This is a genomic window from Dyella sp. 333MFSha (genome assembly GCF_900102405.1).
Classification (GTDB): domain Bacteria; phylum Pseudomonadota; class Gammaproteobacteria; order Xanthomonadales; family Rhodanobacteraceae; genus Luteibacter; species Luteibacter mycovicinus.
On record NZ_FNBR01000006.1, the window covers coordinates 1 to 56,711 of the forward strand.

Genomic DNA, 56,711 nt, shown 5'->3' on the forward strand with positions numbered 1-56,711 from the left:
TGCCAACACCGCACGAGCGTCTTCAGAGGCTTTCAGCTGTCCCTGAAGCTGCGCGATGAGGCGTCGCTGCTCCACCGGATCGTCCGGTATCGCCGCTTGCCGTTCGCGCCATTCCTCCACCCATCGCCTCAGGGCTGTCGGCCCCAGACCCATCATCTGAGCGGCTTGAGGCGGGGTATATCCCACCTCGACCACCAGTCGTATTGCCTCGGCTTTGACCGCTGCCGGAATTTTTCTATGAGCCATGATTCACCTCGCAGGAGATTTTGCTCCTACTTGGTGGTCCTGAAAAACCCGGCCACTACAGCCCCGCGCGCGACATGTTTCAAGGCGGTGGCCGGGAGCTGGCGCGTAACCTTGCCAGGCAGCGCCGGAACGCGTCGCGCGCAGGGCGCGCTCCTACACTTTTCAGGCTTTCGCGGCAGCGCGTTTCTTTCGGTCCTCGTCGCGCAACTCGCGACGGAGGATCTTGCCGACATTCGTCTTCGGCAGGCTGTCGCGGAACTCGATCTGCTTGGGACGCTTGTAACCGGTGAGGTTCTCGCGGCAGTACTCGCTGAGGGCTGCTTCGGTCAGTGAGGGGTCCTTGCGGACGACGAAGAGCTTCACCACTTCGCCCGAGTGCTCGTCGTCGATACCGACGGCGGCCACTTCGTTCACGCCGGGGTGGCGCGCGACGATGTCTTCGATCTCGTTCGGATACACGTTGAAACCGGAGACCAGGATCATGTCCTTCTTGCGATCGACGATGTAGACGTAGCCGTTCTCGTCCATCTTCGCGATGTCGCCGGTGCGCAGCCAGCCGTTGGCGTCGAGCACCTTTGCGGTTTCGTCGGGACGGTTCCAGTAGCCCTTCATCACCTGCGGGCCCTTGATGCAGAGTTCGCCCACTTCGCCGAAGCCGAGCACGTCACCGTCATCGGACCAGATCTGCACGTAGGTGGACGAGATGGGCAGGCCGATCGAGCCGTTGTATTCCTTCAGGTCCAGCGGGTTGATGCAGGCGGCCGGCGACGTCTCGGTGAGACCGTAGGCTTCCGCCAGCGTCACGCCCGTCGTCTTCTTCCAGCGCTCCGCCACCGCGCGCTGCACGGCCATGCCGCCGCCGAGCGAGAGATGCAGTGCCGAGAAGTCGAGGTCGGCGAAGCCCGGCGTGTTGAGCAGGCCGTTGAAGAGCGTGTTCACGCCGGTGATGGCGGTGAAGCGCTCTTTCGAGAGCTCCTCGACGAAGCCCTTCATGTCGCGTGGGTTGGTGATCAGCAGGTTCATCGCGCCCATGCGCGTAAAGACCAGGCCGTTCGCCGTCAACGAAAAGATGTGATACAGCGGCAGCGCGGTGACGATGACTTCTTCGCCGGCCTTGGCCGAGCCGCTGATCCAGGCATCCGCCTGCAGCATGTTCGCCACCATGTTGCGGTGGGTGAGCATCGCGCCCTTGGCCACGCCGGTGGTGCCGCCGGTGTACTGCAGAAAGGCGATGTCGTCGTGACCGACTTCCACGGGCGGCAGAGCGTGCGACTTGCCGCGCTCGAGCGCGTCCTTGAAGCGGATGCTCGACGGCAACTTGTACGCAGGCACTTCCTTGCGGATGTGCTTGACGACGAAGTTGATGATGTTGCCCTTGGGAAAACCGATCAGGTCGCCGACGCCGGTGGTGATGACGTGATGCACCTTGGTGCCGTCAAGGGCCTGCTGCACCGTCGCCGCGAAGTTGTCGAGGACGACCAGCGCCTTCGCGCCCGAGTCTTCCAGTTGGTGATGGAGTTCGCGCGCCGTGTAGAGCGGATTGGTGTTCACTACCGTCAGGCCGAGGCGCAGTGCTCCGAACAGCACGATGGGGTACTGCAGGAGGTTGGGCAGCATGATCGCGATGCGATCGCCCTTGACCAGACCGAGTTCGCCGGAAAGGTAGCCGGCAAACGCGGTAGAGAGTTCGTCGATCTGCCCGTAGGTCAGAACCTTGCCGAAGTTTTTGTAGGCGGGACGGTCACGAAATTTCTTAAAGGATTCTTCGAAGACGGCCGCCACGGAGCGGTAGGCGTTGACGTCGATATCGGCGGGGATGCCGGCCGGGTAGTGGGCAAGCCAGGGACGTTCAATGCTCATGAATCGGACGCGCTCCGTAAAATGACTGTCGCACGGCACACGTCCCGTACGATGCGGCATTGGAGCATACGCGTGCGTATAGCGGCAAGCCGCAACGCAGCGTGAAATCAACCGGAGAAACCATGAGATTGCCGTCGATCCTCGCCTTCGTTTTCACCCTTGTCATCGCGCTGGCCGGGTGTCATGGCACCCCGGATGACGAGCGGATTCGTGAGGCCATCGCGACGACGGCGGCGGGAGCCGAAGCGGGCAAGGCGTCCGACACGGTCGCCGCGCTTAGCGATGACTTCGACGGTAACGCCGGACAATTCGACAAGCGGGCGTTGTCGAACATGGTTCGCCTGTTCGCATTGCGCGGGCAGGGCATCCACGTGCTGATGGGGCCGGTGACGGTCGAGCCGCGTGGCGAGCGGAGCGTGGCGAGGTTCACCGTGACGCTTACCGCCGGTAGCGGCGTGTTGCCGGATAACGCGGGGGCGTATGACGTCGAGACGGGATGGCGTAAGGACGGTGGGGAGTGGCGCTGTTTTACGGCTAGCTGGAAGCGGGCGTTGTAGATGAGATCGCCAGCGGGGCTGGCTCCTGCAAGAGCGGCGCGATGCCTGCTCTGGCAGGAGCCAGCCTCCTGGCGGTGCTTTAAGCGGCCTTGGCCAGCTGACGCAGCACGTACTGCAGGATGCCGCCGTGGCGGAAGAACTCGCGCTCCTTCGGGGTCAGCAGCAGCACCTTCACGGTGAACTCCTTGACGGAACCGTCCGGACGCACGGCCTTGACCGTCGCCGTCTTCGACTCACCGCCATTCAGGCCGGTGATGTCGAACACTTCGTCGCCCTTCAGACCGAGCGTCTGCGCGTTCTCGCCGTCCTGGAACTGGCAGGGCAGCACGCCCATGCCGACCAGGTTGGAGCGGTGGATACGCTCGAAGCTCTCGGTGATCACCGCCTTGACGCCCAGCAGCAGCGTGCCCTTGGCCGCCCAGTCACGCGACGAGCCGGTGCCGTATTCCTTGCCGGCGAGCACGACCAGCGGCGTACCGTCGGCCTTGTACTTCATGGCGGCGTCGTAGATCGCCATTTCTTCGCCGGTCGGGATGTACCGGGTGAAGCCACCCTCGACGCCGTCGAGCATGAGGTTCTTGATGCGGATGTTGGCGAAGGTGCCGCGCACCATCACGTCGTCGTTGCCGCGACGCGAACCGTAGGAGTTGAAGTCCTTCGGCTCGACGCCACGCGAGATCAGGAAACGGCCCGCCGGGCTGTCCTTCTTGATCGAGCCGGCCGGCGAGATGTGGTCGGTGGTGATCGAGTCGCCGAAGATGCCCATGGCGCGCGCGCCGTGAATGTCTTCGATGGTGCCGGCTTCGGCGGACATGCCGTCGAAGTAAGGCGGGTTCTTGATGTAGGTGGAGTCATCCCACGCGTAGGTCTGGCCATCCGGCGAGGCGATCTGGTTCCAGCGGCTGTCGCCCTTGAAGACGTCGGCGTAGCTGTCCTTGAACATCTGCGGATTGATGGCGCCCGCGATGGCGTCGGAGATTTCCTGGTTGCTCGGCCAGATGTCCTTGAGGTACACGGGCTGACCGTCGCTGCCGTTGGCGATGGGATCCCTGGTCAGGTCGATGTTGAGCGTGCCGGCGAGGGCGTACGCGACCACCAGCGGCGGCGACGCCAGGTAGTTCATCTTGACTTCGGGATGCACGCGGCCTTCGAAGTTGCGGTTGCCCGACAGCACGGACGCCACGGCGAGGTCACCCTCGGCGATGCCCTTGCTGATCTCGGCCGGCAGCGGACCGGAGTTGCCGATGCAGGTGGTGCAGCCGTAGCCGACCACGTAGAAATTGACCTTTTCCAGCTCTTCGAGCAGACCGGTCTTCTTCAGGTATTCGGTGACGACGAGCGAGCCCGGGCCGAGCGAGGGCTTCACCCACGGCTTGGAGGTCAGGCCGCGCGCGGCCGCCTTCTTCGCCACGAGGCCGGCGGCCAGCATGACGGCCGGGTTGGACGTGTTGGTGCACGAGGTGATCGCGGCGATCACGACGGAGCCGTCGTTGATGCGGAACGACTTGCCGTCCTTCTCGACCAGCACGCCGCCGTCTTCGCCGACGTTGTTGGCTTCGTTGCCGACCGCGGTGCCGCCGCCTTCATTGCTGAAGCTGGCTTCGCCGTGGCTCTTCGGCTTGCGGTTGGCTGTGAGCGGGCCGACCACGTCGAGGAAGCTCTGCTGCACGCCTTCGAGCAGTACGCGGTCCTGCGGACGCTTCGGGCCGGCCATCGACGGACGCACGTCGGCCAGGTCGAGTTCGAGCACGGTGGTGAACTCGGCTTCCGGCGTGTTGGCGTCGTGCCAGAGGTTCTGGGCCTTGGCATAGGTCTCGACCAGCGCGATCTGCGCCTCGTCGCGGCCCGACAGGCGCATGTAGTTCAGAGCTTCCTGGTCGATCGGGAAGATGCCGCAGGTCGCGCCGTATTCCGGCGCCATGTTGGCGATGGTCGCGCGGTCGGCCAGCGGCAGGTTCTGCAGGCCGCTGCCGAAGAACTCGACGAACTTGCCGACGACGCCGAGCTTGCGGAGCATCTGGGTCACGGTCAGGACGAGGTCGGTGGCGGTGACGCCTTCCGGCAGCTTGCCCTTCAGGCGGAAACCGACGACCTGCGGGATCAGCATGGACGACGGCTGGCCGAGCATGGCGGCTTCGGCTTCGATACCGCCCACGCCCCAGCCCAGAACGCCGATGCCGTTGATCATCGTGGTGTGCGAATCGGTACCGAAGACGGTATCCGGATAGGCGAACGACTCGCCGTCGACTTCATTGGTGAAGACGACGCGGGCGAGGTTCTCCAGGTTGACCTGGTGGACGATGCCCGTGCGCGGCGGCACGACCTTGAAGTTGTTGAAGGCCTTCTGGCCCCAGCGCAGGAACGAGTAACGCTCCTGGTTGCGCTCGAATTCGATGGCGACGTTCTCTTCCAGCGCGCTTTCCGAACCGAACGCGTCGACCTGCACCGAATGGTCGATGACCAGTTCGGCCGGCGCCAGCGGGTTGATCTTGTTCGGGTCGCCGCCGAGCTTGGCGACGGCGTCACGCATGGCGGCCAGATCGACCACGCAGGGCACGCCGGTGAAGTCCTGCAGCACCACGCGGGCGGGCATGAAGGAGATCTCGGTGTCCGGCTCGGCCTTGGCGTCCCATTTGGCCACGGCCTCGATTTCCTTCGAGGTGACGTTCACGCCGTCTTCCTGGCGGAGCAGGTTTTCCAGCAGGATCTTCATGGAGTACGGCAGGCGCTTGATGTCGTGCTGCGCGCCGAACTTGGCGAGGCTGGCGATCGTGTGGCGCTTGCCGTTGACTTCGATGCTGTCTCGTACCGAGAACGAATCTTTCATGCTGTACTCCTGGCGTGACGTTCTTTAGCTGGGGAGGCCTGGAGAAACCCCGCAGGGGTTCCGCCAAAGCGTCGATTATCGCGCAGTCCGCGGCCCCTGTGCGACCGCCACGAGTCTGGCGTCGGGCTAGAATGGCGGGCTTCGGGGCAGGGCCGGGCGATGATTCGGCGGCGAAAGGATGGAGCGGTAAGCGGATGGGCGCAAACGTATTTGATGGCACGCAGCGTTCGATGATTTCGATGGCCCTGTCGTCGGTGTCGCTGCGCGACCTCGCGCTGGTCCAGGCGGTGGCGCGCGAAGGCAGCTTCACCAGCGCCGCGCGGGCCATGTACATCAGCCCGTCGGGGCTCTCGCATCAGGTACAGAAGGTCGAGCAGGCCCTCGGCGTCCCCTTGTTCGAGCGCGGCGGCCGGCGGGTCGTTCCGACCGTCGGCGGCCAGCGCCTGCTGGGTTATATCGAGGCCGTGCTGGGTTCGGCCGAACACCTGGAGCACGCCGCGCGTGCCGGGGATGTGGCGTTTGGCGGCGAATTGCGCCTCGGCGTGCCGTCCACCCTGGGACCCTACCTGCTGCCGCATTTCATCGAGCCGTTCCCCCAGCGTTTTCCGGGCGCGCGGCTGACGATCTCCGAGGGCAAGCCACGCGGGCTGCTGCGCCGTCTTCACGAAGGCGAGCTCGATGCCGTGCTGGCGCCGCCGAGCACGACCGCCACCGGACTCGAATCCGCAGCGCTGTTCTTCGAACCGTACGAGCTGATGCTGAACGCGTCGCATCCGCTGGCCGGGCGGCCCTCCGTGGCGCTCACCGAGCTGGATGCCGCCGATGCCACCCTGATGGCCGAGAGCCACGGCAACGGCGTGTCGGACCTGGGCATGGCCGGCGCGGCGCGGCCGGAGCGGATTCAGGACCTGAGCCTGGAAAGCCTGGCGTCGCTGGTGGCGATGCGTGGTGGCTACACGCTGGTGCCGATTCTTGCGCACGAGCGGCTGGGGTCGATCCGCAACGTGGTGCTGGCGCAGGTGGAAGGGGCACGACCGGGCCGTCATATCGCGCTTTACTGGCGGAGTGCCACGCCGTGGCGTGAGGATCTGGACCGGTTCGGGGATTTGTTGCGGGAGCTGGCCGGGTCGATTCCGGGCCTGGATGCGGCCGCTTCGTAGACCTTAACCCCCGTCGTCCAGCGTGGAGCCCGTCAGCAACCCCCTCGCCAGCATCGCGCACTGCTTACGATAGATCAGCAGGTGCCACTGCCGCCCGCCGATCTGGTGGTACAGCACCGCCGACCGCACAGCCGCCAGCAACGACGCCCGCACGCGATCCACGTTCGCCTTCTGCTGAAGGTGCGTCGGATTGCCGGTCACCATGACGCGCGGCTTGAGCGTCGACAGCGTGGTCGAATAGACCTCCGCCAGCCGCGCCGCGACATTCGGGTGCTCGATCCCGAAATGCTCCACCTGCCGCTGCGTGGCGACGATGCCCTCGCGCACGCGATCGAGCAGACCGCGATGGCGCGACAGAGAGCGCTCCAGCCGCAGCACGGTGATCGCCATCCGCATCACCGCGATATCGCGGGTCTCGTCCTCGAACTGTGCCACGAGGGTGCGCAGGCCACGGCGGACGCCGCTGACGCCGCCATAGACGGACGCGACGGAATCCGCGTCGATACGGAACACGCTACCCACGCTCGCCTCGAATGCGGCATCTTCGCAACGGCCTTCGGTAGCCAGTTGCTGGGCCAGTGAGGCACCCTGGAAAACCCCCGCGAGGGCGAGGACGCGTTCTTCGTTCATGGGTAAAACCTGGAAAAAATGAGAGGGGATCGCGCGCAAGGCGCGCTCCTACAGCGTAGAGGGGGCGTGTAGAGACGCCGGGTCATGCCAGGCCGCCGTAGGTGGCGTCCGTGGCGGCGATCACCGCGCCGCCGAGGCAGGCCTCGCCGTCGTAGAGCACCACGGACTGACCGGGGGTGACGGCGCGCTGGGGCTCGTCGAACGACACATATAAGGTGTCGCCACGGATCTCGACGGCGCAGGCCTGGTCGGCCTGCCGGTAGCGCGTCTTCGCCGTGCAGCGGAAGGCGGGAGCGGGCGGCTCGCCTGCCACCCACGTCAGATCGGTGGCCGTGAGCCGGGTGGACTGCAGCCAGCGGTTCTCGCCGCCCTGGGCGACGATCAGCGTGTTGGTCGCGACGTCCTTGCCGACCACGTACCAGGGCTCGTTGGGCGCGTCGGCGCGGCCGCCGATGCCGAGGCCATTGCGCTGGCCCAGCGTGTAATACATCACGCCCTGATGCTCACCGATGACGCGCCCGTCGGGATCGACCATCGGACCCGGCCTGGCCGGCAGGTAGGCGGACAGGAAGGCGCGGAAGTCGCGCTCGCCGATGAAGCAGATGCCGGTGGAGTCTTTCTTCGCATGCGTGGGCAGCGCGGCTTCGCGTGCCATCTCGCGCACCAGCGGCTTCTCGATCTCGCCGACCGGGAACAGCGTGGCGGCGAGCTGCTTCTGCCCAAGCGCGTGCAGGAAGTAGCTCTGGTCCTTGGCGGCATCCACCGCGCGGAGCAACCGGTAGCGCCCTTCGTGAAAATCCACGCGCGCGTAGTGGCCCGTCGCGATCTTCTCCGCGCCGAGGGCCTGCGCGTGCTCGAGGAAGGTCTTGAACTTGATCTCGCGATTGCACAGCACGTCGGGGTTGGGCGTGCGGCCCGCCGCGTACTCGGCGAGGAAGTAGGCAAAGACGCCGTCCCAGTACTCGCCGGCGAAATTTCTTGCGTGAAACGGAATGCCCAGCCGGCCGCAGACGGCCACGGCATCCTTGCGGTCGTCGTCGGTGGTGCAGGGGCCGGAGCGGTCGTCCTCCTCCCAGTTCTGCATGAACATGCCTTCGACCTCGTGTCCGGCCTGCTGGAGCAGGAGGGCCGCCACCGACGAGTCCACGCCGCCGGAAACACCAAGGATCACCTTCACGCGGAGGGCTCGGGCAGGCGGCTGGTGACGGCGTCCAGCGGAAGGCGGCGTCCGTCCAGCCAGGCGTCGATCGTCTCGAGCACGAGCGGGCTGCGCAGGCGCGAGCCCAGCGCCGCGATCTCGTCGCGTCGCAGCCAGATCGCCCTGCGAATCCCCTCATCCAGGGGGCGATGCTCATCGTATGAGGTGACATGACCCGCAAAACCGAAACGCAGCACTTGTTCGCCGTGCTCCGGGCTGGCCCACTGCCAGACGCCGAGGAAAGCGTCGAGCGCGATGGTGTGGCCGGTTTCTTCCAGGGTTTCGCGGATCGCCGCGGCCTGCAGGCTCTCGCCCGGATCCAGATGACCGGCTGGCTGGTTATAAGCGACTTCGCCGAAGACATCCTCTTCGACGATCAGGTAGCGATCGCCGCGCGCGACGACGCACGCCACCGTGGCACGGGGGCGCCAGACGTTTTCAGGCTGGTTGGAAGTCGGCGGCATCGGCTGAAGGTCGGGTGGGCTCTGGAAAAAGGCATATTGTGCCATCACCTGTGGAAATCGAGCCGGAGGACGACGGAATTCCGGTGTATATAATCGAATCGCGTACCGACAGGTTGTCAATTAATGTCCCAGGAACACGAACACGATCAGGAAAGCGATCGCGGCCACGGGCTGGCGATCGAGAGCGTTCGTCCGGAAACGGCAAAACCGCCGCTCTTCCAGGTGGTTTTGCTGAATGACGATTTCACCCCCATGGATTTCGTGATCGAGGTTTTACGTACGTTTTTCGGCATGGATCAGGAGCGGGCGGTCCAGGTGATGCTCCACGTGCATACGCGAGGGAAGGGCGTGTGCGGCGTGTTCACTCGAGAGGTGGCAGAAACCAAGGTGACTCAGGTCAACGAGTACTCACGGTCGAATCAGCACCCGCTCTTGTGCACTATGGAAAAAATGTAGGCGCTCCCCCATCTGGTGTTCATGCGGCAATGAAACATGGGGCTGGTCCCCGCCGCCCACAGCTATCGGAGACGGTCCGTATGTTCAGCAAGGATCTCGAAGTCACCATCGGGCACTGCTACAAGCAGGCCCGTGAGCAGCGCCACGAATTCATGACCGTCGAGCACCTGCTCCTCGCGCTCACTGAAAACACCTCAGCCCTGGCCGCCCTGCGCGCCTGCGGCGTCGATCTTCCGCGACTTTCGGCCGATCTTCAGCGAATCATCGCTGAAACGGTGCCGGTACTGCCGGCCGGTGACGAGCGTGACACGCAGCCCACGCTGGGTTTCCAGCGCGTGCTCCAGCGCGCCGTCTACCACGTTCAGTCGTCGGGTCGTAAGGAAGTCACCGGCGCGAACGTGCTGGTAGCGATCTTCGGCGAAAAGGACTCCCACGCTGTGTACTTCCTGCATCAGCAGGAAATCACCCGGCTGGACGTGGTCAATTACATCTCGCACGGCATCGCCAAGATCGGCGACGAGTCGGCAGCGGCCGCTCAGAATCCGGAGCGCGACGGCGAGGAAGGCGGTGAAGGCAAGGGCAACCCCCTGAGCGAATACGCCGCCAACCTCAACGAACTGGCGATTCAGGGCAAGATCGACCCCCTGATCGGCCGCCAGGACGAAGTCGAGCGCACGATCCAGGTGCTCTGCCGCCGTCGCAAGAACAACCCGCTCTACGTCGGCGAAGCCGGCGTGGGCAAGACCGCCCTGGCCGAAGGTCTGGCCAAGCGCATCGTCGAGGGGCAGGTGCCGGAAGTGCTGGAAGACTGCACGATCTGGTCGCTGGACCTGGGCGCCCTCGTTGCCGGCACCAAGTACCGCGGCGATTTCGAAAAGCGCCTGAAGGCGGTCATCGGTCAGCTGAAGAAGCAGCCCAACGCGATCCTCTTCATCGACGAGATCCACACCATCATCGGTGCGGGCTCGGCCTCGGGCGGCACGATGGACGCCTCGAACCTGATCAAGCCCATGCTTGCGTCCGGCGAGCTGCGCTGCATCGGCTCGACGACGTTCCAGGAATTCCGGGGCGTGTTCGAGAAGGATCGCGCGCTGGCGCGTCGCTTCCAGAAGATCGACGTGGTGGAGCCGACCGTGGCCGACTCCATCGAGATTCTGAAGGGCCTGAAGACCCGCTTCGAAGAGCATCACTCGGTGGAGTACACCGGTGAAGCCCTGCGCGCGGCCGTGGACCTCTCGGTCAAGCACATCCCGGATCGCCTGCTGCCGGACAAGGCCATCGACATCATCGATGAAGCCGGCGCCCGTCAGCGGCTGCTCCCGGAAGACGAGCGTACGGGCAAGGTCGACGTGCCGGAAATCGAGTACATCGTGGCCAAGATGGCGCGCATCCCGGCCAAGCAGGTCTCGGCCTCGGATCGCGACGTGCTGCGCAATCTCGAGCGCAACCTGAAAATGGTCGTGTTCGGGCAGGACGGTGCGATCGAAGCCCTGTCCTCGTCGATCAAGATGGCGCGTTCCGGGCTGGGCGATCCGTCCAAGCCGATCGGCAGCTTCCTGCTCGCCGGCCCCACGGGTGTCGGCAAGACGGAGGTGACCAAGCAGCTCGCCATGCAGCTGGGCATTGAGATGGTGCGCTTCGACATGTCCGAGTACATGGAGGCGCATTCGGTCTCGCGCCTGGTCGGTGCGCCCCCGGGCTATGTCGGTTTCGACCAGGGCGGTCTGCTCACCGAGCAGATCACCAAGCATCCGCACTGCGTGCTGCTGCTGGACGAAATCGAGAAGGCTCACCCGGACGTCTACAACATCCTCCTCCAGGTCATGGATCGCGGTGTGCTGACGGATACGAACGGTCGCGAGGCGAACTTCAAGAACGTGGTGATCGTCATGACCACGAACGCGGGTGCGCAGCTGGCCTCGCGTCGCGGCATCGGCTTCGTCAAGCAGAACCACGCCACGGACGCCATGGAGACCATCCGTCGGATGTTCACGCCGGAATTCCGCAACCGTCTGGACGCGGTCATCCAGTTCAACGCACTGGACTTCGACCACATCCTGCGCGTCGTGGACAAGTTCCTGATCGAGCTCGAGGCCCAGCTGACCGAGAAGAAGGTGAGCGTCGACGTGACGCCGGAGGCCCGCCGCTGGCTGGCGGAACACGGCTTCGATCCGCAGATGGGTGCCCGCCCGATGGCTCGCGTGATCCAGGACAAGGTGAAGCGTGCGCTGGCCGACGAGCTGCTGTTCGGCAAGCTGGCCGATGGCGGCAAGGTGACGCTGTCGGTGGACGGCGACGAGCTTCACGTGGAAACTGAGTCGGCTGAGCCGGCGGCTGTGACGGCTTAAGTCGTAATGATGGATTGAAAGCAATGCTGGCTTGAGAGAAAGGGCGGCCTGCGGGCCGCCCTTTTTTGCCGCCAGAAATGAATACTGCCCCATGGAGATAACGCACATGTTCAGCAACGAAACCGAGCCCAAGCCGAACGCCGGTCAGGGTCAGGGCAGCACGTTCCTTGAAGAGAAAGCCTTCCGTGCGCGTACCGTGCTGGTGTTCGGCACGATCACCGATACCGTCGCCGCCGACACCGTCCGTCGCCTGCTGGCGCTGGACGCCGAGTCCGATGCGCCGATCGACATGATCGTCTCGTCGCCGGGTGGTCACCTGGAGTCGGGTGACGTGATCCACGACGTGGTCCGCTTCATCACCGCGCCGGTCAACATGATCGGTACCGGCTGGGTCGGCAGCGCCGCCACGCATCTGTACCTCGGTGCGCCGCGCGAGCGTCGCGTCTGCCTGCCGCAGACGCGCTTCCTCATCCATCAGCCCAGCGGCGGCGCGGGTGGTCAGGCCAGCGACATCGCGATTCAGGCCAAGGAGATCATGAAGGCGCGCGAGCGCATCGCCGGCGTCATCTCGCGAGAGAGCGGCCAGCCGATCGAGCGCGTGCGCGAAGACATCGAGCGCGATCTGTGGATGTCGGCCGAAGACGCGGTGAAGTACGGCCTGGTCTCGCGCATCGTCGAGCATCGCAAAGACGTGCGCCGCGACTGATTCCCTCAGGAATCGCGACAACAAAAAAGCCGCGGCGAAAGCTGCGGCTTTTTTTCGGCACCTACCCGGTGCAGCGCGAGACGCGCTTACTTCATACGGTAGGTGATACGACCCTTGGTCAGGTCGTAGGGGGTCATCTCGACCTTCACCTTGTCGCCGGTGAGGATGCGGATGTAATGCTTGCGCATACGGCCGGAGATATGGGCAGTAATGACATGCCCGTTCTCGAGCTGCACGCGGAACATGGTGTTGGGCAGGGTCTCCTGGACCGTGCCTTCCATTTCGATGACGTCGTCTTTTGCCATGTGTTCCGGGTCGATGAACGGCCGGAATGGCCGCATAAGTCCCTTAGTATGCCATGCCCGCCCGCCCGAGTCACCCCACGGGGCGGTCTCAGGCGAAGTGTTCGTCCAGCTTCCTGCGGATTTCTTCCTCGATGGTGCCCTTGAGCGGGGAGAGCAACATGCCCAGTTCGGCGGTCACGTGCACGTCGGTATCCGAGACGGCGATGGCGCCCTTCACGCCGGACCGGGCGAAGCTCATGGTGTCGCCGTTCCAGCTGCCTTCGGTGCCGAACTTCTCGCTCATGCGGGCGGCCACTTTCTCGACCACGGCGCGTGCCTCGGCCACGGTCCTGCCGTGCGGGCGGCGGATGTCGATCTTCGCCATGGGAGTCTCCTGTTCGTGGAAAGCGACGGAGTCTAGCAGGACCGGCATCACGCTACGTCGACACCTTTAAGTTCAAACAGATACCGCACTCTGCTAAAGTCGCTTCGTCAACGTCCCGGTTCCTCCATGCGCATCGAATTCGTCAGCTCGGCTCGCGGTGATTTCCACTGGTCACGGCCCGTGCTCACGATCGGCCGTGGTGAGGACAACGACCTGGTCGTGTCCGAAACCCAGGTAGCCGCGCGTCACGTCACCATCCATCGCGACCGCCGCGGCCTCGTCCTCGAGGTGGCCCCGGAGACGGGCCGTGTCTACGTCAATGCCCGTCCCGTACGCGAGCGTGCGCTGCTGCGTCCGGGCGACAGCCTGTCGCTTGGCGACTGCCGCATGTTGCTGCGGGACGATGCCGACCTCGATGCCCGCGAAACCGTCGAGCCGACCGACGCCCGGTGCACCGTTGCCTTGCGCCCGGTGGCGGGGCCGTTGTCCGGCCGCGTGATCGCGGTGGGCGACCGGCTCGAACTCGGTGCCACCCATGGGGCGTTGCCGCTCGAGTTGCCCGGCAACGACGCCGCCTTGCTCGTGCTGGCGTGGGAAGACGGTGAGCTGGTTCTCGATGGGTCCCGCGTACCCGCGCGGCATGCGGTCCGCGTCAACGGCGTCAAGCTCGTCCGCGCCGTGTTGCAGCCCGGCGACCAGATCGGTCTGGCCGCACACCGCTTCGTCGTCGATGGCCCCGGCTGGTCGGCAGAGCCTGTCGTCGTCATGCCGGAGCCGGAGGTCGAAGCCGACGCGGCGAACGACGAATCCGGCGGCGCCCGCGGCGACGTCTGGTGGCTGATCCTCACCGCCGCGCTGCTCGCGCTCGGCATCGCGCTGGTGCTCTTCGTCAAGCTCTGACCCGTCGTGTCGTAGCGTCCTCCTGGATCGTGTACCTCACATGCAGGATGGCGTCGGTGATACTCAGCAGCATCTCCCGTTGCGGCCGGTCGGCAGGGTCGGGAAAACTCAGGCGGATCTCGCCTGGGTCGTCGACCGGGATGCCTTCGAACGGAAGGTAGCGCGCATCGCTGAAATCGAGGACAAATTGCCCGCTGTCGGCCAGCCCCCGCGAGATCGCCACCGCCTGGCATCCACGCGGCATGCCGCCGGCGTAAGCGCCGCCATAGCTGAGCAGTGCGCGGATATCCTCGTAAGGGCCGAGGAGGGCGGGCAGGGTCAGTGCCATCGACTTGATCCGCCGTGTGGTGCCCAGGTTCATCGAGGTCGGGTAATCCGTCGCGATGCCTGCATCCTTGAGCGCGAACGAGATATCGAGTCCCTGCACGCCGTACTCCACCTTGAGCGCCCCACTGGCGCGAACGCTCATGCCCTCGCCCGCGTCTGCCCCCATGACCTCAGCGATCAGGTCGGCCAGTGGCTGGTCGGCGAGTGCCGCCAGGGATACCGTCCGTTCCACTTCCAGTGGGCGGATGTTCTGCTGCTGGAATGCCTGTTCCATACGTTGCAGACCAAGCAGCAATCCCTCTCCAGCCAGCAGGCCCTGATGCAGGTCATCCCAGACCCCGGGAAGGATGAACCCCGCCGGCTGCCCCGTTTCGTAGGTGTAGGCACTTTGCGCCTCACCGCACAGACCAAGCGCCATGTCGTACAACTGGTAATACAGCGTGCTGGCGCGGCTCGCCTGCCAGCCGAACAGCTCCTGCGAACTGAAACGGGTGGCGAGCAGGTCGCGCGTTGCCCTGGCATGCTCGTATTGCAGGTCGAGCAGTTCGCTCGCATCGATGGCTTGTCGCTGTTCGCTGGCGTTGATTTCCAACTGGATATCGATTTGTTCGATGTCGCCTTCGGCCAGCTTTTTTTGCGTGTTCCATTCGTCGCGGCGTACGGCGTAGGCCGCTTTCTGTTCAAGGCCGGCTGCCACCGACTCCATGCCGGCCGCTTCGAGCTGCATGCCCTGGACGACGGCGTTGCCGATGGCCGACCATTTGGTGCCGCCGACACCGAAAGACATTCCCGCGGTGTATGAATTCGGTACGGTGTCCAGGAATGCCGCGGCGGCGCCTGCGCCGGCCGTCAGATGGTAGAGCGGGGGCAATGCGTAACGAATGATCTGCGCCGCCGTCTCCTCGGACAGAAGGTTGCGATCGAACAGGGATTGATAGTGGTCCCGTCGCTGTTCGGCGCGAGCCCGGCTCTGTTTCAGCCCTCGCTCGGTCGTCTGCAGTTGCCGCTGACGATCGAGGTAGTCGTCTTTGATCAGCGCCTGGATAGCGACCGCCTGGTCCTCGCGCAACGCGCCCATGGCATCGCCGTCTTTTCGTTCCATCAGTGACTGCAAGGTCATGCCGAACTGCATGACCTCGCGAACGATCGAGCGCGCGCGTTCGAGGGCATAGAGGAATCGGTAGACCGGCATCGTCGCGACAGGTCCCCCGAGGTCACCACCATTCGCACCGGCTGCGAGACGCCGCTGCTGAAGTTCGCGCGGTGATACCGGTGTTTCGTAAAGAGGCAGGACCAGCGGTCGGCCGTCGAGTGACAGACCGGCACGCAAATAACGCAGGCGCATCGCGATGCGCGGCCACCACTGCAAGGTGTCGTCGTCCAGGGGTGAGAGAAACACGCCGTCGATGAGATCGATCTGGCCACGAGGGCCCGGGTCGGCGGGCAGTTCCTCGCCGGGTTCGACCATGCCCTCGAGGACATCCAGCGCGCCGAGGGTCGACGTGGCCGCTTTCGAGAGCGAGGGGTTGGGCCATAGCGATCCGGGCACTACGTGAAAGTACGGCTGCTCACCCAGCAGTTGCGACGCCTGCACGTACCACATCTTCGCTTCGGTCAGCGTATCGCGCGTCTGTTGCCGGTAGGCGCGATCACCGCGGTCGAGGTAGAGCTTCAGCCAGCGCTGGAAGATGGCCAGCTTGTAGTGCATGGGGTCGAGCATCGCGATGATGTCGGGGTCATCGGTGCTTTCCGTCCCCGTCGAACCCCAGCTGACGTCGTCTTGCAGCGGGAGTGGATTCCAGTACAGCGGCTTGTAGGCACTGTCGAGCAACGGGGCACCGTCGGTGCCAATATACCCGGACGAAGAAAAAAGCCGGCTTAGCCAGGTAGTGGCTTCGTCGAAATCCTGTTCGTCGATCAGGCGGCTCGCGATGAGTAGCGGGGCATGGAGGAAGAGCTCCCACAAATAGTAACCATATCCCGTACGCCAGACAGGCCAGTCGGACGGCATGTCGTGCTGAGTACGATAAGCCAGAAACGTCTCGATACCCCGGGATAGCGCTGCAATGAGGTGGCTGGAAACCGAGCGATGGGCGATGACGGTAGAGAGATCGATCAGGTCAAGCGTCACTTTGCCGGAAGCTTTTCCTGGATACTCGAATAAAAGGCTGGCATGGGGAAAGTCATCGTAGTAGTTCGATACTTTCGTTGAATTGGCTTCGTCGTCTGCTACGACTCCGTCGTCGTCCCTACTATTTTCAAGCTCTCTGTAATGAAGCGTTTGCCGTACGTGGATTCGCCCCGGGACGTCACGTAGGGTGAGTGAGAAATTATTATGTGAAGGCCATTCGCCCTCGGGTTTTTTCGTCATGTCGGGAGAAATGACAAAAAAATGATTCATCACCGCTCCCGTGAACAAGGCCGCTACGATGCCGAAGCTGTGATCTCCGCCGACGTTGACGGTCCCATCCGTAAAGGAAGTGTAATTCGCTCCCTGTGCCACATCATAGGTGTAAGACGTCCATCCGCTATCCGTCGTCTGAACGGCAATCATGAGGGTTACGTCGTAAAGGGGTGTCGTATCCGTGCTGGCCACGTTGCTGGGACGGACGCACCACCACGCTACGTGAAGCCGTGATCGATATACGAAGATGCTGGGTTTCACCGGCTCCCTATTGCCCGGCTGACACGTAACTTCGTGCCAGTCAGACCATTTCCACGCCGAAACGTAGGGATTGTCCACGCGCTGCCAGAAGTACCGCCGTGGGTTCTGTTCCAGGTGACCTAACATGAATATGTGAGTATTTTTTCCGTCCTCCACGAGGAACGCCGAGTCGTACCGCATGTCGAGACGATCGCACGTCGCGGCGACGAATTCGCGAAACACCGTTTCGGTGTGCTCCTTGGTCAGCCGGGCTGAAGCCAACGAATTCTCCAGCTTGCTGAATGCTTCGGTTTTTCGGTATCGCAGTGCGGGATCGAGAAAACTGCCCGGGTATCTGAGAAGTCGCTGGAGGCCAGCCCACGTGCCGTAGCGCTTGTGATAGGCGTCCCAGTAGTCAAAATAGCCTCCAGGCCGCTTCAGCTCGGCGAGTGCCGATGCGATCACTTCGGGTTCCATGCCCTCCCTGCAGCGATGCATATAGAGCTGCACGCTGGCGATCGCTTCGGCCAGCCGGGAAGTGGTGGGCTTCGCGGTGACGAGCGGATCGAGCAGGAGATACTCGTAGAGGTCGTCCGGCGTGTTGATGCGGCCGGTCAGTGTGCCCCAGTCGTTCAGTCGGATGTAGCAGGCGAGCCGCGCGTCGCGCAGACGCTCGGCGCAGGTCTCACTGACTCTGCGCTGCACGGAGGCTGGCGCGTGGTTGAGTGCGGCACGCGCGATGGCCGCGTGCTGGCCGCGACCGGAGAAGGTCGGCTCGGCTGAGTCCATCAACGCGAACGTCGACTCGAAAACGGTTAGCTGCGGATGGTCGATGCTCAGCAGGTCGCACTGAGCCAGTCGCGCCTTAATACAGCGTATATCGGACACGGTGCTTATTTTCGACTTGAGTACGCCGGTGAAGATGTGTTGCGTATCGTCCACGGACCACGCGTTCAGGATGGCGAACTCGGTGACGTCATATTCGTCTTTCTTCGCCTGTACCGCCTCGACGAGCTTCAGTCTGGCCTGGCTGATATCCCCTTTAATGCCGTCTCGCCATGCTGCGTACCAGGCCAGGTGAAAAAGCGTGGGCAGGCGCAGTGCGGGTGTCTGTCCCTTGTAAATCGGTGAGCTATATCCGTTCGGTGCGATGATGAGGCGTATGTCCTGTTCCTCGAAGCCATAGCGGCAGCAGACTTCGGCGAACTGGGTAAGCACGCGCACGTACTGGACCAGCTTTGGAGGCAGGTCGTCGCGGCCCAGCGGATGCTTGGTCTGCGGGTTGGCGAATGCGTCTTTCCAGAACGTCGCGGAACCGTATCCCGCCAGCTCCGGATCCGCTTCCTCGATCACGTCGTCGACCCAGGAGAGCATGGCTGCTGCCGCTTCGGCCTTCATGCCGAAATGCGTGGCGACGTGTCGGGACAGTTGCGAGATCATCCTGGCCTGCGTTAGCGCGTCACTCAAACCGTGCCCTTCCGCGTCGGTTCCCTCCTGTGCACTCTGATGCAGATTGGCGACAAACTTCAGGATGTTGTCGTCGGCGGTCGTCGCGTGCGTCCGCGCCGTCAGGCGGACGAGAGTGTCCACGTCCATTTTTTGTTCGCGAAGCCAGCAGGCGACGGTGTAAGTGCATTTGAGGATGCGAATGGATCGTTCCGCGAGATTGGATGCGCGTGTTTCGAAGAGCTGCTGGACGAGAGTCGTTTCCATCTGTGCCCACAACGCCAGGGTTTCACCCATGGTCAGGCCGACGAGCCTGGCGATAAGGGAGACGCGGTAGAGACCACTGAGCAGGTGCACATTGACTTCGACCTGTCTGGTCGTCGCAAAGCCCTCTCGTATGCAACGTTCGACCTGGTCCGGGAGCATGCCCAGTGCCTCGCAAATGCACTTCATGGGGGTGTTCTCTGCCAAGCCGGCACTTGCCAGGAAATCGTATTTCTTGCCGAGCATGGGAAGGATGGCAGGCGAATAGACGGTGCACAGGAACGACGCTTCTCTCGGACGACCGTAACTGTTCAGGTCGCCGACGAGTCCGGCGAATGCGTTTGCCGAAAGGCCGTGGAGATCGCGAATCTGGCTGAAGGCCGTGTAGAGCCTCGCATGTGCACGGAGGTCGGTGACGTCATAATCGATTTGTCGACCTATCCAGTCGATGTCTTCGAAGGATATGCCGAGAGATCGCTGGATGGCGATCGACCAGAGCATGCGGGCCCAGTTGCCACTGCCTCCGTTGACGATCTTGCCAGGGTCGCCGGGTTTGTCATGCACGATTTCGAACGCGGCGGGCGGGAGGGGGTTGTTGCCATCGTGGATGAAATAGGCGCCGTAGGTTTTCGGGTTCGTGCGCAACCCGTCGGGTCCGAACGCTGGCTCGACCGCCAGGAGATCGTGCACTTGCCCGACAGATAACCCGGTCTGTCGCGTCAGGTCGGTCACCCTTTCGGGAGTCGGCGTTCGCCAGGGCGTCGCGCCCTTGGCCAGGGTTGCCATACGCGCGGGGGCCCAGCGCAGCGTCGCCCGGCAAAGTTCCGGCGTTGCGCGCCAGGGCGCGCTGTCGTTGTAAGACACCGCCGGTTCAAATGCGTCGGCAACATCATCGAACAAAGCATCCAGTATGAATGCCTCCGTGGTTCCGAGGGCTCGGATCCACTCGTCGACGAGATCGGCGTCGGCATCGTACGGAAGCTCGAAGGGCGGGGACTTTTCTTCCTTGAGATTCCATTTGGCGTCGACGGCGGTCGCGAGGATCTCATTGACCAGGGTCAGGTTGGGTACCTCGTCATCCATATTGGCCTGGCTGAGTACGAACGTCGCCAGATCCGGTCGGCGTTTGTCGATGTGAAACACGCTGCTCACAAGGTGCAGCTTTTTCGCCTGCCGATAGAGGTCGACGAGGTAACTCGCAGGCGAGAACAGGCTGGCCACGGAGTCCGTGGCGGCGTAATTCCCGGCGCGTGCGAACCAGTCGTCGTATTGCGTGCCATCGCCGATGGTTGCGACGGTTCGCTGTCTCGCGTCCCCCGCGTCCAGCTTGCGGAGGGCGCGAGTGGTCGGGGACTGGCGGGCAATGAGGCGGTTATGCCACTGGGCCAGCGATGAGGCGCGGCTCAGTGCGGCGTCGTAGAGCGCATCGGCGTCGGTCGGGGTGTCGGCGTCCGCTGGCGTGTCGATCGTTCGGGCGTGTTCGAGAAAGGCGTGTCGTCCCTGGCGGACGACGTCCAGGCAGGAGATGAATCCGAGCCGGCTAAGGCCCGAGGCCAGGTCACTCGCGGAGATCCCGGTGCTCGGGATGGCATGGATCGGCATGGTCGCTTCCTTGCGTCGAGGGCGGCATCCTGTACCGCTTACGGTCTGGATTACAGTCCTTCAAGCATTCAGCCGTCGTGAAATTCGCTGATGTCCTGACGCAAAGTCAGGCGCGATCGAGGGCACTTTTCGGCATAATCGAAGCCTTCCTTCTGAGTGGACTCACAATGTCGCGAGCATGGAATTTCAGTGCCGGTCCGGCAGCGCTTCCCGAAGCGGTGTTGCGACGGGCGCAAGCGGAGATGCTGGACTGGAACGGCTCCGGGGCATCGGTCATGGAGCTCTCGCATCGCGGCAAGGCCTTCATGACCCTCGCAGCGGATGCCGAAGCGCGTCTTCGCCGGCTGATGAGCGTGCCGGCTGGGTACAAGGTGCTTTTCCTGCAGGGTGGGGCGACCCAGCATTTCGCGCAGATACCGATGAACCTGGCACCCGTGGGCGCGTCGGCCGACTATGTCGTTACAGGGCACTGGGGCGAGAAGGCCGTACGTGAGGCTTCGCCGTACATCACGGCACGCGTGGCAGCGACGTCGGAATCGGCGAATTATCTTGCGCTGCCTGCACGTGACACGTGGGATCTCGATCCGGGAGCGGCCTACCTGCACTACACGCCAAACGAGACGATCCATGGGGTCGAATTTCATGACGTGCCGGATGCCGGTGGTGTTCCCCTGGTGGCGGACATGTCATCGAACATCCTCAGCGAGCCGGTGGACGTCTCGCGCTTTGGAATGATCTACGCTGGCGCGCAGAAAAACATCGGGCCGTCGGGGCTGGTGGTGATGATCGTGCGGGACGACCTGCTGGCACGCGCGGGCCGTCCGATGGCCAAGATTTTTCGCTACGCGGAGCACGCAGCGAACGACTCCATGCTCAACACGCCGAACACCTGGGGCTGGTATCTCGCCGGGCTCACGTTCGAATGGCTGGAAGAGCAGGGCGGTCTCGTCGCGATGGGCGAACGCAATGCGCGCAAGGCGTCGACGCTGTATGACGCGATCGACGGCTCCGGCGGCTTTTATCGAAGCCCGGTCGAAGTGAGCGCTCGCTCGCGCATGAATGTGCCATTCACTCTGCATGACAGCGCGCTGGATGCGGCTTTCCTCGCCGAATCCGAGGCAGCCAGCCTGCTGGCGCTCAAGGGGCACAAGGCCGTCGGTGGCATGCGCGCGTCGCTGTACAACGCGGTGCCGCAGGAGGCTGTCGATATCCTCGTGAATTTCATGCGGGACTTTATGGCGCGGCACGGTTAAAGTCGGGAGTCACCGCACTGCAGCATGCTGTTTGCGGTGATAACCGTTTCATTTGCAACCACTTAGCTGCCTGGAAGTCCATGAGCAAGACCCCCACCGATAAGCAAGCCACGCTCGTCGAAGCGCGTACGCGCATCGACAGCATCGACCAGCAACTGCAGTCGCTCATCAGCGAGCGCGCCCGTTGGGCACAGCAGGTCGGCCGGGCCAAAGGCCCGTTGAAGGCGGCGGTGGAGTATTACCGACCCGAACGGGAGGCCCAGGTCCTGCGGGGCGTGATCGACCGTAACGATGGCCCGCTGCCCAACGCCGAGCTGGTCCGTCTGTTCCGCGAGATCATGTCGTCCTGCCTCTCGCAGCAGCAGCCGCTGAAGATCGGCTTTCTCGGTCCCGAGGGCACCTTCAGCGAGCAGGCCGTGCGCAAGCATTTCGGTCACGCCGCCTACGGTCTGCCCCTGGGCAGCATCGAGGAAGTCTTTCAGGAAGTCGCCGCGGGCAATGCCGATTTCGGCGTCGTCCCCGTCGAAAATTCCGGCCAGGGCATGATCCAGATGACGCTGGACATGTTCCTCGTGTCCAAGGCGACCATCTGTGGCGAAGTGGAACTACGCGTTCACCAGAACCTGCTCTCGCTCACGGGCGAGCTGAAGGACGTCAAGCGCATCTATTCGCATCCGCAGTCGTTGCAGCAGTGCCAGGGCTGGTTGCGCGTCAACCTGCCCAACGCCGAGCGCATCGCGGTGTCGAGCAACGCCGAGGCGGCCCGCACGGCAAAGCTGTCGCCGGAGTCCGCGGCCATCGCTGGCGAGACGGCCGGGCGTGTGTACGGTCTGAAGACCGTGGCCGGCCCCATCGAGGACCGCTCGGACAACACGACGCGCTTTCTCGTCATCGGTCGTTCGATCTTCCCGCCGTCGGGTAACGATCGCACGTCGCTGCTGGTTTCCGTGCGTGACAAGCCGGGCGCGTTGTACGACGTGCTCAGCCCGCTGGCGCAGCACGGCATCAGCATGAACCGCATCGAGTCGCGCCCGGCGCACACGGGCAAGTGGCAGTACGCGTTCTTCATCGACGTCTCCGGCCATGTCGAGGACGAGTCGATGAAGGCCGCCCTCGAGGAAATGAAGCCCGCGGCTGCCGACGTGCGCGTGCTCGGTTCCTACCCGGTCGCCTTGCCGTGACCGGCGTGTTCGACGCGGCGGCGCTCGCCAACCGGGCGACGTCGGCGCTGCGTGCCTACGATCCCGGTCATGACCTGCCCGCGCTGCGCCGTCGTTTCGGTGCGGTGATTTCCGAGCTCGGCTCCAACGAGAATCCGCTCGGCCCGAGCCGCCTCGCCACACAGGCGGCGACGCGCGTGCTCGAGGAGATGTGGCGCTATCCCGATCCCAGCGGCAAGTCGCTCAAAGAGCGCCTCTCGTCGGAACTGGGCGTCCCGCTGGCCGGCATCACCCTGGGCAACGGTTCGCATGAACTGCTGATGTTGCTGGCGCAGTGCTTCGCCGATGCGGATCACCCGGTGGTGTTCTCGCAGTACGGCTTCGCGGTGTTTCCCATAGCGGCCGCCGCCGCCGGTGCGCCGGGTATCGCCGTGCCGGCGTTGCCGGCCGATCATCCGGACGCGCCGTACGGTCATGACCTCGATGCCATCGCCGCGGCGGTCACGCCGACGACGCGGCTGATCTATCTGGCCAACCCGAACAACCCGACTGGCACCTGGTTCACCGACGCCGCGCTCGAAGCCTTTCTCGAACGCGTGCCAGACGAAACGATCGTAGTGGTCGACGAGGCCTACCACGAGTACGTCGACGCGGCGGGCCTCAGCACGGCGCTGCACCTGCTGGGTCGCTTCCCGAATCTGGTCGTGACGCGCACCTTCTCCAAGGCGCATGGTCTGGCCGGGCTGCGTATCGGCTACATGTTGAGTCATCCGTCCGTGGCCGCGGTGTGCGAACGCCTGCGTGAGTCCTTCAACGTGAATGTCGTGGCGCTCGCCGCGGCCGAAGCGGCGCTGGGCGATCACGAGCATCGCGCCCGCGTGCGCGAGGTCAATCGTCGCGACCGCGCGTGGCTGACCGGGGAGCTCACGGCGCGCGGCATGCGCGTGCTCCCATCGCAGACCAACTTCCTGCTCGTCGATCTCGGTCGCGACGCCGCCTCGTTCGAGGCGCACCTCTTCGAGCGCGCCGTCATCGTGCGCCCCATGGGTGGCTATCGCCTGCCCGACACGGTACGCATCAGCATCGGCAGCCGCGCTGAACTACAACGTCTTCTGGAGAATCTGCCATGAGCCGCATGGACTGGCAAAGCCGCGCAGGCACCGCTCTGCACGGCGATATCGTCGTACCCGGTGACAAATCCGTATCCCATCGCGCTTTGATGTTCGGCGCCCTGGCTGAAGGTGTGACCCATATCCGTGGCTTCCTCGAAGGTGAGGACACTCGCGCCACGGCGGCGATCCTCGGCAAGCTCGGCGTGCGCTTCGACACGCCGGCACCGGGCGAGCGTGTCGTGCACGGCGTGGGCCTGCATGGCCTGCGCGGTACGACGGAGGACCTGGATTGCGGAAACGCAGGCACCGGAATGCGCCTCCTTGCCGGCCTGCTTGCAGGTCAGGCGTTCGGCAGCACGCTGGTCGGCGATGAATCGCTGTCGCGCCGGCCGATGCGTCGCGTAACGGATCCGCTCGCTCTGATGGGCGCGACCATCGACACCGAGGACGGCAAACCGCCGCTACGCATCCATGCCGGCGCGAAGCTCCGGGGCATCAGCTACCGGCCGCCCGTGGCGAGCGCCCAGATCAAGTCGGCGTTGTTGCTGGCCGGCCTGTACGCCGAAGGCACGACGGAGGTTATCGAGCCGCATCCGACCCGCGACTACACCGAGAGCATGCTCAAGGCGTTCGGCTGGCCCATCGAGTATTCGCCGGGCAAGGCGAAGCTCGAAGGCGGTCACCGCCTGACCGCGGTCGATGTGGACGTCCCGGCCGACTTCTCCTCGGCGGCGTTCTTCATCGTCGCCGCCTGCGTGGTGCCGGGTTCGCATGTACGGATCAAGGGTGTGGGCCTCAATCCACGTCGTACCGGCCTGCTGGCGGCGCTCGAACTCATGGGTGCGGACATCGCGGTCGAGAACGAGCGCAGCAGCGGCGGTGAAGACATTGGCGACCTCGTCGTGCGCTATCGGAAGCTTCACGGGGTGGCACTGCCCCTCGATATCGTGCCCGACATGATCGACGAGTTCCCGGCCTTGTTCGTCGCGGCGGCGGTCGCCGAGGGCATGACCACGATCCGTGGCGCGGCCGAACTCCGGGTCAAGGAGTCCGACCGCATCGCCAGCATGGCCAACGGCCTGAAGGCCTGTGGCGTGCTGATCGACGAACTGCCGGACGGCGCGATGATCCGTGGTGGCACGATCGGTGGCGGCAACGTCGACAGCCACGGCGACCACCGCATCGCGATGAGTTTCGCCATCGCCGGCCTCGTCGCTTCCGCGCCGATCTCGATCGGCGACTGTACGAATGTCGCCACGTCATTCCCGGGGTTCATGGAGCTGGCCAACGGTCTGGGCTTCAATCTCTCGGTCGTCTGATTCCGCCGTACGGTCATAGGGGGTACGCTTCCGTCTCCCCGAGACCGGAAGCCCTCATGGCCGAGAAGATTCCCCCGTTCGTCGTCGTCGTACCCGCACGTTTCGGGTCGACCCGCCTGCCGGGCAAGCCCCTGCTGAAGATCGGCGGCGAGTCCATGATTCGTCGGGTGGCGGCGCGGGCAGGGCAGGCGGGTGCCGCCCAGGTCGTGGTGGCCACCGACGACGAGCGCGTGGCGAAGGAGTTGCGCGGTTGTGGCGACATCCTGGTCTGCATGACGCGGGACGACCACGCGTCCGGCAGCGACCGCATCGCGGAGACGGTCAGCCATTTCGGCTGGCCGGAAGACACCATCGTGGTGAACCTGCAGGGTGACGAGCCGTTCGCGCCCGCCGCGGGCATCCGTGCCGTGGTGGCCACCCTGGCCGGGGACGACGCGCCGATGGCCACCCTGGCGACCCCGATCGAGCACGCCGAGGAATTCTTCGACCCGAACATCGTTAAGGTGGTCCGGGCCGGGAACGGTCGCGCGCTGTATTTCACCCGGGCGCCCGCGCCCTGGGCCCGGGACGAGTTCGCGAAGGACCGCGGCGTCCTGCCGCCCAATGCCCCGTTCCTGCGCCACATCGGGATCTACGCCTACCGCGCGGGCTTCCTGCGCCGTCTGGCGGCTCTGCCGCGTACGCCGCTGGAGCGGATCGAATCCCTGGAGCAGCTGCGGGCGCTGGAGCACGGCTATGCCATCTCGGTCCGGCCGACGCCGGAGCCGTTCCCGCCCGGGATCGATACGGCGGAGGATCTGGAGCGGGCCGAGCGCTGGGTGGCGGCGCAGCTGAAGGCCTGAGCCGGCGCGATCGACCCGCCGAGGCCCTGGTATTGCGTCGGCATCGATTCCGTCGCGCCGGCGTGTAAGGGATCGCTGACGCTGGGCTGAGGCGTTTGCCTAGGCCCGGCGTCGGCCTCCGCCGGGCGCGCGGCGTAGGGCGGCGACGTAACCTATCCCTGTCGCCAAGCTCTCCCCCTAAGGACGGCGACGCTCCCACGGAAGGTCCGGCGCCGGCATGATTCATCCCATGCCGGCGTTTTCGCGTCCGGCGTACACGGACGCGGTAAAATGACCGCTATGGAGCACACCGAGTCGCATCCGTTCGACGGCAAGGCCTTCGTTCGTCATCTCACCACTTCGCCTGGCGTCTACCGCTATTTCGACGCGGAGGACGAACTGCTGTACGTGGGTAAGGCCGCCAACCTCAAGAAGCGGACCAGTAACTATTTCCTCAAGCCGCCGATGGATCCGCGCATCGCCTCGATGGTGTCGCAGATCGCGCGCGCGGAAGTAACGCTGACCCGCACCGCGGGCGAGGCGCTGCTGCTCGAATCGCAGCTCATCAAGTCGCTGAAGCCGCGCTATAACATCGTCCTGCGCGACGATAAGAGCTATCCCTACATCTACCTGTCGAGCACCGACGAATACCCGCGACTGGCTTTCCATCGGGGCGCGAAGACGGGCCCCGGCCGTTATTTCGGGCCGTATCCGAGCACGTTCGCCGTGCGCGAGAGCCTTGGTCTCATGCAGAAGCTGTTCAAGGTGCGCCAGTGCGAGGACAGCTACTTCAGGAATCGTTCCCGGCCCTGCCTGCAGCATCAGATCGGCCGCTGCAGCGCGCCCTGCGTGCGCCTGATCGACGTGCCGGATTACGCGAATGACGTGCGCCACGCCGAGATGTTCCTCGAAGGTCGCAGCAGTGCCGTGATCGATGAACTGGCCGTGGCCATGGAAACCGCCAGCCAGTCGCTCAACTTCGAGCGCGCGGCGACGCTACGCGATCAGGTCGCGGCCCTCCGCCGCCTTCAGGCACAGCATTTCGTGCAAGGCGCGAGCGCCGATATGGATGTGATCGCCTGCAGCATGGAGGGCGGCATGGCCTGTGTCAGCGTGCTGTTCTTCCGTAATGGCGTCAGCCTGGGATCGCGCGATTTCTTCCCGCGACTGGGTACCGATGCGTCGCTGGGCGACGTCCTCGCGCAGTTCATCGCGCAGTACTACCTCGAGCGGCAGGTGCCGCGTGAGCTGATTCTCAGCGACACCGTCGAGGACATCGACGTGCTCGCGTCCGTCCTCTCCGAGCATGCGGGTTACACGGTTTCGCTGAAGCCGAGCGTGCGCGGTGAGCGTGCGCGCTTCCTGGAGATGGCCCAGCGTAACGCGGGCGCCGCGCTGACGTCGCGGCTCGCCAGTCGGCACACCCTGCTGGCGCGCTTCGACGATCTTCAGAAGGTGTTGGCGCTGGACGTCATGCCGCGTCGCATCGAGTGCTTCGATATCAGCCATACGATGGGCGAGGCGACCGTGGCCTCGTGTGTGGTCTTCGGCCCCGAAGGTCCTGAAAAGTCTCATTACCGTCGTTTCAATATCGCGGGCATCACCCCGGGCGACGATTACGCCGCCATGCACCAGGCGCTGACGCGCCGGTTCAAGAAGGTCGTTGAAGGCGGCGTCAGGCCTGACATCCTGCTGATCGACGGTGGCACGGGGCAGGTGGCGCAGGCGGTTGACGTCCTTCGCGAGCTGGGCGTGGAAGGCATTCGCGTCGTGGGCGTGGCCAAGGGGCCGGGTCGCCGCGCGGGCGAAGAAACGCTGGTTCTCGCGGAAAGCGGGAAGACCCTGCATCCCGGCACATCGTCGCCCGCACTGCACCTGGTTGCCGCGGTTCGTGACGAAGCGCACCGTTTTGCGATCAGCGGGCATCGCCGCCGGCGTGAGGCGGCCCGCGAACGCAGTACGCTGGAAGACGTGGCCGGTGTCGGCGCACGTCGTCGCGCGGCGCTGCTGAAGGCTTTCGGCGGGCTCGCCGGCGTGGAAGCGGCAGGCGTCGAAGAACTGATGAGCGTAAAGGGCATTGATCGCGGGCTCGCCGAACGCATCTATGCCATGCTGCATCCCTGATCGAATGGAGATGTCGGCTCGCACCGACCTCTCCCGTACTGGCTGACCTATGCGCATCAACCTCCCGACCTGGCTGACCCTCTTCCGCGTGCTGCTGTTGCCGGTGATGGTTGTCGTCTTCTACCTGCCGTTTCGCGGGGCGAGCCTGACCGCCGCGCTGGTTTTCGTCCTGGCCGGTTTCACCGACTGGCTCGACGGCTATCTGGCACGTCGCATGAATCTGACCTCGGCCTTCGGCGCCTTCCTCGATCCGGTCGCGGACAAGCTGATGGTGGCGGTGACGCTGTTCCTGCTGGTGCAGTCGCACCCCGGCGGCTGGCAGGGCATCCTGCTCGCGGTCACGGCGTCGGTGATCGTGGGGCGTGAGATCAGTGTCTCGGCCTTGCGCGAGTGGATGGCCGAGATCGGTGCGCGCTCACGGGTGAAGGTCGCCTTCCTTGGCAAGCTGAAGACCGCCATGCAGATGGTCGCCCTCGTCGTCCTGCTTCTGCAGCACGACGCCGAAACCCTGCGCCTGTACCACATCGGCGAGGCCCTGCTGGTCATCGCGGGCATCCTGACCATCTGGTCGGGACTGGACTACCTCCGCGCCGCATGGCCCGCGCTGCGCGGCGATGCGGAGGATGAGAACGAAAGTGAAAAAAAACCCGTGCAAGGTGGTTGACACATTGCCGTCGTGATTTAGAATAGCGGGACAACGACGCGGGAATAGCTCAGTTGGTAGAGCACGACCTTGCCAAGGTCGGGGTCGCGAGTTCGAGTCTCGTTTCCCGCTCCAAAGATTTTACGAAGCCTCGGTCACCCGAGGTTTTGTTTTTTAAGCGCCACGCGATACTCTTCGCGCTGCGCAAGCGATGGCCGGGTGGCAGAGTGGTCATGCAGCGGACTGCAAATCCGCGTACGCCGGTTCGATTCCGACCTCGGCCTCCATCGCATTCCAGGGCGCATCCGTTAACGCGGTTGCGCCTTTTTTCTTTGTGACGCCCGGATGGCGAAATCGGTAGACGCAAGGGACTTAAAATCCCTCATCCGCAAGGGTATGTCGGTTCGAGTCCGACTCCGGGCACCAGGGATACCCAAGGGTTTCGCACGTCGCAGCGACGTCAGTGCATCCGGCCGTAAACGTCACGGCAGGCGGCTGGTGGATTGCCTTTCGACCAGAACGCCGATCTGCTCCGCGATATTGAGAATGCCGTGGCCGAAGCCGATTTCCGGCGTAGTACCCACCGCGCCCAGGCTTCGGTGCGCCGTGGCCGCCGCCGACGCAAGTGCGTCGTAACCCGCTGTCATGGCCTTCTCGGTAATCATCTGAGCGCGAAAGCGCGCCTCGTCGTAGTCGCCGGCCAGGGCCGCCTTGTTCAAGGCTAGTGCGTCGTTCGCCAGGTCGGCGAGGGTGAGCACTTTTTCGTCTGATAGTCGCATATCGAACGCATTGTGCCGACCCGAAATTGCGCTGTGAAGCTCGTCAGTCGTGGCATCGGTTCGTTTGTGCGACCACGTCACGCTATCAGCGGTCAGCGCTTCAAAGCGTGCACCCCTTCGCCTCATAAGCCTGCGCCAACCGTCGATCCAATCCGTAGCCGGCCGTCTGCCGCTTCATCTGGATCTGGCTGCATGTCAGGAAGTCGCCGATACGTTCGATGGACTTCCGGATGCTGGATGGTGGCGCAAGATCGACGCCGCGTACTTTGGAACCGTCCGCATAGCCGGGCAAGGCGGGCGCATGTTTCGTGCCGTCGGAAGACAAGGCATGCGTGATGCCCGGATCGCCATAAGGCTGACTGTCCGTGCTCGTACCCGACCGCGCGTCCGCTTCCACCTCGTGTTCCTCAGGCAGGTCGGTTTCAGCAGCAGGGGCTGGCGCGTCTTCGCGGTTCACGTGCGCCGCGGGCGCGTGGCGCGACGTGCGCTTGACGGGTAGCGGAGCGGCGATGTGCATGCTCGGCGGAGAGACGGGAAAGTCCCGCCGAAGATCCAGCGACGCGTGCAGAACCGAAGACGATTTGGCTTCCGTGACCGCATTCGATTCGATGCGCTCAGCACGATATGCAATCAGGCAGAGCAGCAGCATGAGGTGTCCGGCGAATACCAGGCCCAGGCTGAGTCCGTTCCTGAAAACGCGACGCCATTCGATCGGCTTCACCTGATGCTCCCTTGCCATGCATGAGTTCTCGACCGGGAGCGCGCAGGAAAGTTCGGCGGGTCACATACGCATAACACCTCATGTGCGACACGTAAGAATTACGGAGGTAACCCATGCTCGGTTCCAGCTATGCCGCGCACAAAGGACCGGTGACGGAGCACGTCAAGCCGATACGTGTGTACGTCTTCTACCCTTCGATCAATCACCGCTCGTGGTGGGTCTTGCTCCCGGGCTCCGCGAAAGAGTTGTTCGACTCCGAAGGCGCGGCGGTCGATTTCGCGTTCACGCGTGCTCGCGAGCTGAGCGGCCATGGTCGCCCGGTCGAAGTGCTGCAGGAGAAGATTTCCGGATCGTGGATGTCCGTGCGCGTCTCCTGATCGAAGGGCTTGCAATGCCCCGGCATCTTCCATAGAATTGCCGGCTCGATGCGGGAATAGCTCAGTTGGTAGAGCACGACCTTGCCAAGGTCGGGGTCGCGAGTTCGAGTCTCGTTTCCCGCTCCAGATTTTTAAAGCCCCGGTGAAAACCGGGGCTTTTTTTGTGTCCGATCCGGAAGGGGGAGCTAGTCCTCGGCCACGACCCACAGGGCCGGCATGTGCAGTTCCGTGCAGCCATGCCGGCAGGCGAAAGTGCTGTGGTCCCCGACGAGGAAAACGTGTTTGCCACCCGCAAGGGTCAGGTCGACGGTGCCGGACACACCCGTAGGCCCATGCGTGGTCGTTCGGCTGATCGCCGTGACGGCTTCCGCAAACGACTTCGGTCCCCACTGCCAGGTGACCGTTCCGCGTTTGCCGGACAACGTGATGTCCGCCGGATCGGCGCCCTTGCCGGCAAGATGGAGGTCGTTGCTCCCGCAGCCGGCGAGCACTAGCAGAGAAAGCAGGGCGATGCCCGGTACACGATGGCGTTTCACATGATGTCCAGCCGGAGGGTCGCCTGATGTAACGGCCGAGCGGCCGCGCGCTTGATGGGCCATGCCGAATGTGCGCACGCTGACGTTCAGGCTTCCGCTTCGGCCACCCGCTCCTCGGCGGCGGCCGGCTTGCCCGTCGCGGCCGGCTCGGTCGGGTGGGAGGCGCGACGCAGCGGCATGTCCTTCATCCACCAGGCGAAGAAGAACGCGACCGCGATAACGCACGCGCCCACGTCGTACACGGTATGCAGCGACGCGCCGAACGCCTCGAGATAGCGCGCGTGGACGTCCGGCGGCAATGCGTTGACGGCGTCCGGGCGCAGCGAGTGCGGCGCGGGCACGCCTGCCGGCATCATGTCGGCCAGCCGCGACTGCAACCCGTTACTGAACACCGCGCCGAACACGGACACGCCGACGGAGCCGCCGATCGACCGAAACAGCGTGACGCCGGACGTCGCCACGCCCATGTGCTTCATGTCGACGCTGTTCTGCGTGGCGAGGATGAGGACCTGAAGGACCATACCGAGGCCCAGACCGAGCAGGCCGGCGTAGGCATAGAGCAGGGCGATGGGGCTGTCGTTGTGCAAGGTGCCGAGCAGGGTCAGTGCGACCGTGGCGATGAAGGTGCCGACGATCGGGAAGATCCGGTAGCGGCCGATGCGACTGATCACGCGTCCGCTGACGATGGAGCTGACCAGCACGCCGCCCATCAGCGGAAGCAGCTGCATGCCCGCGCCGGTGGGCGAGACCCCCTTCACGACCTGCAGGTACAGCGGCATGAAGGTGGTCGACCCGAACAGGGCGGCACCCACGAAGAGACCGATGATGCAGCTGAGCAGGAACGTGCGGTGACGGAACAGGCCGAGCGGGATGATCGGTTCGCTGGCGATCGACTCCTCGTAGATGAAGCCGACGACGCCGACGACGGCAAAGGTGAGGATGAACCACAGTTCCGCCGCGTTCCAGGGGAGGATCGTGCCGCCCTCCGTGGTGAACAGGATCAGGCAGCTCAAGGCGAGGGTGAGCCAGCCGGCGCCCCAGTAGTCGATGGTGTGCTTTACGTGTCGAACGTGCGGATGAAACGCCGCGGCGATCACCGCAACGGCGATCAGACCCAGCGGCAGGTTCACGTAGAAGATCCAGCGCCACGAGAGGTGGTCGACCATGAAGCCGCCGACCAGAGGCCCGAGCACGGTGGCCAGCCCGTATACGCCACCGAAGAGGCCCTGGTACTTGCCGCGCTCGGCCGGTGGGATCACATCGCCGATCGACGCCATGGCGACCACCAGCAAGCCGCCGCCGCCGAGGCCCTGCAGAGCGCGCATGGCGATCAGCTGATCCATATTCTGGGCGAGCCCGCACAGGACCGAGCCCAGCAGGAAGAGGGCGATGGCTGTCTGAAGGACGATCTTGCGCCCGAACAGGTCGCCGAATTTACCGTAGAGCGGGACCACGACGGTCGAACTCAGCAGGTAGGCGGTGACCACCCAGGACAGCTGGTTGAAACCGCCCAGTTCCGTGACGATGGTCGGCAGCGCCGTCGACACGATGGTCTGGTCCAGCGCTGCCAGCAGCATGACCAGCATCAGGGCGGGGAACAGGACGCGCAGGGACGGCGATGAAGTGGGTGAGCTGGCCGTTTCCGGAGTGGAGGAGGCGGTCACGAGGCGTCCAGTGAATTTAATTAATGGGTAAGTTAATATAAATGCGACACCGTGGATGGTCAATCGGTCCGGCGGTCGTGGTATTCAGGTCGTCGTCGACGATGTCAGGAGTTTGCTTGGTTACTTCCGCTCCCCGCCGTGGCCGTCGGCCCGGCCGGCCACCGCTTCAGCCCGATGGCCCCGATCAGCGTCAGCGTCTGGTCGACATCGCGCTGGAACTGATTGCTCGTAAGGGTTACGCCGAAACCACGCTGGCCGGCATCGCACGGGCGGCGGGCATGACCTCGGCCGCGGTGCATTACTACTTCAAGACCCGTGAGCAGTTGTTCGACGTCCTGTTCGACGAGCGCATCGCTCCGATGCGGAAGCGACTCGAAGGCATTTTCCTCGACAACGCGGAGGATCCGGTCGCCGCATTCAGTGAACTCGCCCGGCGCTTCGTCACGATTGCCGGCGACTCGCCGTGGATGGGGCCGGTGTTCTTCGGCGAGATGCTGAGCGACAACGATCTGTTCAAGCAACACATGCAGAAACGTCTGGGCGACTCGCGCCAGATCGTCGTGATCGACACGATTCGACGCTGGCAGGAAGAGGGCCGTCTGAGCAAGGGGCTCGATCCGGCGTTGCTGATGACCACAGTGCTGAGCCTGACCGTGCTGCCGATGTCCGCGATTCGCAAATGGAAAGACGATCCGCTGCGCGGGCACATCGACGCCGAGGTCATTACCCGTCATGCGATCGCCGTATTGTCAGCTGGCATCGCCACGCCGCCAGGCTGAATGCAGAGGTAAATACCGCCTAGTCGTTGGCTTCACGCGCCTGCCATGTCGCAGCGGTAAGTCTGTGTGTCAGCGCAGTCAGCGCACCGATGAAACGGGGAAGGCATCATGGCCAGCACGACGGGTTCACACGTCAATACGATCGGTTCACTGGCGGCAGGCAGGTTGCTCGCGCAGGCAGCCGGAGGGCGATGGGGCCCGGTTATTCTCATTCTTGCGGGCATTGTCCTGTTGAGGAAGCGTGCCGCCAATCGCGCGGCGCGCCGGTTGCGGGCTGATCTGAAGTCCAGCGATCACCGCATCGACGCGCTGCGCTAAGAGCGACTACTTACTGCTCTGATTGTCTTCGCCCGTGTCATCGACCGGGTCGCCGGAAGAATCGGTCTCGGGCTGCTGCGTCGGACCGCGCTTCTCTGACGGCGCATCGTTCTGTCCAGGATGCTGCGGCGGGCGATTTTTCTCATTAGCCATGGTCAATCTCCTCGAGTGAGCGACCAGCTTCGCGCCATCCCGTTGACGGTGGCGTGCGCCCCGCGTGACGGGTATGTCGCCTCGGATAAGTGGAGCCAGGGGCGGCCACGTCCATTCCGTCCCAGTGCGCTTCTTCCGGCAATAATCGCGTCACCGTTATCGCGCATCTTTGCGTGTAGGCGAAACCCTATAGATCAGCGCGGACGACGCCTACACGACCATCGGGTCGCATCGCCTCACGACGGTGGGAGATTACCGCTACAGGCCTCGAAGGCATTCCATGATCATACCGTCACGCTGGTTGTCTCGCCTGCACATCTGGCATTGTATGCATTCGCAGGCAGCGTGCGGGCCACACCGCGCGCATAGAAGTACAGTCGGCCCAGGGAGGGCAAAGAATGATTAATGTTGTTTTGGTCGACGACCACGAACTGGTCAGGACCGGCTTTCGGATGATCCTGCAGCAGCAGGCGGACATCCGTATCAGGGGTGAAGCCGGTTCAGCGGAGGAAGGCCTGCGTCTTATCCGTTCCCAGTCGCCGGATATCGCGCTTGTCGACGTCCACATGCCAGGTATGAGTGGCGTGGAACTGACCGAGCGGGTGATCCGTGCGAAGTTGCGCACCAACATCGTGATTCTCACGGTGGTGGACGACGCGCGCTTTCCCAAGCGCCTGCTCGACGCGGGTGCGCTGGGGTATCTCACCAAGGGTTGCTCGTCGGACGAGCTGCTCAGCGCCGTGCGTCAGGTCGCATCCGGCCGTCGCTACCTTGCGCCAACGGTGGCGCAGCAGCTGGCCCTTGCGACCCTCGACGGCTCGGATTCGCCGTTCGACACGCTGTCTACGCGTGAGATGGAGGTATCGATGATGCTGGTGCGCGGCATGCCGCTCACGTCCATCGGCGAGCGTCTGAATCTCAGTCCGAAGACCGTATCGACCTACAAGCAGCGCCTGATGGAGAAGCTGCACGTGGAGCACGTGGTCGGGCTGGCCCACCTCATGACCGTTCACGGCCTGCTCGATACGCACAATCACCAGGTCGGCACCTGATCGGTCCCACGACCGGCTCGCTGTAACGAAAAACGCCGGGCTTCTCAGCCCGGCGTTTTTCGTTTGGAACGACGAGTCACTCAGCTTTCGGGGAGGCCGAAGCCTCCCCAAAGCCTCACGCGTCGTCGCGCGGCGTATCGCCGGAGGACGGCTCCTGACGCGGACGCGTCAGCAGGTCGCCCTGGGCCGGCAGCGGCGTCGACGCCGGCCTGGGTGTGGCAGGCGGCGTGTGCGACACCGGCGACACGTTGGAAGCCTCAGGCGACTTCGGGGTGACCGCCGTCGGATCCGCAGGCAGTGCCGAAGGCGCTTTTCCGTCCTCGATCGCATCCTCGTCGGCCTTGACCGCCGGGCTCTCGACGACCGGTGCGCTGGCCGTCGGGGCAGGGGTGCGGGCTGGCGTCGGAGCCTGAGCTGGCGCCGGAGTCGGAGCCGGAACAGGCGTCACGGTCGGAGCTGACGTCGGAACCGGAGCAGGCGCCGGTGCCGGTGCCGCCACCGCCACCGGTGCGGGAGCAGAAGCAGGAGCCGGAACTTCCGCCGGGGCAACAGCTTCGACCGACGTCTTCACGGGAGCCGAGGTCGGCGTTTCTGCCGGCGCCGGAGCCTTAGCCGGAGCCGATGCGGCGGCCTCCGTCACAGCCGCCGGGCCCGGCGTCGTCGCCTTGACGCCTGCGCGGGCCTCGTCAGCTTCGGTCGGCAGCATGCCGCGTGCCGGCGCGTCGAGCACAGAAGGCTGGCTCGCGGGCGAGGCCGCGGGCTGGATGGCGTCTTCCGCTGCGACGACCGGAGCGGCGTGCTGAGCCGGCGCCGCAGCGGCGGGCACCGGAGCTGAGCCCGTGGTCGGGGCGGAGTTCAGCGGAGCATCCGACTCGGTCTGGCGACGCTCGGTCGTCCGGGTCTGTGCCGAGTCGGCCGGGGTGGCCGGGTCGACGACGGAGCGCGACGGCGCGGGCGCCGGGGACTGACCCGGGATCGGCGGCAACTTCGGCAGCGACGACAGCGTCAGTGCCGACGGCACGTTCTCATCGTCCGCGTTGCCCGCAGCCGAGGCTGCCGGAGCAGACGGAGCCGACGGAGCAGGGCGAGTCGCCTCGTGGCGGGGAGCCTCGACCGCGAACGCGTTCTCGGCGGCCGCGGCGGTGTCGAGCATCGGCGGGACGCTGGGGCTGGAGCGGCCGGTATCGGCCTGGCCTTCGTCGTCACCGTCTTCGTCGTCGAGGTCGTCGGCACCCGCGGCGCCTTCGACGCCACCGGCTGCCGTGCCTTCTTCCTGGCGACGACGGCGGCGGCCACCACGACGGCCGCGACGACGGCGCTGACCACCCTCGGTGTCCTTGCCGGCATCGGTCGACGGCGCGTCGCCGTTGACTTCACCCGTGGCGGTCGCGTCGACACCCAGTGCCTCGGCGTCGAGAATCAGCTTTTCGTCATCGTTGAGGACCGGCGCGGTCACCGGCTTCTCGGCCGGGTTGCGCGGAGCCGCGACCGGAGCGACGTTGACGTTCGCCGCCTTCTCGACCTTCTCGCCCTGCGGCTGGCGCTCGCCACGCGGCTGCCTCTCGCGGCGGCCGGTGCTCTCGCCGCCCTGCGGCTGTTCCTGACGGCCACCCTGGCGACCCTGCTGCTGGGCGTTGTCTTTCTGGCGCGGAGCTTTCTCGTCGCGGACCTGAGCCTGCTTGCCGCCCTTGGGCTGCTGCTGGCCCTTGCCCTGCACCGGCGCGGCGTCGCGCTCCTTGCGCTGACCCTGCGACTGGCGCTGTTCGTTATTGCGACCGCGGCCTTCGTTGCCACGACGATCGTCGCGGTCACGGCGGTTGCCGCGATCGTTGCGGTCGTTGCGGCCGCCGGAGCGCGATTCCTCGCGGCGGGCGGGTGCGGCCGGCTGCGGCGCCGCTGCCGGCTGGGCGTTGCCGCCCCCGAACAGGCTGCCGAACAGGCGCGAGAAGAAGCCGCCGGTCGGAGCGGCCGGGGCGGAAACGCGCGGCACGGGTGCGGCGACGGGGACCGGCTCGGCCACTTCCTCACGAATGGGGGCGGGCGACGCCGGCACGACGCCGGTCACCAGCGGCTGCTCGCCGCTGCCGAGGGCCTGGCCCATCTTCGGCAGGGCCTGGGCGACCACCGGGGTGGTGCGCTCGTAGCTCGGCTTGCTGTGCTCGCCCATGTCCGCTTCGCGGATGCGGGTGATCTCGAGGTGCGGGGTTTCCAGTTTTTCGTCGGCGACCACGACCACGTGGACGCTGTGGCGCAGCTCGATCTCGACGACGCTGGCGCGCTTCTCGTTGAGCATGAAGTTGGCGACCGCGGACGGCGCCTGCACCAGGACCTGCCCGGTGTTTTCCTTCATCGCGTGTTCTTCGATCAGGCGCAGGGTCGACAGCGCCAGCGACTCCACGCTGCGGATGTGGCCGTGGCCTTCGCAACGCGGGCAAACGTTCTGGGTGGCTTCGCCGAGGCTCGGGCGCAGGCGCTGGCGGGACATCTCCAGCAGGCCGAAGCGCGAGATACGACCGATCTGGACGCGGGCGCGGTCCGCCTTCAGGGCGTCCTTCAGGCGCTCTTCGACCTCGCGCTGATGGCGCGGGCTGTCCATGTCGATGAAGTCGATGACGATCAGGCCGCCGGCATCGCGGATGCGCAGCTGACGGGCGATCTCGGTGGCGGCTTCGAGGTTGGTGTTGAACGCGGTCTCTTCGATGTCGCTGCCCTTGGTGGCCTTCGACGAGTTGATGTCGATGGCGGTCAGGGCTTCGGTCTGGTCGATGACGATGGAGCCGCCCGAGGGCAGGCGCACGTTACGCTCGAAGATGCTCTCGATCTGGGTTTCGATCTGGTACCGCGAGAACAGCGGGGTCGGATCCTGGTAAAGCTTGAGCTTGCGCAGGTTGTTCGGCATCACCTGCTGGACGAAATCGCGGGCGTCCTGATACAGCGACTCCTCGTCGATGAGGATTTCGCCGATGTCGTTACGCAGGTAGTCGCGCAGGGCGCGGATGAACAGCTTCGATTCCTGGTAGATCAGGAACGGCGCCTTCTGCGAGTTGGCGGCGCCGGAGATCGACTTCCAGAGCTGCAGGAGGTAGTCCAGATCCCACTGGAGTTCTTCGGCGTCGCGGCCCATGCCGGCGGTGCGCACGATGAGACCCATTTCGTCGGGCACCTCCAGGTGCTCCATGGCTTCCTTCAGGGCCTGGCGGTCCTCACCCTCGATGCGGCGCGAGACGCCGCCGGCACGGGGGTTGTTCGGCATCAGGACCATGTACCGGCCGGCGAGGCTGATGAACGTGGTGAGGGCGGCGCCCTTGTTACCGCGTTCTTCCTTCTCGACCTGGACGATGATCTCCTGGCCTTCCTTGAGGAGATCGCGGATGTTCGACTTACCTTCCGCATTCGGATTGAAGTAGTCGCGGGAGATTTCCTTCAGGGGAAGGAACCCGTGGCGCTCGGCGCCATAGTCGACGAAGCAGGCTTCGAGGGAGGGCTCGACGCGAGTGATACGGCCTTTGTAGATATTGGCCTTTTTCTGCTCGCGGGACGGGATTTCGATATCGAGATCGTAAAGGTTCTGACCATCGACGATGGCCACACGCAACTCTTCGCGCTGAGTCGCGTTGATAAGCATACGCTTCATTGTAATTTCCTCGGCCTTGCCGCGCGGCCGCGGGCCGCGGTGGCGCCTGATTGGCGGCCTGCCGGGGATCGCGCCGCAGCGGTGAGGCTTCAAGCGGCATGGGATCCGGGACCGATACCTGGACCCGGCGTGATTCGTGATAAGCGCCTTGCAACCGGTCCGCGTCCCTACGGATTAGCCGGACAACCGCAACCCGAACCGTTACGATGTGGGGTGTCTTCGCGTTCCGTCCCCTCGGACGGACCCGCGCGACACTCGCCTTACGTGACGGTACAGGCACCCCGCGAGAGATAAGTCTTCAGCGGAGCCTGGCGCTGGCCGAGTATCCTATCAATTTCGAGTTTTATCAATGCAGACGGCAACTTCCCTCGACGGCGGCCAAGGTGTGCGCATCGTCGAAATCGGACCCGAAAGGGACGGTCAGCGCGTGGACAACGCTCTGATGACCCTCCTGAAGGGAGTGCCGCGCAGCCTGGTCTACCGCATCCTGAGAACCGGGCAGGTTCGCATCAATGGCAAACGGGCCAAGCCGGAAACGCGCCTCGCCGCCGGCGATATGCTGCGGATTCCACCGGTGCGCGTCGCGGAGCGCGATGAGACGGTGGCGCCCTCGGGCATGGTCCGTGCGGTGGCCGACTCGGTCATTTTCGAAGACAAACACTTCCTGGTGATCGACAAGCCCGTGGGCATCGCGGCGCATGGCGGCAGCGGTGTGAGCCACGGCGCCATCGAGCTGCTGCGCGCGGCCCGTCCGAACGAGCACCTCGAACTGGTCCACCGGCTGGATCGCGATACAAGCGGTGTCCTGGTCCTGGCTCGCTCGCGTCCGGGTCTGACCGGCCTGCAGGCCTTGATCCGCGACAACGAGGTGGTCAAGCAATACCTCTGCCTGATGACCGGTACGCCGCGTAAGGCGAAGTTCGACGTCAATCAGCCGCTGCTGAAGTCGGTGATGCACGGCGGCGAGCGGATGGTGCGGGTCGACGACGCAGGCAAGCCCTCGCTTACGTTCTTCCAGGAACTGGAGCAGTACCCGGCCTCCCGCCTGATGCAGGCGACACTGGGTACGGGTCGTACCCACCAGATCCGCGTTCACGCCCAGTATGTCGGCCATCCGCTCGCGGGCGACCCGAAATACGGCGATGAGGAGGCCAACAAGCGGTTCCGCGCGAAGGGCCTGAAGCGGATGTTCCTGCACGCGGCGCGCATGAGCTTCGATCTTGGCGGCAAGAACTACGACTTTTCGGCGCCGTTGCCCGACGATCTGAAGGCGTTCCTCGACAAACTGCGCGACTGATCAGGCGAGGAACCGCGCACTGACCTCGAGCGAGCGCAGCAGGCCGACCGCGACACAGGCCTGGAGGATCACGGCGCTTAGCGCATGTGCCACGGCGACGGGCAACAGGGCACGGTGGCGCAGGTACCACCAGGCCCAGCCCAGTTCGGCGACGAAGCAGAGCTGCATCAGCAGCCCATTGGGTGTGTGCAGCAGCGCGAAGGCGAGGGCGGCCAGCAGGATGGCGACCGCTCGGGGGACCGCCCGGTCGAGCAGGGCGGCCACGACGGCCAGAATCAGCCACTGCTGAAAAAGCGCCCACCCTATATAGAGGAGGGTGCGCCCGGCAGGAGGCCATGCGGGCGAATGCCCCGCCGTGAGGGCGATGCCGCCGGCGACCGCGACAGCCAGCAAGGGCCAGCCCGCCTGGCGCCACGCGCCTGCCCAGTGCCACGACGGCAACTGCCGCCGCGCGCCCAGCGCCACGGCATAGCCCACGCCGATAGCGAACGCCGCGATGCCAGGCGGCGCCGGCCGCAACGAGAGCCCCAGCCCCGCGATAAACCACAACGGGCCCGCCAGGACGAGCGCCACATCGAGCCCGGCGCCGGCCAGAGCTCGCCAGCCCGGGTGGGAGACGGCCCCGTCGTCGACAGGTCGACGTGCGCGATCGCCCTGGCGGCGCCACCCGACGGCCGACACCAGAGCCAGATAAATCCCGACCTCCACCCAGCCAGGCCAAGCCGGTGAAGGGTAAGACTCCGCCGACGTGGCACGCACCCGCTCCGGAGCCTCACCGAACGCCACCAGCGGATCCGCCGCACGCTCCCGGTCCCGGAATGCCAGCAAGCCCTCCGCCGACAGGCCATCGGGCAGTGTCACCGGAGGTGGCAAGAAGGCCCCCTCCGCCAAGGCCAGCCGCGCGCCGCGAAGGCTCAGCGTCGCGCCCACCGGCAACACAGCCCGAATGCGCAGCATGGCGGCCCGACGCGGTGGATCGACGGCGCGGCCCTGATCGTCAGTCCACGACAGCCTGTCGAGCCTCACGGGCCGGCCAAGCTCCGCGGGCGTCAGCGTACCGAGGTTGGCATGTCGTCCCGGACTCGTCAGCGTTTCCCTCACCGCAAGCGCGTAGCGTCCCGTCGCCGATGCCGTGGCGTCCAGGTAGAACGTGTCGAGGCGGACGAGGTCGGCATCACGCCGTAACACCAGGCCAATCTCGAAGCCACCCGCGTCTGTCGCCTGGACGCTCAGTCCAGGAGGTGACCTCGCGAGCCGGCCTCCGCCAAACGCACGACCGGCCACCACGTCCTCGACGCCGGAAAAACGCCACGACCACGGCGAGCGGCCTTCGGCGAACGCGACGCGGTCGTTTGCGCTTTCACGCTCGATCGCACCGCGTACCACCGTGGCGGCGTACCGGGGGAGGGCGAACAGCAAGGCGACCGCCGCGACGAGCGTCGCCGCGACCATCCAGCGGGAGGCGCGGGGTGACACGTCAGCGATCGAGCAGGGCCTCGACGCGTGCGGCGCAGATCACGTCGTTGAGTGAGAGGCCGCCGACGTCATGCGTGGACCAGAGCACCTGGCAATGGCCGTAGCCGGCTTCGAGATCCGGATGATGATCTTCCTGGTTAGCCATGAAGCCGACCGCATTGATGAAGCCCAGCGTGTGATGGAAGTCCCTGAAGGAAAAGTCCTTCACGATGGCCTTGCCGTCCGCGGTCACCGTCCAGCCCGGCAGACCGGCAAGGTGCTGGTCGAGCGTCGCCCGGTCGAGCGCATTCTCCGGGCCTTTGCGTGGCTGGCAATGCTGGGTCGCGAGCGGGGAGAGGGTCATGGCGGGCATCCGGCAGAGGAAAGCGCGAAGCGTCGACGCTTGCGCCTGAATTGTCAAAAGGCGGCATCCCGGAGGAAACAGTACTAGAATGGTGCTGTATTCCGGCGCTCCCCACGCCGGACCCGATACCGGAGCCCCCATGATCGACATCACGGAACGCGCGCAGGCGCATTTCCAGCGCCTGATCGCCCAGCAGGGTGATGATGGCCTCGGCGTTCGCTTGCGCGTCGTCGAGGCCGGGACGCCTGCCGCCCAGTGTGAACTCGAATTCTGCGAAGCCTCGGAGCTTACCGGGGACGAATGGACGATCGAGTGCACCGGCTTCAATCTCTATGTCGACGGCGAGAGCATGCGCTGGCTCGATCCAGCCAACATCGACTACGAGATGACGCCTACCGGCAGCCAGCTCAACATCCGTGCGCCGCGCATCAAGGGCGACGCCCCGGGTGAGGGTGCTGGCGTGGTCGAACGGGTCAAATACGTCCTCGAGTCCGAAGTCGCCCCGCAGATCGCCTCGCACGGCGGTCGCATCTCCCTCGTCGAGGTCACCGCCGACGGCATCGTCGTGCTGCGTTTCGGTGGCGGTTGCCACGGCTGCGGCATGGTCGACGTCACGCTGAAGAACGGCGTGGAGAAGACCCTGCGCGAGCGCGTGCCGGAGATTACGGAAGTGCGCGACGTCACCGATCACGAAACCGGCGACGCCCCCTATTTCGCGAAAGCAGCCGGCTAAATGTAGGAGCGCGCCTCGCGCGCGAATGACGCGCGAGAATGAAAAACATCGCGCGCAGGGCGCGCTCCTACAGGGCGGTCAGTCGCCCTGGATGTGGTGCTCAAGCCCCTGCAGTTTCGACGGCATCGTCGCGAAATACGCCGACACGTCGTCGATGTCCTGATCGGACAACGTGGCCGCGAAGCCCTTCATGATGGCGTTGCCGCGGCGTCCGTCCTTGTACTCGTGCAGGGCCTGCGCGAGGTAGTCGGCGTACTGGCCGGCAAGGCGGGGATACTGCGGGTCGACGGAATTGCCGTCCTGCCCATGGCAGGCGACGCAGGTGGCGATCTTGGTTTTGCCGCGCGCCGGGTCACCGGCGGCGAAGGTCTGGGTGGCGGTCAGCGCGAGCAGCGCGCTCATGGCAATCAGGGAGAAACCACGGATCATCATTCGTCCTCGGCGGCTTACTTGGCGATACTGGAGAGGTAGGCGGCGATGTCCTCGATTTCCTGATCGGACATGCTCTGCGCCTGGGCGCCCATCGTCGGGTGCGTGCGCTCGCCACTCTTGTACGCCTTCAGGGCGTTGACGATGTACTGCTCGTTCTGGCCGACGATGTGCGGCACATGGTATTCGGGGTAGGCGTTGGCATAGCCGGGCACGCCGTGGCAGCCATTGCAGGTGTAGACGAGCGTCCGTCCCCGGGCCTTATCCCCTTCGGCATGCGCCGCGGATGCGGCACACAGAGCTACAGCGATCAGACCAACCAGATGCAGACGCTTCATTAAGAGTTCCCTGGGTGCCGGGCGGGGCCGGGGTTGAACAGCCGTCGAAGTATAGAGGGCTGTCGCAACGGGGAACAACTCAGGCGTAAGTCCGCGTCAGAGAAGACTTTTGATGATGTGGAAGCCCGCGATGTACTCGCCGGCGATGGTGCCGACGCAGACCAGGAAGAAGTTGAGCAGGGTGCGGGCCACCCGATTCTTCCACCAGCCGGTCCAGTGCGTGATGTCGTCGCGCAGGTGTTCGAAGTCGAGCACGCGCGGCTTGCGGACCCACGCCTCGGCCATGGCGCTGAAGGCGCCGGACGGGATGCCGGGCCGGAAAGGCTTCAGCGGACCGGCGATGAACGCGGCGATGATCGACAGCGGATGACCGCCCGCGATCAGGGCGCCGAGCGCGGAAAGGCCGCCCGTCAGCAGAATCCAGCTCTTCACGGCGTCGGCGCCCAGGCTCGGGCTGCGGTAGAAGGCGAAGCCGATGGCGGCGAAGATCGCGAGCACCACGCCTACGGCGACGATCTTCGGCCAGTGCGAGGCGGGTGGCGTGACAGCGAGGTCATCCGCCGTCGAACGGGCATCTCCCTGCTGATCGGCGAGCTGCCTGCTCATGCCCTTCAGGTGGCCGGCACCGATGACGACGAGCACCTTGCGCGATGGCGCGGCAGCATCCATCCGCTGGCCGTTTTCGCGCAGGCGCGCGGCCATGTATTCGTCGCGCTCCGCGATCAGTGCGCGATAAAGCGGTGCCGAGCCCTGGGCGAAATCGCTGAAGGCGCTTTCGAGCAGATCCGCCTGCTTCAGTTTCTCGATGTCTTCCTCGGGGATCTCCTCACGCTCGAACACGCTGCCGAGCATGCCGGCCATGAGGCCGAAGCGCTGGAAGAAACCGACGCTGCGCCAGGCGCGCTTGAGCGTGGTGCCGACTTCGCGATCCACCAGCCACACCGGAAGGTTGCGCGCTTCGGCGCCGTCCATCGCGGCCTTCATCTCCGCGCCCGGCTCGATGCCGTATTGCGCGGCGAGACGTTTCTGGAAGCCGCCGAGCACGAGGCTCGCGGCGACCATGCCGGCCTTGCCCTGACGGATGACCTGGAACAGATCCATCTGCTTGAACGCTTCCGGATCGCGGATGCCATGCGCACGACTGGCGCACAGTTCCACCGCCACCGCGTCGAAGTGCTCCGTTTCCAGCAGCGCATCCACCGCCTGCACGCTGGCGCGTGAGACGTGCGCGGTGCCGAGAATGACGTAGTCGACGCCGTCGCGCGTCATGCGCTCGATGGGTTGGCCTTCCAGGGCGGCGGGCAGGGTGACGTCGTTCTCGGCAGGAATCATGCGCTCGGGTGTCCGTTGGATGTCTTAATCGCGAAAGCGCTTGGTGAGATCGGCATAGGCGTCGATACGACGGTCGCGCAGGAACGGCCAGATGCGGCGCACGTGCTCGCTGCGTTCCATGTCGACATCGACGATCAGCAGTTCACGACCGTCCGTACCGGCCTGGGCGAGGAACTCACCCTGCGGACCGGCGACGAAGCTGGAGCCCCAGAACTGGATGCCGTTGCCGACGCTGGTCGGGTCCGCCTCGTAGCCCGTGCGGTTGCACGAGAGCAGGGGCAGGCCGTTGGCGACGGCATGGCCGCGCTGCACGGTGATCCATGCCTCGCGCTGACGCGCTTTTTCTTCGTCGGAGTCCTTCGGATCCCAGCCGATCGCGGTCGGGTAGAACAGGATATCGGCGCCGGCCAGCGCCATCAGGCGCGCGGCTTCCGGATACCACTGGTCCCAGCAGACGAGCACGCCGAGCTTGCCGACCGACGTCTGGATCGGATCGAAACCCAGGTCGCCCGGCGTGAAGTAGAACTTCTCGTAGAACGCCGGGTCGTCGGGGATGTGCATCTTGCGGTACTTGCCAGCGATGGCGGCCGAGCGATCGAAGACCACCGCGGTGTTGTGATACAGGCCGGTGGCGCGCTTCTCGAAGATCGAGGCGACGACGACGAGCCTGAGCTCTTCGGCAAGCTTGCCCAGGCGCTCGGTGCTTGGGCCGGGAATGGTCTCGGCGAGGTCGAACAGGTCGACGCTTTCGTGCTGGCAGAAGTACGGGCCGTTGTGCAGTTCCTGAAGCAGCACCAGCTCGACGCCGGCTCCGGCCGCATCGCGCAGGGCCTGCTCGATCGCGTCGAGGTTGGCGTCGCGGCTGCCGCGGTCGGTTTCCTGGAGGAGGGCGACCTTGAGAGTCTTGCGGGACATGACTTCTTCCTTACTTGGCGATGGCGGCGGGCAGCTGCATGGTGATGCAATGCAGGCTGCCGTTCTGCCAGATCAACGGACGGCAAGGTACCTGGACGATCTCGCGGCCCGGATGGGCGAGGCCGATGATCCGCGCCGCTTCCGCGTCCGCCGGATCGCCATACGCCGGCACGAGCACCGCGCCGTTGACGATCAGGTAGTTCGCATAGGACGCGGCCAGTCGACGACCGTCGTCGAGGATCGGCTGCGCCCAGGGCAGCGGGTGCAACGGGTACGGGTTGCCATCCGGGGTGCGCAGTTCGGCGAGTTCCGAGGCCATCTGGCCCAGTTCCTCGAAGTGCGGATCGCTGGCGTCGTCGCACGCCTGATACACGATGCCGCCGTCTTCGGAGAAGCGGGCCAGCGTGTCGATATGGGCGTCGGTGTCGTCGCCTTCAAGGTAACCGTGGTCCAGCCAGAGCACGCGGTTGGCGTGCAGCGTGGTGGACAGCGTTTCGGTCATGGTTTCGCGCGACAGGTCCGGGTGACGCTGGTTGAGGCACTTCCACGTGGTGAGGATGGTGCCGCGACCGTCGCTCTCGATGCCGCCGCCTTCCAGCGCCCAGTCGATCCGTTTGTGCGGCAGACCGGACAGCACGCCACGCTCGAGCAGGCCGGAGATCAGCGCGTCGTCCTGCTCGGCGCCGAACTTGCCGCCCCAGCCGGTGAAACGGTAATCGTTGAGCAGCACACCGTCGGGGCCGGTCAGCGTGATCGGGCCGGAGTCGCGCAGCCAGGTATCGTCGTAGGGCAGTTCGATGAAGTGCAGGCGCGACATGTCGGCGCCGGCCTGCCCGGTGAGCAGCCGTGCGCGTTCACGCAACTCGCCATCGGCGACGATGACGTGCAGCGGTTCGAAGCGGGTCACGGAGGCGGCCAGCGCCACATAGGTGCTCTCGACCTCGGCCAGACGGTCGGCCCAGTCGGTATCCGCGTGCGGCCAGGCGATCAGGACGCCGGCCTGCGGCTCCCATTCGGCGGGCAGGCGATACGAAGTGCGGTCGGTCATGGCGGGCAACGGGGCAGCAAAGGAAGCCGGCTATTGTAGGGCTTCCTCGTTACCGCTGCTGTAATCCGCCGATTACCTGGCGGCTTGCGGATTCAGGTTGTTGCCGGCCGGCGTATTCAGCACCGTGTGGACCACGTGGCTGCGCTCGAAATAGACGATGTAGTCCGGGTACATCCAGCGGTTGATGACCGGCTGCTTCGCACTGCCGCCGCCGCGCGAGTCGAGTCTGGACGTCGGCGCGCCGAACTGGCGTTCCACCTGGGCCATGCTCATGCCCTTCCTGGGCAGGTTCATGGCCTGCTCCTGCTGGACGCGGTTGACCAGCAGGCTGTCGCCCGCGTGAGCGGCCGGGACCATGGCGGCGGACACGAGCGCCAGGGCGATCGCGGTGAAAACAGGCTTGAAGGTGTTCATGATGGCTCCGTCGCGCTCCCCATGCGGCGCAGGACGTCGTTTTAACAGATCGCCTTCACCCACGCCATGGGGCGCGCCGCGTCGCCTTCACGGCTGTGTGCTGCGTCGCGTTTCCGGACGCGGGCAGGGCGGGGCAGTTATCATGGACGGTCGCTAGCCGCCAGTCTCCCCAATCCATGATCTCGTTTCGCAATCTTGCCCTTCGCCGGGGCAGCCGCACCCTGCTGTCGCAGATGGACCTCACCATCCAGAGTGGATGGAGCCTGGGTGTCATCGGCCGTAACGGCTGTGGCAAATCCACCCTGTTCGCCGCGCTCAAGGGCGAGCTCGAGCCGGAGGTGGGCGAGCTGGACATGCCTTCCAGGGTCCGGCTGGCGTCCGTCTCGCAGGAGACTCCGTCGCTGCCCGATCCCGCCATCGACTACGTGCTGGGTGGCGACGTCGAGGTCGCCGCGGCGCTCAAGGCCGAAGCCGAGGCCTATGACCGCGAAGACTACGAGGCCGCCGCCGTGGCCAACCACCGCATCGAGGAACTCAACGGCTACGACGCACGTGCCCGCGCCGGTCGCCTGATGCATGGCCTGGGTTTCAGTCCGGAAACCCACGAGCGCGCCGTGTCCTCCTTCTCCGGTGGCTGGCGCGTGCGTCTCAACCTGGCCCGCGCGCTGATGGCGCCGTCCGATCTGCTGCTGCTCGATGAGCCGACCAACCATCTGGATCTGGACGCGGTGCTGTGGCTGGAAGAATGGCTGCGCCGCTACCCGGGCACGCTGTTGATCATCTCGCACGATCGCGAATTCCTCGACGGCGTGATCTCGCACACCATGCATCTGCATGACGGCACGGCCAAGCTGTACACCGGCAACTACACCGCGTTCGAACGCCAGCGTGCCGAGCATCTGCGTCAGCAGCAGATCGCACATGTGCGCGAACAGGCCGAGCGCGCTCACCTGCAATCCTTCATCGACCGCTTCAAGGCGAAGGCCAGCAAGGCCAAGCAGGCGCAGTCGCGCATGAAGCGCCTTGAAAAGCTGGCCGGTACCGAAGCGGTGCGCGCCGAGCGCAGCTTCAGCTTCTCATTCCCCGCGCCGGATCGTCTGCCCACGTCGATGCTTCAGCTCGATCACATCGACGCGGGCTACGGCGATCACGTGGTGTTGCGCGACGTCGCCTTCGGTCTCGAGTCGGGCGACCGCATCGGCCTGCTCGGTCCGAACGGCGCCGGTAAATCCACGATGGTGAAGTCGCTGGTCGGCGAACTGGAACCGTTGAAGGGCGAGCGGTCCTTCCACAAGGACATGAAGATCGGCTACTTCGCCCAGCACACGGTCGAAAGCCTGCACGAAGGCTGGAGCGCGTTCGATCACCTGCAGGAAAAGGCGCCCACCGCCGGTCAGCAGGCATTGCGCGATTACCTGGGTACGTGGAACTTCCCCGCCGACCGCGTCTTCGAGCCGGTGGATGCGTTCTCCGGTGGCGAGCGCGCGCGTCTCGCGCTTGCGCTGATCGCGTGGGACAAGCCGAACCTGCTGCTGCTCGACGAACCGACCAACCATCTCGACCTCGACATGCGCGAAGCGCTGGCCGATGCGCTGTCCGGCTTCGACGGTGCGCTGGTGCTGGTGTCCCATGACCGCCATCTGCTCGGCATGGTCTGCGACGAGTTCTGGCGCGTGGCCGACGGCGATGTCGAAGCCTTCGATGGCGATCTCGACGATTACGCCAAATGGCTGCGCACGCGCGCCACCACGCGCAAGACCGCCGCCGTCGCCTCGGCCGCACCGGAAGCGCCGATCCAGGCCTCGGCCAAGGAAAAGCGCAAGCTCAGCGCCGAAGAGCGCGAGAAGGAAAAGCCGCTGCGCGCCCGGGTGAAGAAGATCGAGACCCTCATCGCCACGATGGACAAGGAGCTCACCGCGATCGAAAGCCAGCTCGCCGACCCCAGGGTCTACGACGGCCCGACCGCGGAGATGATGAAGCTCAGCCAGCGGCAGTCCGCCTTGCGCGGCGAAAAGGAAACCCTCGAGCTCGAATGGCTCGGCATCCTGGAACAGATCGAGGAGTAAGCATGGCCGCCGTCCTCAACGTCCTGTTGCCGGGACGCGACAAACTCGCCCACATCGCGCCGTTCGCCGCCTGGCTGGCGCGCGGCACGACGTTGCCGGCGGCGTTGCCCGGTTACATGGTCGCGATGGCCGAGCACTTCCGCTGGCCCGGCGGCGCACTTCCGGCTGCGGCGGTCATCCGTCAGTCGGTCGCGGGCGACGCGGGCGACGCGCTGTGGTTGTCCGCCGATCCCGCCTGGGTGCAGCCCGAACTGAGCGGGGCGCGGCTGCTCGCCTGCGGCAACCTCGGCCTCACGGTGGAGGAGTCCGCGAGCCTCGTCGCCGCGCTGGCCGAGACCTTCGAAGCGGAAGGCATGAGCCTGCACGTCGGTGACGCACAGCACTGGCAGCTGCGTCTGCCCAGCTATATCGACGTACCCGCCTTCCCTGAGCCGGAAGAAGCCCTCGGCGCCGACCTGTTCGAGCAACTGCCTAAAGGCGAAGCCGGCCGTCGCTGGCGTGCCCTGATCAACGAGGCGCAGGTCGTCCTGCACAACCACCCGGTCAACCGCTCGCGTGCTTCCCGCCACCTGCCACCCGTCAACAGCGTCTGGCTGTGGGGCGCCGGCGTCCTCCCCGACTGGGTCGAATGCGGCCTCAGCCGCATCTACAGCGACGACCTCCTCCCCTGGGCCCTCGGCCACAAAGCCAACGTAGACGTCCAGGCCCGCAGTGCCTTCCCCACAGGAGCCAAGCCGGCTCCTGTAGGAGCCAGCCTGCTGGCGAAGGGTGCTGGCGACAGCAAAACCCACGCAGCACTCCCCCCCTACACCCTGCTGGACCTCCAGGACACCCAGCCCCACGACTTCGACCAGACCTGGTGGCCCGCCCTGGAAACCCAGCTGACCGAAGGCACCGAACTCCGCCTCGCCTTCGCCGACGGCCTCCGCATGGTCCTGAAGAAGAACCACCGCCTGCGCTTCTGGCGCAAGGCATGATCACCCGCGTCTGGCGACAACGCATCGCCACCGCCGCACCCAGCGGCTGGCCCGCGCACATCCATCCCGTGATCCAGCGTATCTACGCCGCACGCGGCGTAAGCACCCCGGACGGCGCCGAGCATCGCCTCGCACGGCTCCTGTCGCCCAGCCTGCTCGGTGGCATGGATCGCGCCGTCGCCGTACTGATGGACGCCATCGCCAGCGACAAGCGCATCGTCGTCGCCGGCGATTACGACTGCGATGGCGCGACGGGCACGGCGGTCGCCGTGCGCGGCCTCCACCTGCTCGGTGCGAAACACGTCGCCCATGTCGTACCCAATCGCTTCGTCCACGGTTATGGCCTCAGCGAAGCGCTGGTCGAATCGTTGCAACCGTCACCGGACCTGATCGTTACCGTCGATAACGGCGTGGCCAGTGTCGCCGGTGTCGCGGCCGCGCGAGCGCGTGGCATCGGCGTGCTGATCACCGACCATCACCTGCCGGGCGACACGCTTCCCGATGCCGACGCGATGGTGAATCCCAACCTCGATGGCGACGGCTTTCCGAGCAAGGCCCTGGCAGGCGTCGGCGTCATGTTCTACCTGCTGCTGGCGCTACGCGCATCGATGCGCGACGCCGGGCGGTTTCCGAACGGCGAACCCGACCTGAGCGCGCTGCTCGATCTTGTCGCGCTCGGCACGGTGGCCGATCTGGTGCCGCTGGATTTCAATAACCGCGTACTGGTCGAAGCCGGCCTGAAGCGCATGCGCGCGGGCAAGGCATGCGCGGGGGTCACGGCGCTGATCGAAGCCAGTGGCCGATCGCTGTCGACCATCGCCGCAACCGATCTCGCATTCGCCATCGGCCCGCGCCTCAACGCCGCCGGTCGACTGGAAGACATGTCGCTCGGTGTCGCCTGTCTGCTCACCGACGACGTCGGCATCGCGCGTCGTTACGCGGAACAGCTTTCGGCCATCAATCAGGAACGCCGCGAGATGCAGGCGGGCATGGTCGACGAAGCCGAGCGGATGGTCTCGCTGGCGAAACATGTCGATGCGGTGGGCGTGGCGTTGTTCGACGAAGGCTGGCATCCCGGCATCGTCGGTCTCGTCGCCTCGAAGTTGAAAGAGAAGCTGCATCGCCCCGTGCTGGCGTTCGCGCCGGCCGGCGACGACACGGATGAGCTGCGGGGGTCGGCACGATCGATTCCCGGGTTCCACATCCGCGATGCGCTGGCCGAGATCGACGCGAAGCATCCGGGTCTGATCCTGCGCTTCGGCGGCCATGCGATGGCGGCAGGCCTGAGCATGCAGGCGCGCGACTTCGAGCGCTTCGCCGCCGCGTTCGACGCGATCGCACGCAAGCATCTCGACGACGATCATCTGCAGGCACTCGTGCATACCGATGGTGAACTCGACTACCGTGACCACACCCTCGATCTGGCGAAGCAGCTTCGGCACGCCGGGCCGTGGGGGCAGGCGTTTCCGCCGCCGGTGTTCGAGGCGCGCTTCGAGTGCGCGTCATGGAAGCCGATGGGCAGCCGGCATCTGCGTTTGCAGCTGCGCCACACGCAGGGCGGTGCACCGCTGGATGCGGTGATGTTCAACTGCTACGACGGTACGCCGCCACCCGCGCGGATGCGTGTCGCCTATGAACTGTCCGTCAACGACTGGCAGGGCAGGGAGAGCGTTCGGTTGCTGGTGACGCATCTCGAGGCGATTTGACGGCAACGTCGCGACCATGTGCCTGCCTTTGGCTGCGTCGACCGGAAGAGCACGTCGCCATGTTCCGGCAGACCGACCCGGGACCTCGCGCACTCAACGACTTGCCCGAACAACCTCAGGCAAACCTGCCGTCCCGTCCACATATCTGAGACTACCCCCACTTAATCTCGGCCCCATGGCCAAGGTGAACTGGGTACAGATGGGCGAACGGCAGTACGCGATCCTGGAAGGGACCTCGCGGGCCTTCGCACGGGTCAGCCCGAAGGATGGCCGCTGGGTGGTCCGCTGGCGCTACGGGCCTCGCGGCGGGCAGGGCGCGACGCTACGGGGCGTCTCCCTCATGCAGCGCATGGTGATGCGCTGGGCCGAACATAACGAGGCCCGGCTGCGGAAACTGATCCCGCCGCCGGTCCGGGCCTACGGGCCACCCAGCGAGGCGGAACGGTATTTCTACGACGCCATCTGGCCCGGCTATGTGCCGGCTTCACGCCGGCCGAGGCGGGAGGGGCGGGAGCACTATTGAGCCAGGGCCCCGTCCCCCACACATAGGGTGCATCCCCAACCCGTCTTTCGAGCAGGTGGCACCCATGTCCCCCGAGCGTTTCGTTCTCGCTCTCCAGAACACCGTGGTCCGCGACAACCTCGCGGTCTACTCCGAGCTGTTCCGCAGCACCCCCGTGGAGATGGCGGTGGACCCGCACTGGGTGCGCGCGCTCGAACTGTTCAACGGGCTGGACGAGGACAACAAGGAGGTCTTCCTCCAGGTGATCTGCCATACGATGATCGATACGACGGCTAACCTGCTGGGTATCGTCGACGGGTGCTGCCCGGTTTCCGGGATCGAGGGGGACGTGACGCTTTGCGTGGACGGGAAGCCGATCGGCGGGGAGTTGCAGGAGTTGTTTCTGGAGCTTAACGAAGCGGGCTGACGCGCCTTTCCATCACTGGCACACTCGGACCTCGTTCGAATCAAGGTCCACCATGCGTTCCCGTGCACTCCAGGCCGTCGCGATCGCGCTGCTTTCCGCGCTGTTCTTCACGCTGACCTATGTCCTCAACCGCGCCGTCGTCAGTGGGGGTGGGCACTGGCAATGGGCGGTGATTCTTCGCTACCTGATCACGTTGCCCCTGCTCGCCGTGGTTCTCCCGTTCCAAGGCGGGCTGGGCTCGCTTCCTCGCGAACTTCGCTCGCATACGCGCACGTGGCTCATGTGGAGCAGCATCGGCTTCGTGCTGTTCGGCCTGCCGCTCACCTGGGCGGCCAGCAGCGGTCCGTCCTGGCTGGTGGCGGGAAGTTTCCAGACAACCGTCCTCGCCGGCCCCTTGCTTGCCCCCTTCATCTATCGCGATGAGCGTGCCCGCTGGCACGTTGGCGCCTTGTCGATCGGCGCCCTGATCGTCATCGGCGTGATGTTGCTGCAGTTCGGCAATGCCCGCGGATCGCTCGACGCGTCGGCGTGGCTGGCCGTCGGCGCGGTCGTCCTGGCTGCCTTCGCCTATCCGCTGGGCAACCGGAAAATCCTGTTGCATCTCGAACGCACCGGCACACGCCTCGGTGCCGTGCAACGGGTGTTCGGGATGACGCTGGCGAGCTGGCCGCTCTGGATTCTTCTTGCCGTGGCTACGTGGTTCAGCATCGGGCCGCCGTCCTGGCGGGAGATCTGGCTGGCCGGTGGCGTGGCGTTGTCGTCGGGTGTCATTGCGACGGTGCTGTTTTTCCACGCGACCGAGATGGTCGGCCGCCAGCCGACCGCGCTGGCCGGTGTGGAAGCCATGCAGGCCGCCGAGCTGCTGTTCGCGACGGTCATCGGCGTGATCTTCCTGCACGAAGCCGTGCCGGGCCCGATGGCCGCCATCGGCGCGGTCGCCATCATCGTGGGCATCGCCTTGTTTGCCTGGGTCAGCGGCAGGGACGGGCACGTCGCCCCGGACGACGTCGCCGCCGACCGGGGCGCTTGACGCCATCGCGACACGGGAAGCGTACGCTGCTCCCATCGTCCGGAGGTATGCCATGAAACCTGTCGCTATCGCTTTCCTGCTGCTCGGTTTCAGCGTCGCCGCGTCCGCCGCCCAGACGCCTCCCGGTACCCACGGCGAGCGCGCGCCGGCAGCTGAGCCTATGAAGCGTTTTGCCTGGCGTGACGAGGCGGCCGGTTACACCTTTGTCGCACCGCCGCGCTGGACGGGGAAGGTGACCGCGGTGCCGCTGGACTCCGCCGCACTCGCCAAATCAGGCGCGACTAGCGGCGTGCGTTTCGTCGCGGGTTCGAAGACCTTGCTGGTGCTGCTGTCGTCCGATGACGAGCGGGCGCATGCGATGGCGACGTCCGGGGCACGCGAGTTGTCGCGTAACGACGGGCACGTGCTCTCGGTCAAAACCGAGGCCGAATCCGGCTCTCTGGCGCTGACCGACCAGGAGCTCGCGGATGCGGTGCAGTGGGACGGTGCCGCTTCGGGCACCGCAGTGCGCTAGCGCCTGCGCGCTGGCGCGTCGCCGGATACGCGGTCGCCGTACTGCCCCTCCCGTATTGATACGCAGGACATATCGAAGCGGACGCGTTCCGGTATCGATTCGACTCAATTCAGGGTCTAGCCTTAACACCATGGCTCATTCCCTGGAGGTCCCCGTGGACGGCTCGTCCCCCGCCGCGTCGGCTGTCATCGTCGATCGACGCATTCGTCATGGTACGCCGGCATTCCGGCGCACCAATCTGGCCTTGTTCTCATCGGGTTTCGCCACCTTCGGCCTGCTCTACTGCGTCCAGCCGCTCATGCCCGCGTTCTCTCACGGGTTCGGGGTGGACGCGGCGAGCAGCAGTCTGTCGTTGTCGCTGACGACCGGCGTACTGGCGGTGGCCATGTTGTTCGCGGGGGCGATCTCGGATGCGTTCGGTCGCAAGCCGATCATGCTGGCGTCGTTGCTGGGTTCGTCGATTCTCGTGTTGCTTTCCGCCATGGCGCCGACCTGGGGCTCGTTCCTGGTAATCCGAGCGTTGCTCGGCATCACGCTGGCAGGGCTACCCGCGGTCGCCATGACGTATGTGAGTGAGGAGATTCACGGCGATTCGCTGGGCTTCGCGATGGGTCTCTACATCGGCGGTAACGCCATTGGCGGCATGGGTGGGCGACTGATCTCCGGTTTCGCCGCGGATCATTCGTCGTGGCGTGTCGCCGTGGCGGTGATCGGCGTGCTTGGTCTCCTTGCGTCGTATCTCGTATTCCGCGGGCTGCCCGCCTCCGTGCATTTCGAGAAGCGTCGCGCCCATCCGCGTGCGTTGCTCGCGTCGTTCGGTTCGCTGTGGCGCGACAAGGGTCTGCCGTGGCTGTTCGCTGAGGGCTTCCTGCTGATGGGCGCCTTCGTCACGATCTACAACTACGTGTCGTATCGCCTGCTTGCGCCGCCGTTCTCACTGTCGCAGTCGCACGTGGGTGCGATCTTCATGGTGTACCTGATCGGCGTAGGCAGCTCGGCGTGGATGGGCTCACTGGCTGGCAAGCTGGGACGTCGCCATGTGCTCTGGACGACCTTCGTGATCATGCTGGCAGGCGTGGCGTTGACCGCGAGCTCATCGCTGTGGGCCATCGTCGCCGGTATCGCGATGCTGACCTTCGGTTTCTTCGGTGGGCACTCGATCGCCAGCAGCTGGGTAGGCAGGCGCGCGGTGTATGCCAAGGCGCACGCCTCGTCCTTTTATCTGTTTTCGTACTACATGGGTTCGAGCATCGCCGGATCGCTCGGCGGTCTTGCCTGGACGCATGGCGGCTGGAACGGTGTGGCGGCTTACGCGGCTTTGCTCGTGCTCGGTGGCCTCGCCATCGCCTTGAAGCTGCGCACGCTCACGCCTTCAGCATCAGCTTCGTAAAGGCTCTGACCAGCGGCGAGGTGTCGTCGCGGCGATGCGTGACGTGGATCGCGCTCGCCGCGTCAGGCGAATCGATGGCGACATAGGCGACGCCGTCGACGCGGACGTGGCGCAGGGAGTCAGGCAACACGGCGACGCCCATGCCCGCGGCGACGAGGCCGATCATGGTCGATGATTCACCGGCTTCCTGTGCGATGCGCGGCGCGAAGCCCGCGTTGCGACACATCGTCAGCAACTGATCGTGTACGCCGGTACCGGCGGCACGGCTGAACACCACGAACCGTTCGTCGGCGAGTTCTTCCATGCGCAGCTTGCGACGTTCGCGCTTCGCCAGGGGATGGTCCGCACGAAGCACGGCTACCAGCGGGTCGTCGACGAGTTTGTGCGAAACCAGCGGGGCGGGCAGCTTGCCGCCGCGAAGCAAACCGATCTGCTGGCGATCGTCGAGCAGGCATTCGACCTGCTGCAGCGTGTTCCGCTCGACGAGCACCAGCCGCACGGCGGGATACGCATCGCGAAACGCGCGGATGGCCTGAGGAAATTTCTCGATGAGCGGCGTGGAACGGGTGAAGGCGACATGCAGTTCGCCGATCTCGCCGCGCTCGGCACGACGCGCCATGTCGGCGGCGTCGTCGACGCGCGTGACGATGTCGCGGGCGGCATCCAGGTAAACCCGGCCTGCGTCGGTCAGCTCGACGCGGCGGTTGGTACGGCGCAGCAGTCGCAGGCCCAGCATGGTCTCCAGATCGCGGATCTGCTGACTGAGCGGCGGCTGGGACATGCCCAGCCGCTCGGCGGCGCGGCTGAAATGGAGCTCGTCGGCGACGGCGATGAAGTAGCGCAGATGCCGCAGCTCGATGCTCATGGGGTCAGTCCGGACGGACGCGGATCAGGCCTTCCTGCGCGGTGGAAGCCACGAGCACGCCGTCGCGTGTGTAGATCATGCCGCGTGCCAGGCCGCGTGCTCCCTGCGACGTCGGGCTGTCGAAGGAGTAGAGCAGCCAGTCGTCGATGCGGAACGGGCG

At 65.3% G+C, this 56,711-nt stretch carries 51 protein-coding genes and 4 tRNA genes (1 of these 55 running past the window's edge); 31 read left to right on the forward strand and 24 right to left on the reverse strand.

Features of this window, described 5'->3' with window-relative positions; all coding sequences use genetic code 11:
* On the reverse strand, nucleotides 1-246 hold a 246-nt coding region (locus BLT40_RS17600; protein ID WP_090355343.1), incomplete at its 3' end, for a transposase.
* A 162-nt stretch (nucleotides 247-408) separates the two neighbouring features.
* A complete protein-coding gene (locus tag BLT40_RS17605) occupies nucleotides 409-2,106 on the reverse strand; it encodes an AMP-binding protein (RefSeq protein WP_079522964.1) in 1,698 nt (565 codons plus the stop codon).
* Nucleotides 2,107-2,228: 122 nt separating this feature from the next.
* Here BLT40_RS17605 and BLT40_RS17610 point away from each other — a divergent pair, with 122 nt between their 5' ends.
* Nucleotides 2,229-2,663 carry a hypothetical protein gene (locus BLT40_RS17610; protein WP_079522963.1) on the forward strand — a complete coding sequence of 145 codons (435 nt, stop codon included), beginning with the start codon at nucleotides 2,229-2,231 and terminating at the stop codon, nucleotides 2,661-2,663.
* A 79-nt stretch (nucleotides 2,664-2,742) separates the two neighbouring features.
* On the opposite strand, the gene acnA is transcribed toward BLT40_RS17610, so the two are convergent.
* Entirely contained in the window at nucleotides 2,743-5,490 is a 2,748-nt protein-coding gene (gene acnA, locus BLT40_RS17615) for an aconitate hydratase AcnA (RefSeq protein WP_079522962.1), read from the reverse strand.
* 194 nt (nucleotides 5,491-5,684) lie between these two features.
* Here acnA and BLT40_RS17620 point away from each other — a divergent pair, with 194 nt between their 5' ends.
* Nucleotides 5,685-6,650, forward strand: a complete 966-nt coding sequence (locus tag BLT40_RS17620; protein ID WP_255364059.1) for a LysR family transcriptional regulator — start codon at nucleotides 5,685-5,687, stop codon at nucleotides 6,648-6,650.
* Nucleotides 6,651-6,653: 3 nt separating this feature from the next.
* Here BLT40_RS17620 and hflD read toward each other — a convergent pair whose 3' ends face one another.
* The 3 genes from hflD to BLT40_RS17635 form a co-directional block, all read right to left on the reverse strand.
* Nucleotides 6,654-7,280: a high frequency lysogenization protein HflD gene (gene hflD / locus BLT40_RS17625; RefSeq protein WP_079522961.1), complete on the reverse strand. Its 627-nt coding sequence runs from the start codon at nucleotides 7,278-7,280 to the stop codon at nucleotides 6,654-6,656.
* Nucleotides 7,281-7,362: 82 nt separating this feature from the next.
* Nucleotides 7,363-8,457 carry a tRNA 2-thiouridine(34) synthase MnmA gene (gene mnmA, locus BLT40_RS17630; protein ID WP_079522960.1) on the reverse strand — a complete coding sequence of 365 codons (1,095 nt, stop codon included), beginning with the start codon at nucleotides 8,455-8,457 and terminating at the stop codon, nucleotides 7,363-7,365.
* Nucleotides 8,454-8,942 carry an NUDIX hydrolase gene (locus tag BLT40_RS17635; RefSeq protein WP_079522968.1) on the reverse strand — a complete coding sequence of 163 codons (489 nt, stop codon included), beginning with the start codon at nucleotides 8,940-8,942 and terminating at the stop codon, nucleotides 8,454-8,456. Before BLT40_RS17635 ends, mnmA begins: the two co-directional genes overlap by 4 nt.
* A gap of 123 nt (nucleotides 8,943-9,065) precedes the next feature.
* Here BLT40_RS17635 and clpS point away from each other — a divergent pair, with 123 nt between their 5' ends.
* The 3 genes from clpS to BLT40_RS17650 all read left to right on the forward strand — a co-directional run bounded on the left by clpS (nucleotide 9,066) and on the right by BLT40_RS17650 (nucleotide 12,452).
* Nucleotides 9,066-9,398, forward strand: a complete 333-nt coding sequence (gene clpS / locus BLT40_RS17640) for an ATP-dependent Clp protease adapter ClpS (protein ID WP_079522959.1) — start codon at nucleotides 9,066-9,068, stop codon at nucleotides 9,396-9,398.
* Between the two features lie 80 nt (nucleotides 9,399-9,478).
* Nucleotides 9,479-11,746 (forward strand): ATP-dependent Clp protease ATP-binding subunit ClpA, encoded by a 2,268-nt coding sequence (gene clpA / locus BLT40_RS17645; RefSeq protein WP_079522958.1) that lies wholly within the window; start codon nucleotides 9,479-9,481, stop codon nucleotides 11,744-11,746.
* A 106-nt stretch (nucleotides 11,747-11,852) separates the two neighbouring features.
* Nucleotides 11,853-12,452, forward strand: coding sequence for an ATP-dependent Clp protease proteolytic subunit (locus BLT40_RS17650; protein ID WP_090355345.1), 600 nt, complete (start codon nucleotides 11,853-11,855; stop codon nucleotides 12,450-12,452).
* Between the two features lie 86 nt (nucleotides 12,453-12,538).
* Here BLT40_RS17650 and infA read toward each other — a convergent pair whose 3' ends face one another.
* Both infA and BLT40_RS17660 read right to left on the reverse strand, forming a co-directional pair.
* A complete protein-coding gene (infA, locus tag BLT40_RS17655; protein WP_019466733.1) occupies nucleotides 12,539-12,757 on the reverse strand; it encodes a translation initiation factor IF-1 in 219 nt (72 codons plus the stop codon).
* A gap of 88 nt (nucleotides 12,758-12,845) precedes the next feature.
* The gene (locus BLT40_RS17660; RefSeq protein ID WP_036114590.1) at nucleotides 12,846-13,121 is read right to left on the reverse strand and encodes a polyhydroxyalkanoic acid system family protein; all 276 of its coding nucleotides are present in this window, start codon (nucleotides 13,119-13,121) and stop codon (nucleotides 12,846-12,848) included.
* Nucleotides 13,122-13,247: 126 nt separating this feature from the next.
* On the opposite strand from BLT40_RS17660, the gene BLT40_RS17665 reads away from it, so the two are divergent.
* Entirely contained in the window at nucleotides 13,248-14,021 is a 774-nt protein-coding gene (locus BLT40_RS17665) for an FHA domain-containing protein (protein ID WP_079522956.1), read from the forward strand.
* Here BLT40_RS17665 and BLT40_RS17670 read toward each other — a convergent pair.
* Nucleotides 14,011-20,304: a Tc toxin subunit A-related protein gene (locus BLT40_RS17670; RefSeq protein WP_079522955.1), complete on the reverse strand. Its 6,294-nt coding sequence runs from the start codon at nucleotides 20,302-20,304 to the stop codon at nucleotides 14,011-14,013. The two genes, BLT40_RS17665 and BLT40_RS17670, sit on opposite strands and share 11 nt — an antisense overlap.
* A 167-nt stretch (nucleotides 20,305-20,471) precedes the next feature.
* Here BLT40_RS17670 and serC point away from each other — a divergent pair, with 167 nt between their 5' ends.
* From serC to BLT40_RS17720, 10 genes are all read left to right on the forward strand, one after another.
* Complete coding sequence (serC, locus tag BLT40_RS17675) at nucleotides 20,472-21,557, forward strand: 3-phosphoserine/phosphohydroxythreonine transaminase (protein WP_079522954.1); 1,086 nt, start codon at nucleotides 20,472-20,474, stop codon at nucleotides 21,555-21,557.
* A gap of 80 nt (nucleotides 21,558-21,637) precedes the next feature.
* On the forward strand, nucleotides 21,638-22,738 hold the full coding sequence (pheA, locus tag BLT40_RS17680; RefSeq protein ID WP_079522953.1) for a prephenate dehydratase: 1,101 nt from the start codon (nucleotides 21,638-21,640) through the stop codon (nucleotides 22,736-22,738).
* Entirely contained in the window at nucleotides 22,735-23,847 is a 1,113-nt protein-coding gene (gene hisC / locus BLT40_RS17685; protein WP_079522952.1) for a histidinol-phosphate transaminase, read from the forward strand. Before pheA ends, hisC begins: the two co-directional genes overlap by 4 nt.
* Complete coding sequence (aroA, locus tag BLT40_RS17690; protein WP_079522951.1) at nucleotides 23,844-25,148, forward strand: 3-phosphoshikimate 1-carboxyvinyltransferase; 1,305 nt, start codon at nucleotides 23,844-23,846, stop codon at nucleotides 25,146-25,148. The genes hisC and aroA overlap by 4 nt, the downstream gene beginning before the upstream one ends.
* A 56-nt stretch (nucleotides 25,149-25,204) precedes the next feature.
* Nucleotides 25,205-25,990, forward strand: a complete 786-nt coding sequence (gene kdsB, locus BLT40_RS17695; RefSeq protein ID WP_090355348.1) for a 3-deoxy-manno-octulosonate cytidylyltransferase — start codon at nucleotides 25,205-25,207, stop codon at nucleotides 25,988-25,990.
* Between the two features lie 279 nt (nucleotides 25,991-26,269).
* A complete protein-coding gene (gene uvrC, locus BLT40_RS17700; RefSeq protein ID WP_036117967.1) occupies nucleotides 26,270-28,093 on the forward strand; it encodes an excinuclease ABC subunit UvrC in 1,824 nt (607 codons plus the stop codon).
* 49 nt (nucleotides 28,094-28,142) lie between these two features.
* Nucleotides 28,143-28,757 (forward strand): CDP-diacylglycerol--glycerol-3-phosphate 3-phosphatidyltransferase, encoded by a 615-nt coding sequence (pgsA, locus tag BLT40_RS17705; RefSeq protein WP_079522949.1) that lies wholly within the window; start codon nucleotides 28,143-28,145, stop codon nucleotides 28,755-28,757.
* Nucleotides 28,758-28,795: 38 nt separating this feature from the next.
* Nucleotides 28,796-28,871: transfer RNA gene (locus BLT40_RS17710), tRNA-Gly, on the forward strand.
* Between the two features lie 78 nt (nucleotides 28,872-28,949).
* Nucleotides 28,950-29,023 (forward strand) — tRNA-Cys (locus BLT40_RS17715).
* A gap of 52 nt (nucleotides 29,024-29,075) precedes the next feature.
* Nucleotides 29,076-29,162: transfer RNA gene (locus BLT40_RS17720), tRNA-Leu, on the forward strand.
* A 56-nt stretch (nucleotides 29,163-29,218) separates the two neighbouring features.
* On the opposite strand, the gene BLT40_RS17725 is transcribed toward BLT40_RS17720, so the two are convergent.
* Nucleotides 29,219-29,596, reverse strand: a complete 378-nt coding sequence (locus BLT40_RS17725) for a hypothetical protein (protein ID WP_090355352.1) — start codon at nucleotides 29,594-29,596, stop codon at nucleotides 29,219-29,221.
* Nucleotides 29,597-29,615: 19 nt separating this feature from the next.
* The gene (locus tag BLT40_RS17730) at nucleotides 29,616-30,236 is read right to left on the reverse strand and encodes a hypothetical protein (protein ID WP_090355354.1); all 621 of its coding nucleotides are present in this window, start codon (nucleotides 30,234-30,236) and stop codon (nucleotides 29,616-29,618) included.
* Between the two features lie 113 nt (nucleotides 30,237-30,349).
* Here BLT40_RS17730 and BLT40_RS17735 point away from each other — a divergent pair, with 113 nt between their 5' ends.
* Together BLT40_RS17735 and BLT40_RS17740 are read left to right on the forward strand one after the other, a co-directional pair.
* The gene (locus tag BLT40_RS17735; protein ID WP_090355357.1) at nucleotides 30,350-30,613 is read left to right on the forward strand and encodes a hypothetical protein; all 264 of its coding nucleotides are present in this window, start codon (nucleotides 30,350-30,352) and stop codon (nucleotides 30,611-30,613) included.
* A gap of 50 nt (nucleotides 30,614-30,663) precedes the next feature.
* Nucleotides 30,664-30,739 (forward strand) — tRNA-Gly (locus BLT40_RS17740).
* Between the two features lie 59 nt (nucleotides 30,740-30,798).
* On the opposite strand, the gene BLT40_RS17745 is transcribed toward BLT40_RS17740, so the two are convergent.
* On the reverse strand, nucleotides 30,799-31,149 hold the full coding sequence (locus BLT40_RS17745; RefSeq protein ID WP_090355361.1) for a hypothetical protein: 351 nt from the start codon (nucleotides 31,147-31,149) through the stop codon (nucleotides 30,799-30,801).
* A gap of 86 nt (nucleotides 31,150-31,235) precedes the next feature.
* Nucleotides 31,236-32,813, reverse strand: a complete 1,578-nt coding sequence (locus BLT40_RS17750; RefSeq protein ID WP_218124575.1) for an MDR family MFS transporter — start codon at nucleotides 32,811-32,813, stop codon at nucleotides 31,236-31,238.
* 116 nt (nucleotides 32,814-32,929) lie between these two features.
* Here BLT40_RS17750 and BLT40_RS17755 point away from each other — a divergent pair, with 116 nt between their 5' ends.
* From BLT40_RS17755 to BLT40_RS17765, 3 genes are all read left to right on the forward strand, one after another.
* Entirely contained in the window at nucleotides 32,930-33,592 is a 663-nt protein-coding gene (locus tag BLT40_RS17755; RefSeq protein ID WP_051943770.1) for a TetR/AcrR family transcriptional regulator, read from the forward strand.
* 108 nt (nucleotides 33,593-33,700) lie between these two features.
* Nucleotides 33,701-33,910, forward strand: coding sequence for a hypothetical protein (locus BLT40_RS17760; RefSeq protein ID WP_036114417.1), 210 nt, complete (start codon nucleotides 33,701-33,703; stop codon nucleotides 33,908-33,910).
* A 551-nt stretch (nucleotides 33,911-34,461) separates the two neighbouring features.
* Nucleotides 34,462-35,115, forward strand: coding sequence for a response regulator (locus BLT40_RS17765; protein ID WP_036114414.1), 654 nt, complete (start codon nucleotides 34,462-34,464; stop codon nucleotides 35,113-35,115).
* Nucleotides 35,116-35,230: 115 nt separating this feature from the next.
* Here BLT40_RS17765 and BLT40_RS17770 read toward each other — a convergent pair whose 3' ends face one another.
* A complete protein-coding gene (locus tag BLT40_RS17770; RefSeq protein ID WP_090355364.1) occupies nucleotides 35,231-38,749 on the reverse strand; it encodes an Rne/Rng family ribonuclease in 3,519 nt (1,172 codons plus the stop codon).
* Between the two features lie 349 nt (nucleotides 38,750-39,098).
* On the opposite strand from BLT40_RS17770, the gene BLT40_RS17775 reads away from it, so the two are divergent.
* A complete protein-coding gene (locus BLT40_RS17775; RefSeq protein ID WP_079522942.1) occupies nucleotides 39,099-40,046 on the forward strand; it encodes an RluA family pseudouridine synthase in 948 nt (315 codons plus the stop codon).
* Here the strand turns inward: BLT40_RS17775 and BLT40_RS17780 are convergent, their stop codons facing one another.
* Complete coding sequence (locus BLT40_RS17780; protein ID WP_143025911.1) at nucleotides 40,047-41,522, reverse strand: CPBP family glutamic-type intramembrane protease; 1,476 nt, start codon at nucleotides 41,520-41,522, stop codon at nucleotides 40,047-40,049.
* Between the two features lies 1 nt (nucleotide 41,523).
* Nucleotides 41,524-41,865: a 4a-hydroxytetrahydrobiopterin dehydratase gene (locus tag BLT40_RS17785; RefSeq protein WP_036114410.1), complete on the reverse strand. Its 342-nt coding sequence runs from the start codon at nucleotides 41,863-41,865 to the stop codon at nucleotides 41,524-41,526.
* A gap of 139 nt (nucleotides 41,866-42,004) precedes the next feature.
* On the opposite strand from BLT40_RS17785, the gene BLT40_RS17790 reads away from it, so the two are divergent.
* The gene (locus tag BLT40_RS17790; RefSeq protein ID WP_036114409.1) at nucleotides 42,005-42,598 is read left to right on the forward strand and encodes an NfuA family Fe-S biogenesis protein; all 594 of its coding nucleotides are present in this window, start codon (nucleotides 42,005-42,007) and stop codon (nucleotides 42,596-42,598) included.
* Nucleotides 42,599-42,676: 78 nt separating this feature from the next.
* Here BLT40_RS17790 and BLT40_RS17795 read toward each other — a convergent pair whose 3' ends face one another.
* From BLT40_RS17795 to BLT40_RS17820, 6 genes are all read right to left on the reverse strand, one after another.
* Nucleotides 42,677-43,027: a c-type cytochrome gene (locus BLT40_RS17795; protein WP_090355373.1), complete on the reverse strand. Its 351-nt coding sequence runs from the start codon at nucleotides 43,025-43,027 to the stop codon at nucleotides 42,677-42,679.
* Between the two features lie 17 nt (nucleotides 43,028-43,044).
* On the reverse strand, nucleotides 43,045-43,365 hold the full coding sequence (locus BLT40_RS17800; RefSeq protein WP_036114406.1) for a c-type cytochrome: 321 nt from the start codon (nucleotides 43,363-43,365) through the stop codon (nucleotides 43,045-43,047).
* A gap of 96 nt (nucleotides 43,366-43,461) precedes the next feature.
* Nucleotides 43,462-44,697: a TraB/GumN family protein gene (locus BLT40_RS17805; protein WP_090355376.1), complete on the reverse strand. Its 1,236-nt coding sequence runs from the start codon at nucleotides 44,695-44,697 to the stop codon at nucleotides 43,462-43,464.
* Nucleotides 44,698-44,721: 24 nt separating this feature from the next.
* Nucleotides 44,722-45,612, reverse strand: a complete 891-nt coding sequence (locus BLT40_RS17810) for a carbon-nitrogen hydrolase (RefSeq protein WP_036114401.1) — start codon at nucleotides 45,610-45,612, stop codon at nucleotides 44,722-44,724.
* 10 nt (nucleotides 45,613-45,622) lie between these two features.
* Complete coding sequence (locus BLT40_RS17815) at nucleotides 45,623-46,660, reverse strand: agmatine deiminase family protein (protein ID WP_090355754.1); 1,038 nt, start codon at nucleotides 46,658-46,660, stop codon at nucleotides 45,623-45,625.
* A 72-nt stretch (nucleotides 46,661-46,732) separates the two neighbouring features.
* Nucleotides 46,733-47,017 (reverse strand): hypothetical protein, encoded by a 285-nt coding sequence (locus BLT40_RS17820; protein WP_255364065.1) that lies wholly within the window; start codon nucleotides 47,015-47,017, stop codon nucleotides 46,733-46,735.
* Between the two features lie 233 nt (nucleotides 47,018-47,250).
* Between BLT40_RS17820 and BLT40_RS17825 the strand changes: the two genes are divergently transcribed.
* From BLT40_RS17825 to BLT40_RS17860, 8 genes are all read left to right on the forward strand, one after another.
* Entirely contained in the window at nucleotides 47,251-49,140 is a 1,890-nt protein-coding gene (locus BLT40_RS17825) for an ABC-F family ATP-binding cassette domain-containing protein (RefSeq protein WP_036114395.1), read from the forward strand.
* 2 nt (nucleotides 49,141-49,142) lie between these two features.
* The gene (locus BLT40_RS17830) at nucleotides 49,143-50,117 is read left to right on the forward strand and encodes a hypothetical protein (protein WP_090355383.1); all 975 of its coding nucleotides are present in this window, start codon (nucleotides 49,143-49,145) and stop codon (nucleotides 50,115-50,117) included.
* Nucleotides 50,114-51,823, forward strand: coding sequence for a single-stranded-DNA-specific exonuclease RecJ (gene recJ, locus BLT40_RS17835; protein WP_090355386.1), 1,710 nt, complete (start codon nucleotides 50,114-50,116; stop codon nucleotides 51,821-51,823). Before BLT40_RS17830 ends, recJ begins: the two co-directional genes overlap by 4 nt.
* Nucleotides 51,824-51,998: 175 nt before the next feature.
* Nucleotides 51,999-52,346 (forward strand): hypothetical protein, encoded by a 348-nt coding sequence (locus BLT40_RS17840; RefSeq protein WP_043693146.1) that lies wholly within the window; start codon nucleotides 51,999-52,001, stop codon nucleotides 52,344-52,346.
* 64 nt (nucleotides 52,347-52,410) lie between these two features.
* A complete protein-coding gene (locus BLT40_RS17845) occupies nucleotides 52,411-52,752 on the forward strand; it encodes a hypothetical protein (protein ID WP_051943766.1) in 342 nt (113 codons plus the stop codon).
* A 52-nt stretch (nucleotides 52,753-52,804) separates the two neighbouring features.
* A complete protein-coding gene (locus BLT40_RS17850) occupies nucleotides 52,805-53,782 on the forward strand; it encodes a multidrug resistance efflux transporter family protein (RefSeq protein ID WP_090355390.1) in 978 nt (325 codons plus the stop codon).
* 52 nt (nucleotides 53,783-53,834) lie between these two features.
* A complete protein-coding gene (locus BLT40_RS17855) occupies nucleotides 53,835-54,296 on the forward strand; it encodes a hypothetical protein (protein WP_090355393.1) in 462 nt (153 codons plus the stop codon).
* Nucleotides 54,297-54,450: 154 nt separating this feature from the next.
* Nucleotides 54,451-55,686 (forward strand): MFS transporter, encoded by a 1,236-nt coding sequence (locus tag BLT40_RS17860; protein WP_255364060.1) that lies wholly within the window; start codon nucleotides 54,451-54,453, stop codon nucleotides 55,684-55,686.
* On the opposite strand, the gene BLT40_RS17865 is transcribed toward BLT40_RS17860, so the two are convergent.
* Together BLT40_RS17865 and BLT40_RS17870 are read right to left on the reverse strand one after the other, a co-directional pair.
* A complete protein-coding gene (locus BLT40_RS17865) occupies nucleotides 55,661-56,551 on the reverse strand; it encodes a LysR family transcriptional regulator (RefSeq protein WP_090355396.1) in 891 nt (296 codons plus the stop codon). The genes BLT40_RS17860 and BLT40_RS17865 overlap by 26 nt on opposite strands.
* A 4-nt stretch (nucleotides 56,552-56,555) precedes the next feature.
* A protein-coding gene (locus BLT40_RS17870; RefSeq protein WP_036114381.1) for an acyl-CoA thioesterase crosses the window boundary here: on the reverse strand, nucleotides 56,556-56,711 show its 3' end. 711 nt of this gene lie beyond the right edge of the window; the window shows 156 of its 867 coding nt (coding positions 712-867); the start codon falls outside the window, past its right edge; the stop codon is at nucleotides 56,556-56,558.

Bases quoted from the DNA above. Each gene is read 5' to 3' on its own strand.
- BLT40_RS17610 (WP_079522963.1), top strand. From the start codon at position 2,229: ATGAGATTGCCGTCGATCCTCGCCTTCGTTTTCACCCTTGTCATCGCG.
- BLT40_RS17840 (WP_043693146.1), top strand. From the start codon at position 51,999: ATGGCCAAGGTGAACTGGGTACAGATGGGCGAACGGCAGTACGCGATC.
- BLT40_RS17845 (WP_051943766.1), top strand. From the start codon at position 52,411: ATGTCCCCCGAGCGTTTCGTTCTCGCTCTCCAGAACACCGTGGTCCGC.
- BLT40_RS17620 (WP_255364059.1), top strand. From the start codon at position 5,685: ATGGGCGCAAACGTATTTGATGGCACGCAGCGTTCGATGATTTCGATG.
- recJ (WP_090355386.1), top strand. From the start codon at position 50,114: ATGATCACCCGCGTCTGGCGACAACGCATCGCCACCGCCGCACCCAGC.
- aroA (WP_079522951.1), top strand. From the start codon at position 23,844: ATGAGCCGCATGGACTGGCAAAGCCGCGCAGGCACCGCTCTGCACGGC.
- clpA (WP_079522958.1), top strand. From the start codon at position 9,479: ATGTTCAGCAAGGATCTCGAAGTCACCATCGGGCACTGCTACAAGCAG.
- BLT40_RS17670 (WP_079522955.1), bottom strand. From the start codon at position 20,304: ATGCCGATCCATGCCATCCCGAGCACCGGGATCTCCGCGAGTGACCTG.
- serC (WP_079522954.1), top strand. From the start codon at position 20,472: ATGTCGCGAGCATGGAATTTCAGTGCCGGTCCGGCAGCGCTTCCCGAA.
- BLT40_RS17605 (WP_079522964.1), bottom strand. From the start codon at position 2,106: ATGAGCATTGAACGTCCCTGGCTTGCCCACTACCCGGCCGGCATCCCC.
- BLT40_RS17850 (WP_090355390.1), top strand. From the start codon at position 52,805: ATGCGTTCCCGTGCACTCCAGGCCGTCGCGATCGCGCTGCTTTCCGCG.
- BLT40_RS17785 (WP_036114410.1), bottom strand. From the start codon at position 41,865: ATGACCCTCTCCCCGCTCGCGACCCAGCATTGCCAGCCACGCAAAGGC.
- BLT40_RS17825 (WP_036114395.1), top strand. From the start codon at position 47,251: ATGATCTCGTTTCGCAATCTTGCCCTTCGCCGGGGCAGCCGCACCCTG.
- BLT40_RS17760 (WP_036114417.1), top strand. From the start codon at position 33,701: ATGGCCAGCACGACGGGTTCACACGTCAATACGATCGGTTCACTGGCG.
- clpS (WP_079522959.1), top strand. From the start codon at position 9,066: ATGTCCCAGGAACACGAACACGATCAGGAAAGCGATCGCGGCCACGGG.
- uvrC (WP_036117967.1), top strand. From the start codon at position 26,270: ATGGAGCACACCGAGTCGCATCCGTTCGACGGCAAGGCCTTCGTTCGT.
- BLT40_RS17800 (WP_036114406.1), bottom strand. From the start codon at position 43,365: ATGAAGCGTCTGCATCTGGTTGGTCTGATCGCTGTAGCTCTGTGTGCC.
- BLT40_RS17865 (WP_090355396.1), bottom strand. From the start codon at position 56,551: ATGAGCATCGAGCTGCGGCATCTGCGCTACTTCATCGCCGTCGCCGAC.
- BLT40_RS17735 (WP_090355357.1), top strand. From the start codon at position 30,350: ATGCTCGGTTCCAGCTATGCCGCGCACAAAGGACCGGTGACGGAGCAC.
- pgsA (WP_079522949.1), top strand. From the start codon at position 28,143: ATGCGCATCAACCTCCCGACCTGGCTGACCCTCTTCCGCGTGCTGCTG.
- BLT40_RS17770 (WP_090355364.1), bottom strand. From the start codon at position 38,749: ATGAAGCGTATGCTTATCAACGCGACTCAGCGCGAAGAGTTGCGTGTG.
- BLT40_RS17805 (WP_090355376.1), bottom strand. From the start codon at position 44,697: ATGATTCCTGCCGAGAACGACGTCACCCTGCCCGCCGCCCTGGAAGGC.
- BLT40_RS17855 (WP_090355393.1), top strand. From the start codon at position 53,835: ATGAAACCTGTCGCTATCGCTTTCCTGCTGCTCGGTTTCAGCGTCGCC.
- acnA (WP_079522962.1), bottom strand. From the start codon at position 5,490: ATGAAAGATTCGTTCTCGGTACGAGACAGCATCGAAGTCAACGGCAAG.
- BLT40_RS17775 (WP_079522942.1), top strand. From the start codon at position 39,099: ATGCAGACGGCAACTTCCCTCGACGGCGGCCAAGGTGTGCGCATCGTC.
- pheA (WP_079522953.1), top strand. From the start codon at position 21,638: ATGAGCAAGACCCCCACCGATAAGCAAGCCACGCTCGTCGAAGCGCGT.
- infA (WP_019466733.1), bottom strand. From the start codon at position 12,757: ATGGCAAAAGACGACGTCATCGAAATGGAAGGCACGGTCCAGGAGACC.
- BLT40_RS17820 (WP_255364065.1), bottom strand. From the start codon at position 47,017: ATGGTCCCGGCCGCTCACGCGGGCGACAGCCTGCTGGTCAACCGCGTC.
- hflD (WP_079522961.1), bottom strand. From the start codon at position 7,280: ATGAACGAAGAACGCGTCCTCGCCCTCGCGGGGGTTTTCCAGGGTGCC.
- BLT40_RS17790 (WP_036114409.1), top strand. From the start codon at position 42,005: ATGATCGACATCACGGAACGCGCGCAGGCGCATTTCCAGCGCCTGATC.
- BLT40_RS17830 (WP_090355383.1), top strand. From the start codon at position 49,143: ATGGCCGCCGTCCTCAACGTCCTGTTGCCGGGACGCGACAAACTCGCC.
- kdsB (WP_090355348.1), top strand. From the start codon at position 25,205: ATGGCCGAGAAGATTCCCCCGTTCGTCGTCGTCGTACCCGCACGTTTC.
- BLT40_RS17815 (WP_090355754.1), bottom strand. From the start codon at position 46,660: ATGACCGACCGCACTTCGTATCGCCTGCCCGCCGAATGGGAGCCGCAG.
- BLT40_RS17765 (WP_036114414.1), top strand. From the start codon at position 34,462: ATGATTAATGTTGTTTTGGTCGACGACCACGAACTGGTCAGGACCGGC.
- BLT40_RS17660 (WP_036114590.1), bottom strand. From the start codon at position 13,121: ATGGCGAAGATCGACATCCGCCGCCCGCACGGCAGGACCGTGGCCGAG.
- BLT40_RS17810 (WP_036114401.1), bottom strand. From the start codon at position 45,612: ATGTCCCGCAAGACTCTCAAGGTCGCCCTCCTCCAGGAAACCGACCGC.
- BLT40_RS17665 (WP_079522956.1), top strand. From the start codon at position 13,248: ATGCGCATCGAATTCGTCAGCTCGGCTCGCGGTGATTTCCACTGGTCA.
- BLT40_RS17650 (WP_090355345.1), top strand. From the start codon at position 11,853: ATGTTCAGCAACGAAACCGAGCCCAAGCCGAACGCCGGTCAGGGTCAG.
- BLT40_RS17635 (WP_079522968.1), bottom strand. From the start codon at position 8,942: ATGCCGCCGACTTCCAACCAGCCTGAAAACGTCTGGCGCCCCCGTGCC.
- BLT40_RS17795 (WP_090355373.1), bottom strand. From the start codon at position 43,027: ATGATCCGTGGTTTCTCCCTGATTGCCATGAGCGCGCTGCTCGCGCTG.